57 protein-coding genes and 1 tRNA gene (1 of these 58 running past the window's edge) are annotated in these 56,161 nt (G+C 54.0%); 36 read left to right on the top strand and 22 right to left on the bottom strand.

Annotation, left to right across the window (positions count from 1 at the left end):
- The 3 genes from ppk1 to hflX form a co-directional block, all read right to left on the bottom strand.
- Positions 1-1,213, bottom strand: partial view of a polyphosphate kinase 1 gene (gene ppk1 / locus C8N40_RS02590; protein WP_108210210.1) — the 5' portion only. It extends 902 nt beyond the left edge of the window; the window shows 1,213 of its 2,115 coding nt (coding positions 1-1,213); it begins with the start codon at positions 1,211-1,213; its stop codon lies off the left edge, out of view.
- Between the two features lie 48 nt (positions 1,214-1,261).
- Positions 1,262-1,756: a SixA phosphatase family protein gene (locus C8N40_RS02585; RefSeq protein ID WP_108210433.1), complete on the bottom strand. Its 495-nt coding sequence runs from the start codon at positions 1,754-1,756 to the stop codon at positions 1,262-1,264.
- A gap of 198 nt (positions 1,757-1,954) precedes the next feature.
- Positions 1,955-3,163 (bottom strand): GTPase HflX, encoded by a 1,209-nt coding sequence (hflX, locus tag C8N40_RS02580; protein WP_108210209.1) that lies wholly within the window; start codon positions 3,161-3,163, stop codon positions 1,955-1,957.
- Positions 3,164-3,413: 250 nt separating this feature from the next.
- On the opposite strand from hflX, the gene rfbC reads away from it, so the two are divergent.
- The gene (gene rfbC / locus C8N40_RS02575) at positions 3,414-3,956 is read left to right on the top strand and encodes a dTDP-4-dehydrorhamnose 3,5-epimerase (protein WP_108210208.1); all 543 of its coding nucleotides are present in this window, start codon (positions 3,414-3,416) and stop codon (positions 3,954-3,956) included.
- Positions 3,957-4,184: 228 nt separating this feature from the next.
- Here rfbC and C8N40_RS02570 read toward each other — a convergent pair whose 3' ends face one another.
- Positions 4,185-5,483 carry a UDP-N-acetylmuramoyl-tripeptide--D-alanyl-D-alanine ligase gene (locus C8N40_RS02570; RefSeq protein WP_108210207.1) on the bottom strand — a complete coding sequence of 433 codons (1,299 nt, stop codon included), beginning with the start codon at positions 5,481-5,483 and terminating at the stop codon, positions 4,185-4,187.
- Between the two features lie 158 nt (positions 5,484-5,641).
- Between C8N40_RS02570 and C8N40_RS02565 the strand changes: the two genes are divergently transcribed.
- The 7 genes from C8N40_RS02565 (at position 5,642) to C8N40_RS02535 (ending at position 12,319) form a co-directional block, all read left to right on the top strand.
- Positions 5,642-7,876, top strand: a complete 2,235-nt coding sequence (locus C8N40_RS02565) for a T9SS type A sorting domain-containing protein (protein ID WP_108210206.1) — start codon at positions 5,642-5,644, stop codon at positions 7,874-7,876.
- Positions 7,876-8,262 carry a hypothetical protein gene (locus C8N40_RS02560; RefSeq protein ID WP_108210205.1) on the top strand — a complete coding sequence of 129 codons (387 nt, stop codon included), beginning with the start codon at positions 7,876-7,878 and terminating at the stop codon, positions 8,260-8,262. The genes C8N40_RS02565 and C8N40_RS02560 overlap by 1 nt, the downstream gene beginning before the upstream one ends.
- A 642-nt stretch (positions 8,263-8,904) precedes the next feature.
- Positions 8,905-9,402 carry a TlpA disulfide reductase family protein gene (locus tag C8N40_RS02555; protein WP_108210204.1) on the top strand — a complete coding sequence of 166 codons (498 nt, stop codon included), beginning with the start codon at positions 8,905-8,907 and terminating at the stop codon, positions 9,400-9,402.
- 12 nt (positions 9,403-9,414) lie between these two features.
- Positions 9,415-10,044, top strand: coding sequence for a thioredoxin family protein (locus C8N40_RS02550; RefSeq protein ID WP_108210203.1), 630 nt, complete (start codon positions 9,415-9,417; stop codon positions 10,042-10,044).
- Positions 10,045-10,406: 362 nt separating this feature from the next.
- Complete coding sequence (locus C8N40_RS02545; RefSeq protein WP_108210202.1) at positions 10,407-11,048, top strand: hypothetical protein; 642 nt, start codon at positions 10,407-10,409, stop codon at positions 11,046-11,048.
- An 86-nt stretch (positions 11,049-11,134) separates the two neighbouring features.
- A complete protein-coding gene (locus tag C8N40_RS02540) occupies positions 11,135-11,413 on the top strand; it encodes a YciI-like protein (RefSeq protein ID WP_108210201.1) in 279 nt (92 codons plus the stop codon).
- Positions 11,414-11,476: 63 nt separating this feature from the next.
- Entirely contained in the window at positions 11,477-12,319 is an 843-nt protein-coding gene (locus C8N40_RS02535; protein WP_108210200.1) for a sulfurtransferase, read from the top strand.
- A gap of 363 nt (positions 12,320-12,682) precedes the next feature.
- Here the strand turns inward: C8N40_RS02535 and C8N40_RS02530 are convergent, their stop codons facing one another.
- A complete protein-coding gene (locus tag C8N40_RS02530) occupies positions 12,683-13,060 on the bottom strand; it encodes a hypothetical protein (protein WP_108210199.1) in 378 nt (125 codons plus the stop codon).
- Positions 13,061-13,315: 255 nt separating this feature from the next.
- Between C8N40_RS02530 and C8N40_RS02525 the strand changes: the two genes are divergently transcribed.
- The 16 genes from C8N40_RS02525 to C8N40_RS02450 all read left to right on the top strand — a co-directional run bounded on the left by C8N40_RS02525 (position 13,316) and on the right by C8N40_RS02450 (position 30,556).
- A complete protein-coding gene (locus tag C8N40_RS02525; RefSeq protein ID WP_108210432.1) occupies positions 13,316-13,933 on the top strand; it encodes a C40 family peptidase in 618 nt (205 codons plus the stop codon).
- A gap of 249 nt (positions 13,934-14,182) precedes the next feature.
- Entirely contained in the window at positions 14,183-14,740 is a 558-nt protein-coding gene (locus tag C8N40_RS02520; protein WP_108210198.1) for a YkvA family protein, read from the top strand.
- 215 nt (positions 14,741-14,955) lie between these two features.
- A complete protein-coding gene (locus tag C8N40_RS02515; RefSeq protein ID WP_108210197.1) occupies positions 14,956-15,162 on the top strand; it encodes a hypothetical protein in 207 nt (68 codons plus the stop codon).
- 259 nt (positions 15,163-15,421) lie between these two features.
- Positions 15,422-16,162: a M48 family metallopeptidase gene (locus C8N40_RS02510; RefSeq protein WP_108210196.1), complete on the top strand. Its 741-nt coding sequence runs from the start codon at positions 15,422-15,424 to the stop codon at positions 16,160-16,162.
- Between the two features lie 1,269 nt (positions 16,163-17,431).
- Positions 17,432-18,286 (top strand): LiaF transmembrane domain-containing protein, encoded by an 855-nt coding sequence (locus tag C8N40_RS02505; RefSeq protein WP_108210195.1) that lies wholly within the window; start codon positions 17,432-17,434, stop codon positions 18,284-18,286.
- A 144-nt stretch (positions 18,287-18,430) separates the two neighbouring features.
- Complete coding sequence (locus C8N40_RS02500) at positions 18,431-19,459, top strand: sensor histidine kinase (protein WP_108210194.1); 1,029 nt, start codon at positions 18,431-18,433, stop codon at positions 19,457-19,459.
- A complete protein-coding gene (locus C8N40_RS02495; RefSeq protein WP_108210193.1) occupies positions 19,452-20,195 on the top strand; it encodes a LytR/AlgR family response regulator transcription factor in 744 nt (247 codons plus the stop codon). Before C8N40_RS02500 ends, C8N40_RS02495 begins: the two co-directional genes overlap by 8 nt.
- A gap of 273 nt (positions 20,196-20,468) precedes the next feature.
- Positions 20,469-21,101, top strand: coding sequence for a TetR/AcrR family transcriptional regulator (locus C8N40_RS02490; RefSeq protein ID WP_108210192.1), 633 nt, complete (start codon positions 20,469-20,471; stop codon positions 21,099-21,101).
- A 32-nt stretch (positions 21,102-21,133) separates the two neighbouring features.
- Positions 21,134-22,504, top strand: coding sequence for a TolC family protein (locus C8N40_RS02485; RefSeq protein ID WP_108210191.1), 1,371 nt, complete (start codon positions 21,134-21,136; stop codon positions 22,502-22,504).
- Positions 22,505-22,537: 33 nt separating this feature from the next.
- Positions 22,538-23,689, top strand: coding sequence for an efflux RND transporter periplasmic adaptor subunit (locus C8N40_RS02480; protein ID WP_108210190.1), 1,152 nt, complete (start codon positions 22,538-22,540; stop codon positions 23,687-23,689).
- 19 nt (positions 23,690-23,708) lie between these two features.
- Positions 23,709-27,122 carry an efflux RND transporter permease subunit gene (locus C8N40_RS02475; protein WP_108210189.1) on the top strand — a complete coding sequence of 1,138 codons (3,414 nt, stop codon included), beginning with the start codon at positions 23,709-23,711 and terminating at the stop codon, positions 27,120-27,122.
- A 4-nt stretch (positions 27,123-27,126) separates the two neighbouring features.
- Positions 27,127-27,378 carry an acyl carrier protein gene (locus tag C8N40_RS02470; protein WP_108210188.1) on the top strand — a complete coding sequence of 84 codons (252 nt, stop codon included), beginning with the start codon at positions 27,127-27,129 and terminating at the stop codon, positions 27,376-27,378.
- A 481-nt stretch (positions 27,379-27,859) separates the two neighbouring features.
- The gene (gene pheS, locus C8N40_RS02465) at positions 27,860-28,885 is read left to right on the top strand and encodes a phenylalanine--tRNA ligase subunit alpha (protein WP_108210187.1); all 1,026 of its coding nucleotides are present in this window, start codon (positions 27,860-27,862) and stop codon (positions 28,883-28,885) included.
- 195 nt (positions 28,886-29,080) lie between these two features.
- Positions 29,081-29,941 carry a 3-hydroxyacyl-CoA dehydrogenase NAD-binding domain-containing protein gene (locus tag C8N40_RS02460; RefSeq protein ID WP_108210186.1) on the top strand — a complete coding sequence of 287 codons (861 nt, stop codon included), beginning with the start codon at positions 29,081-29,083 and terminating at the stop codon, positions 29,939-29,941.
- Positions 29,931-30,350 carry a QcrA and Rieske domain-containing protein gene (locus tag C8N40_RS02455; RefSeq protein ID WP_108210185.1) on the top strand — a complete coding sequence of 140 codons (420 nt, stop codon included), beginning with the start codon at positions 29,931-29,933 and terminating at the stop codon, positions 30,348-30,350. The genes C8N40_RS02460 and C8N40_RS02455 overlap by 11 nt, the downstream gene beginning before the upstream one ends.
- A gap of 132 nt (positions 30,351-30,482) precedes the next feature.
- A tRNA-Asn gene (locus tag C8N40_RS02450) sits at positions 30,483-30,556 on the top strand.
- 98 nt (positions 30,557-30,654) lie between these two features.
- Here C8N40_RS02450 and C8N40_RS02445 read toward each other — a convergent pair.
- From C8N40_RS02445 to C8N40_RS02435, 3 genes are all read right to left on the bottom strand, one after another.
- Entirely contained in the window at positions 30,655-32,346 is a 1,692-nt protein-coding gene (locus C8N40_RS02445) for a GNAT family N-acetyltransferase (protein WP_108210184.1), read from the bottom strand.
- 265 nt (positions 32,347-32,611) lie between these two features.
- Positions 32,612-33,130 (bottom strand): hypothetical protein, encoded by a 519-nt coding sequence (locus C8N40_RS02440; protein WP_108210183.1) that lies wholly within the window; start codon positions 33,128-33,130, stop codon positions 32,612-32,614.
- A 117-nt stretch (positions 33,131-33,247) separates the two neighbouring features.
- The gene (locus tag C8N40_RS02435; protein WP_108210182.1) at positions 33,248-33,622 is read right to left on the bottom strand and encodes a hypothetical protein; all 375 of its coding nucleotides are present in this window, start codon (positions 33,620-33,622) and stop codon (positions 33,248-33,250) included.
- 236 nt (positions 33,623-33,858) lie between these two features.
- Between C8N40_RS02435 and C8N40_RS22565 the strand changes: the two genes are divergently transcribed.
- Positions 33,859-34,029 (top strand): hypothetical protein, encoded by a 171-nt coding sequence (locus tag C8N40_RS22565; protein ID WP_170114003.1) that lies wholly within the window; start codon positions 33,859-33,861, stop codon positions 34,027-34,029.
- Positions 34,030-34,099: 70 nt separating this feature from the next.
- On the opposite strand, the gene C8N40_RS02430 is transcribed toward C8N40_RS22565, so the two are convergent.
- From C8N40_RS02430 to C8N40_RS02415, 4 genes are all read right to left on the bottom strand, one after another.
- Entirely contained in the window at positions 34,100-34,711 is a 612-nt protein-coding gene (locus C8N40_RS02430; RefSeq protein WP_092101273.1) for a sterol desaturase family protein, read from the bottom strand.
- 100 nt (positions 34,712-34,811) lie between these two features.
- Positions 34,812-35,318 carry a shikimate kinase gene (locus C8N40_RS02425; protein ID WP_245756194.1) on the bottom strand — a complete coding sequence of 169 codons (507 nt, stop codon included), beginning with the start codon at positions 35,316-35,318 and terminating at the stop codon, positions 34,812-34,814.
- 72 nt (positions 35,319-35,390) lie between these two features.
- A complete protein-coding gene (locus C8N40_RS02420) occupies positions 35,391-36,497 on the bottom strand; it encodes a BT_3928 family protein (protein WP_108210181.1) in 1,107 nt (368 codons plus the stop codon).
- A gap of 102 nt (positions 36,498-36,599) precedes the next feature.
- The gene (locus C8N40_RS02415) at positions 36,600-37,154 is read right to left on the bottom strand and encodes a DUF1599 domain-containing protein (protein ID WP_108210431.1); all 555 of its coding nucleotides are present in this window, start codon (positions 37,152-37,154) and stop codon (positions 36,600-36,602) included.
- Positions 37,155-37,189: 35 nt separating this feature from the next.
- On the opposite strand from C8N40_RS02415, the gene folP reads away from it, so the two are divergent.
- Entirely contained in the window at positions 37,190-38,056 is an 867-nt protein-coding gene (folP, locus tag C8N40_RS02410) for a dihydropteroate synthase (RefSeq protein ID WP_211318026.1), read from the top strand.
- The gene (gene cdaA / locus C8N40_RS02405; protein ID WP_108210179.1) at positions 38,053-38,898 is read left to right on the top strand and encodes a diadenylate cyclase CdaA; all 846 of its coding nucleotides are present in this window, start codon (positions 38,053-38,055) and stop codon (positions 38,896-38,898) included. The genes folP and cdaA overlap by 4 nt, the downstream gene beginning before the upstream one ends.
- Before the next feature lie 269 nt (positions 38,899-39,167).
- Here cdaA and C8N40_RS02400 read toward each other — a convergent pair whose 3' ends face one another.
- The 4 genes from C8N40_RS02400 to C8N40_RS02385 form a co-directional block, all read right to left on the bottom strand.
- Positions 39,168-39,374 carry a PLDc N-terminal domain-containing protein gene (locus C8N40_RS02400; protein ID WP_092101263.1) on the bottom strand — a complete coding sequence of 69 codons (207 nt, stop codon included), beginning with the start codon at positions 39,372-39,374 and terminating at the stop codon, positions 39,168-39,170.
- A 3-nt stretch (positions 39,375-39,377) separates the two neighbouring features.
- On the bottom strand, positions 39,378-39,665 hold the full coding sequence (locus C8N40_RS02395) for a hypothetical protein (RefSeq protein ID WP_108210178.1): 288 nt from the start codon (positions 39,663-39,665) through the stop codon (positions 39,378-39,380).
- 95 nt (positions 39,666-39,760) lie between these two features.
- Positions 39,761-40,957, bottom strand: a complete 1,197-nt coding sequence (gene kbl / locus C8N40_RS02390; protein ID WP_108210177.1) for a glycine C-acetyltransferase — start codon at positions 40,955-40,957, stop codon at positions 39,761-39,763.
- Positions 40,958-41,006: 49 nt separating this feature from the next.
- Positions 41,007-42,194, bottom strand: a complete 1,188-nt coding sequence (locus C8N40_RS02385; RefSeq protein WP_108210176.1) for a hypothetical protein — start codon at positions 42,192-42,194, stop codon at positions 41,007-41,009.
- A gap of 368 nt (positions 42,195-42,562) precedes the next feature.
- Between C8N40_RS02385 and C8N40_RS02380 the strand changes: the two genes are divergently transcribed.
- From C8N40_RS02380 to C8N40_RS02370, 3 genes are all read left to right on the top strand, one after another.
- Positions 42,563-43,537 carry an NAD-dependent epimerase/dehydratase family protein gene (locus C8N40_RS02380; RefSeq protein ID WP_108210175.1) on the top strand — a complete coding sequence of 325 codons (975 nt, stop codon included), beginning with the start codon at positions 42,563-42,565 and terminating at the stop codon, positions 43,535-43,537.
- A 223-nt stretch (positions 43,538-43,760) separates the two neighbouring features.
- Complete coding sequence (locus C8N40_RS02375) at positions 43,761-44,084, top strand: thioredoxin family protein (protein ID WP_108210174.1); 324 nt, start codon at positions 43,761-43,763, stop codon at positions 44,082-44,084.
- 89 nt (positions 44,085-44,173) lie between these two features.
- Positions 44,174-45,628: a DUF4403 family protein gene (locus C8N40_RS02370; RefSeq protein WP_245904962.1), complete on the top strand. Its 1,455-nt coding sequence runs from the start codon at positions 44,174-44,176 to the stop codon at positions 45,626-45,628.
- 187 nt (positions 45,629-45,815) lie between these two features.
- Here the strand turns inward: C8N40_RS02370 and C8N40_RS02365 are convergent, their stop codons facing one another.
- A complete protein-coding gene (locus C8N40_RS02365) occupies positions 45,816-46,550 on the bottom strand; it encodes a DUF6503 family protein (protein ID WP_146173496.1) in 735 nt (244 codons plus the stop codon).
- A gap of 142 nt (positions 46,551-46,692) precedes the next feature.
- On the opposite strand from C8N40_RS02365, the gene C8N40_RS02360 reads away from it, so the two are divergent.
- A complete protein-coding gene (locus C8N40_RS02360; protein WP_108210172.1) occupies positions 46,693-47,655 on the top strand; it encodes a YihY/virulence factor BrkB family protein in 963 nt (320 codons plus the stop codon).
- 50 nt (positions 47,656-47,705) lie between these two features.
- The gene (locus C8N40_RS22560; protein WP_170114002.1) at positions 47,706-47,873 is read left to right on the top strand and encodes a hypothetical protein; all 168 of its coding nucleotides are present in this window, start codon (positions 47,706-47,708) and stop codon (positions 47,871-47,873) included.
- A 677-nt stretch (positions 47,874-48,550) separates the two neighbouring features.
- Here C8N40_RS22560 and rlmN read toward each other — a convergent pair.
- Positions 48,551-49,624: a dual-specificity RNA methyltransferase RlmN gene (gene rlmN, locus C8N40_RS02355; protein WP_108210171.1), complete on the bottom strand. Its 1,074-nt coding sequence runs from the start codon at positions 49,622-49,624 to the stop codon at positions 48,551-48,553.
- An 18-nt stretch (positions 49,625-49,642) separates the two neighbouring features.
- Positions 49,643-50,074 carry an acyl-CoA thioesterase gene (locus C8N40_RS02350; RefSeq protein ID WP_108210170.1) on the bottom strand — a complete coding sequence of 144 codons (432 nt, stop codon included), beginning with the start codon at positions 50,072-50,074 and terminating at the stop codon, positions 49,643-49,645.
- 115 nt (positions 50,075-50,189) lie between these two features.
- Between C8N40_RS02350 and mnmC2 the strand changes: the two genes are divergently transcribed.
- Positions 50,190-50,873 carry a tRNA (5-methylaminomethyl-2-thiouridine)(34)-methyltransferase MnmC2 gene (gene mnmC2, locus C8N40_RS02345; RefSeq protein WP_108210429.1) on the top strand — a complete coding sequence of 228 codons (684 nt, stop codon included), beginning with the start codon at positions 50,190-50,192 and terminating at the stop codon, positions 50,871-50,873.
- A gap of 259 nt (positions 50,874-51,132) precedes the next feature.
- A complete protein-coding gene (locus C8N40_RS02340) occupies positions 51,133-51,441 on the top strand; it encodes a hypothetical protein (RefSeq protein WP_108210169.1) in 309 nt (102 codons plus the stop codon).
- Between the two features lie 85 nt (positions 51,442-51,526).
- Here C8N40_RS02340 and C8N40_RS02335 read toward each other — a convergent pair whose 3' ends face one another.
- Positions 51,527-52,063: a TetR/AcrR family transcriptional regulator gene (locus tag C8N40_RS02335; RefSeq protein WP_092101239.1), complete on the bottom strand. Its 537-nt coding sequence runs from the start codon at positions 52,061-52,063 to the stop codon at positions 51,527-51,529.
- 266 nt (positions 52,064-52,329) lie between these two features.
- Between C8N40_RS02335 and C8N40_RS02330 the strand changes: the two genes are divergently transcribed.
- Positions 52,330-53,175, top strand: coding sequence for a hypothetical protein (locus tag C8N40_RS02330; RefSeq protein WP_108210168.1), 846 nt, complete (start codon positions 52,330-52,332; stop codon positions 53,173-53,175).
- Here the strand turns inward: C8N40_RS02330 and C8N40_RS02325 are convergent.
- Positions 53,172-53,753 (bottom strand): 5-formyltetrahydrofolate cyclo-ligase, encoded by a 582-nt coding sequence (locus C8N40_RS02325; protein ID WP_108210167.1) that lies wholly within the window; start codon positions 53,751-53,753, stop codon positions 53,172-53,174. The genes C8N40_RS02330 and C8N40_RS02325 overlap by 4 nt on opposite strands.
- The gene (bshC, locus tag C8N40_RS02320) at positions 53,753-55,330 is read right to left on the bottom strand and encodes a bacillithiol biosynthesis cysteine-adding enzyme BshC (RefSeq protein ID WP_108210166.1); all 1,578 of its coding nucleotides are present in this window, start codon (positions 55,328-55,330) and stop codon (positions 53,753-53,755) included. Before bshC ends, C8N40_RS02325 begins: the two co-directional genes overlap by 1 nt.
- Positions 55,331-55,536: 206 nt before the next feature.
- Between bshC and C8N40_RS02315 the strand changes: the two genes are divergently transcribed.
- Positions 55,537-55,917 (top strand): PH domain-containing protein, encoded by a 381-nt coding sequence (locus C8N40_RS02315; RefSeq protein WP_175491048.1) that lies wholly within the window; start codon positions 55,537-55,539, stop codon positions 55,915-55,917.
- Positions 55,918-56,161: the final 244 nt, after the last annotated feature.

Genomic DNA, 56,161 nt, shown 5'->3' with positions numbered 1-56,161 from the left:
GCTTGCCGTTATTGGCCGCCTTCACTAATGCCTTAGCCACCTTCGATTTGTCGGCTACCCGGTAGAGCGTGGCGCTGACGGCCGTTACCTTGGGGTCCTGGGCAGCCTCCTCAAACAGGCGCAGCACGTAGTCGAACGACTGGTACGGATAGTGCACCAGGTAATCGCGCTCTTTCATGGCGGCAAGTATACTTGGCTCCTGCTCCAGCTGCGGATGGATGAGCGTGGGCTGCGGATTATACTTCAGGTCGGGCAGGTTGATATCCGGGAAGCCGAAGAAGTCGCGGAAGTTGTGGTACTTGCTGCCCTCCACCAGCTCTTCCTCCGTGATGCCGGTGTGCGCCATCATCCTGTCGAGCAGGTCCTGCGGGGTTTGGGGGTCGTAGAGCAGGCGGGCCGGGTAACCGGTCTCGCGCTTTTTCAGGCTCTTCTGTATCTTGGCCATCAGGCTGCCCGATACCTCTTCCTCAATGTCCAGCTCGGCGTCGCGGGATACCTTCACGGCGTGGGCGGCAAAGGATGTATACTTTGGAAACAACCTGGGCAGGCAGAAGCGGATCACGTCGTCGATGAACATTACGTAACGCTGGTCGCCTACCGTGGGCAGTTTTACAAAACGGCCTCCATGTTTCTTTGTCGGTATCTCCAGCATCGCAAAGCGCTCTGGTTTGCAGTCGGCCTCGGCCGGGTCCCACATTTTCACCCCCAGGTACACGGTCTGGTCGCGCAGGAACAGGTGCGTCTCCGTTTCATCCAGTATGATGGGCAGCAGCAGTGGCTCCAGCGTCTCCTCGAAGTAATCCTGCACCCAGGCCTCCTGCTCCTTGCTCAGGTCATGCTCTGTCAGCAGGTGGATGTGGTGGCGGCGCAGGTCGGGCAGAATCTCCTCACGGAACACCCGCCCAAACTCCTCCTGCTGCCGGTGCACTTCTAGCAGTACCTGGTCCAGGGTTTCCTGCGGCTCCTCCTCCAGCTTGCTGCGTGTCTTGGGCTTCAGCTTTATCAGGCGCTTGAGGGTGGCCACGCGCACCTTAAAGTACTCATCCAGGTTAGACGAGAAAATGGCCATGAACTTGATGCGCTCCAGCAGGGGAACTTTTTTATCCATCGCCTCCTGCAATACTCTATAGTTGAAGGCCAGCCAGCTCAGCTCACGGTTAATGTACGGAAGGTCTGCGCCAGTCTTTGGCTTCTGTTCTTTCTGATCTTTCATCTTATGCAATTATACTTTGGACCTGGGGCAGGCCCTAAAAGGGTGATGTTACTTGTGGTTCTTCGGGAAGTCGTAGAACAGCAGAGTCGCGTTCTCCCTCGAAATCTCAAACCAGCTCTCGCAGTTAAACTGCAGCGCCACCACGCCTGCGGTAGGCAGGCTGTCTACTGGCCCTGGCGATACCATATTGGCAAACTCAGAGAGCGCCTCGTTGTGGCCTACCAGCAGCAGGGCATCCACCTCGGCCGGGGTTTGCTGCACTACCTCCAGCAGGTCTTTCCTGTCTGCTCCGTACACGCGGGTATCCACCACGATGTCGTCCGGGTCGTAGTCCAGTTCCCGGCTTACGAGCGTGGCGGTGCTAAGGGCCCGCACGGCAGGGCTCGAGATGATGAGTTGCGGCACCGCACCGCGGGCGGCCAGCTCCTGCCCCATCAGGGGAGCGTCGTGGCGGCCGCGCTTGTTCAGGGGGCGGTCGTGATCGCTTAGGTCATCAAACTCCCAGCTGGATTTGGCGTGCCTGAGAATGTATAGCGTCTTCATATAGTTTCCATTTTCCAGGCCCTTGCGATGCATCCAAGTGCACGCAAAGGTGGCTTTGCTACTTACTGAAAGTATGGGTAAATGGTTGTGTGGGGATGGCCAGGCGCAGCGCCTTATGGGGCAGCGGTATAAATAGCAAAAGCCCACCTTTGCTTAAAACACAGGGTGGGCTTGAATGTTCGTGCGGCAGGTTGCCGGCTATACGTTGTTGGGGTAGCGCTGGAAGTGGATTTCGGCTACCCGCCGCTGCAGCTCGTCCCGTAGCGCATCGATGTTGAGCTTGTCGGTGGCGGAGATAAACATGGCCGGTGCGTGCTCTTTGGCCATATAGGTGGCCTTCAGGTCTTCGATGGACGGGCGCACCTGATGGCCTGCCTCCAGCATCTCCTGGCTTTCTTCCTGCAGCTCCTGCTCCCGCCTGCTCAGGTAGATATCAATCTTGTTGAACACCAGCAGCACGGGCTTCTCAGCCGAGTTGATGTCCTTCAGCGTCTCGTTCACCACAGCAATGTGGTCCTCAAACGAGGGGTGCGACACATCCACCACATGCACCAGCAGGTCGGCCTCCCGGATCTCATCCAGCGTGGATTTGAACGACTCGATGAGCTTGGTGGGCAGCTTGCGGATAAACCCTACCGTGTCGGAGAGCAGGAAAGGCACGTTGTCGAGCACCACCTTGCGCACGGTGGCGTCCACGGTGGCAAACAGCTTGTTTTCGGCAAACACCTCCGACTTGGAGAGCAGGTTCATGAGCGTGGACTTGCCCACGTTGGTATACCCCACCAGCGCCACGCGCACAATGCCGGCGCGGGCCTTGCGCTGCTCATAGTTCTGCTTCTCAAACTTCTTCAGGCGCTCGCGCAGGAGCGATATTTTGTCGCGCACAATACGGCGGTCGGTCTCAATCTCGGTTTCACCGGGGCCCTTCATGCCGATACCACCTTTTTGCTTGGAAAGGTGCGTCCAGAGGTTGGTGAGGCGCGGCAGCAGGTACTGGTACTGGGCCATCTCCACCTGGGCGTGTGCCTGGGCGGTTTTAGCCCGCAGCGCGAAAATGTCAAGTATAAGCAGGCTTCGGTCCACTATCTTCACCTGCAGCTCGCGCTCGATGTTGCGCACCTGCGAGGGACTCAGGTCATCGTCGAAGATCACCATGTCCACCCCATGTTCCTTTACATAAGCCTGTATTTCCTCCAGTTTGCCACTGCCCACAAAGGTGCGTATGTCGGGCTTGTCGAGCTTCTGCACGAAGCGTTTTAGGGTGTTAGCTCCCGCCGTTTCGGCCAGGAAGGCCAGCTCGTCTAGGTACTCCTCCGTCTGCTCGTCGCTTTGGCGGTAGCCTGGCACAGCCACCAGCACGGCAGTCTCCTGCGGTTTAGAGGTTTCGTAGTATTTCTTTTTAGCCATTCATTAATTCTTAAGCGTCATGGTATAGGCGGCCAGCAGCTCTGTTGCTCTCGCCTGGCTGACTACCGAAGGCCGGTACCGGGCACCTGCCATTCTTGGTTACGTTTACAGGATTGCGCTGGCTCAGGTTGAAAAGAGGGTGCAAATTACATTAAAATTTCCGATGCTGCGGGCAAAATAGCTAACTTGCAGCCTCAACAAATTCCGTCCACGCCAGGTATATTGCGCCGGCGTAACACGTAACTACTCAATGGATCACAAACTTTTCCACATCGAGGGACTGATCGAGTTCCAGCCACGCATTTTCCGCGACGACCGCGGCTACTTTATGGAGACCTTCAGCATGAAGTGGTTTGAGCCCTTTGGCCTGAAGCCCAATTTTGTGCAGGATAACCAGTCAGTTTCGACGAAAGGAGTGCTGCGCGGACTGCATTTCCAGAAACCGCCGCACGCACAGGGCAAGCTAGTGCGCGTCACTACGGGTAAGGCACTGGATGTAGCCGTAGACCTGCGCAAAGAGTCACCTACTTACGGACAACACGTGGCCTGCGTGCTTGATTCCGAGAAGCACAATGTGTTTTACATTCCGGAGGGCTTTGCGCACGGCTTTGTGGCGCTGGAGGATAATACCACCTTCCTCTACAAATGCACCGATTTTTATGCCCCTCAGACAGAGGGCGGTATACTTTGGAACGACCCTGCCCTGGGCATTGACTGGGGTATCGCCGAGCCGCTGGTATCGCCGAAGGATGAGGTGCTGCCGCTGCTGGAGAACTTTAGTTCGCCGTTCTAGGACCAGTGATTTATAAGATTAAAGTGATTTTTACTCAAAGTTTTAAGGTCAGCAGTTTTATACTTTCTGACCTTAATTTTTTAGGTCCGGTTCATACTTTCGTTCTGCAAACCCTGAAAAAAATAGAGACGCAACGTAGTGCGTCTCTACAAAACCTGCTCATACATGAACTCCCCTAAATCGGGTTCAGATAAACCGGTTAAATCTCCTTAAATCAGTTAAATCCCCTTAATCACTGGTCTTCAGCTCCTCCACCAGTGTTTCCAGCCCCATGCCTCGTGAGCCTTTAATGAGCACATAACTCTCGGCTACCGGGTTCTTACGCAGCCAGGTTTGCAGCTCCGGCTTTGTCTCGAAGTATAAAAAGCTGTCTTTTACCTCGGCGGCATACTGCATGTCCTTGCCGCAAAGTATAACTGTGTCGAAGGGCTGCTGGGCTACTACCTCTCCCAGGGCGCGGTGCTCGGCCTCGCTCTCAGGGCCCATCTCAAACATATCCCCAAGGATAACTACCTTCTTGGGCGCTTTCATGCTTCCGAAGTTGCGCACAGCGGCGGCCATGGAAGTAGGATTGGCATTGTAAGCGTCCAGGATGATGGTGTTGCTGCCCTGCTGCAGCACCTGCGAGCGGTTGTTTACCGGACTGTAGGCGGCAATGGCCTGGTTGGCTTGTGGCAGCGGCACACCAAAGTACTTGCCAATGCAGGCGGCGGCGGCCATGTTTTCGTAGTTGTAGCTGCCCACCAGCTGCGTGTGCACCACGTTGCCCTCTTCATCCTTGTACACCACGTAAGGCGAGGCTTCCAGCAGTTCACTGTGGTAAAAATCGCCGGGCGCAGGGTAGGTTACTTTACTTTCAATGCGGCGGCTCATGCGCATCAGGTGCTCGTTGCCGGTGTTGATGAACACAGTACCGCCATGCTCGAGCAGGTGCACGTACAGTTCACTCTTGCCACGCGCTACGCCCTCCAGGCTGCCAAACCCTTCCAGGTGCGCCTTGCCGATATTCGTAATCATGCCGTGCGTGGGCAGGGCAATGCTGGAGAGCAGGGCAATCTCGCCGATATGATTGGCGCCCATCTCGATAATGGCCATCTCATGCTCCCGGGTGATGCGCAGCAGCGTGAGTGGCACACCGATGTGGTTGTTGAGGTTGCCCAGCGTGTAAAGCGTGTTGAACTTCTGGCTCAGCACCGCATAAATCAGCTCTTTGGTCGTGGTTTTGCCGTTGGAGCCCGTGATGCCAATAACAGGTATACTTAGCTGCCGACGGTGATGGCGGGCCAGGTCCTGCAGCGCCTGCAGGGTATCCTCCACCACAAACACATTCTCCGAGGCCAAACCAGGGTCATCCACCACGGCATACTTGGCCCCTTTCTCCAGGGCCATCAGCGCGAACTTGGCGCCCTTGAAATTGGGCCCGTTCAGGGCGAAGAACATACTTTGGTTCTGCTCGGCGCGGGAGTCGGTGCTGACGTGGCGGCACTCGAGGTATTTTTGGTATAGAAACTCGATGTTGTTCTGCATGAAATGCTTAATTTTAGCTTGCGTCTGATGCTTCTGGTTACGTGCTTTTACACGGTAAGTATAGCGGCACAATATACACCCAAATAGCCAGAAACGACAGCAGGCCGGCTTACGTTCACCTACATACCCCGCCACCCTCCGGCGGCCAACCCAAAACTATGAAAGTATACCTACCGCTTCTGCTTATACTTTTATCCTTATCCGGAGCCGTGGCGCAGCAGCAGGAGCCACTCCGTTTCCGGATGAGCCAAAACATACCTGTTACTACTTTTACCGGCCCACTCGCTGAGCCCTGGAGCGGCGGTCTCAACGCGCCGCAGTTCTCAACCATCGACCTGAACCGCGACGGGCAGGACGACCTGTTTGCCTACGACAGGCAGACGGCCAAAGTATACACCTGGCTGGCGGTGCAGGAGGCGGGGCAGTGGACGTATAGGTACGCGCCGGAGTATGAAAGTGCCTTTCCAAGCGACCTGGCTTACTGGGTGCTGCTGCGCGACTACAACTGCGATGGGCTGAAGGATATTTTCACAAACTCGCCGCTGGGCATACGCGTGTTCCGGCAGGAGCCCGGCGAGCCACTACGCTTTACGCAGGTAACGGACGGGCTGCGCTACCGAGATGGCCGCGTGAACATGCAAATGAACGCCACCGACATCCCCGCCATTACTGACATCGACGGTGACGGCGACCTGGACATCCTGCTCACCAATTTCTCGCAGGGCTATCATATGGAGCTTTACCTGAACATGCAAACTGAGCAAGGCTTGCCCTGCGAGTCGCTGGTGTATGAGCAGCAGAGCAACTGGTGGGGCGGCATCACGGAGTGCGAGCACTGCAATGATTTTAAGTTCGGGGAGAAGTGCGGGAGCAGCCACGGGCAAAGTATAATGGCCCCCCTGCACTCGGGCCACGAAGGCTCCACGCACCTGCTGCTGGACATGGACGGCGATGGCGACATGGAGCTGGTGATGGGAGGCGTGGCATGCGAGAACCTGGTGCTGATGGAGAACAAAGGTGACCGCCAGAATGCCCTGATGGATAGCTTCCTGCCTAACTTTCCCGCTGCAAAACCAGCCAGCTTCAACCTCTTCCCGGCCGCTTTTTACGAGGATGTTACCTTCGACGGCGTGCCCGATTTGCTCGTTTCCACCCAGGCTTTTGAGGAAATCCATGACATGGACTTTCAGCGCTCGGCCTGGCTCTACCGCAATATTGGAGCTGCCGACAGACCAGAATTTGCGTTTGAGCAGGATGATTTTCTGCAGGGCCAGATGCTTGACCTGAGCGAAGGCGCTTACCCGGCCTTTGCCGACCTGGACGGCGACGGCGACCTGGACATGTTGGTGGGCAACGACGCCAGCTACCGGAGCGGCACCTACAGCGGCTCCCTTAGCTTTTACCGCAACACCGGCACCTCCTCCGAGCCTGCCTTCGAGCTGGTAACCCACGATTTCCTGGGCCTTCATAGCAAGCAGCTGTATAGTATAAAACCGACCTTTACTGATATAAACGGCGACGGAAAAACGGACCTTATACTTGCCCTGAAAGGTGCTGGCATCGGCAGCAGCCGTATCGTATGGCTCCGCAACCTGGCAGCCACCGGTCAACCGCCCGCCTATGACTTAGCCCAGCAGCAGGAACTCCTGAAGATGGCAGATGGCGACGCCCCGGGCTTTGCCGACCTGGACGGTGACGGTGACCTGGACCTCCTGCTGGGCAAGGCGGCCAGCAACCTGGAGTTCTACCGCAACACCGGCACTGCCAACGCGCCAGTTTATACGTTGGAAAGCAGCAGCTTCGGTGGCATCAGCTTCGATTTTGACCGCCGCCACCTGCACCCCCTGGTTTTCGATATAGATGGTGATGGAAAGCTGGACCTGCTCACGGCAGATGATAGCGGCGAGCTGCGCATCTACCGCCACATCACCCAAGACCTGAATGCCACCCTCACAGCCGAGACCGAGCTGCTGGAAAACAAGCTGACGCAGCAAACGCAGGCCACCCGTCTGGGCCGCGGGCTAAGTATAGCGGCAGCGCCTTTAGGCGGCGACGGCAAGCTGTACCTGGTATTGGGTTCCAAAGGTGGCGGTTTATACTTGCTGGAGCAGGTTTCCGGCTTCAAGGGTTCTCCAAATGCGAGCGAAAAACTCACCCTGCAGGTATACCCCAACCCGCACGACAAGGCTGTGGCCGAGCCGGTAAAGGTGCATGCCTCGGAGCCGGTGCAGTTGGAGGTGTTTGATGTGGTTGGCAAGCACGTGTATCGTAAGGATAATGCAATTGGCCGTTCCCATACTTTGCCGGCACAGGAGTGGCAGGCGGGCATCTATATTGTTCGGGCTACAGCCGAAGACGGTAAACAGGCCAGCGTAAAACTGATGGTGCGCTGATGCAGGCGTTTTTATACTTCGATTTGACCTCAGACAGCGCTTTCCACAAGCCAGTTGTGGAGCAGGTGCGCCAAAGCCTGTCCACTGTTTCTATACTTGACCTGGATGCACACTCTGACGAGTTGTTGCAGCACTATGCCCTTCGCCTACTCAGGGAATCTGAAAAAGCCGTAGTGTGCATTAAGGCTGATGAAAGCCCCACAGAATTAGGTAGCCTGATGCCGCTGCTGGAGGAGCTGTTTGAGGAAGGGAAGCAGCGGTTGGTACTGCTGCAGGGGCAACCCCCACGCCTCCAACACATCTTCGCCGCCCGGCCGCATGTGGTGTTTAAGGTGGTGGAGGAAGCGCAGGTAGTGGAGGAGGTAAGGCGGTTTTTGGAAGTATGATAGGTGTCCCAGTTATGGCGCAAGCGTCCGCTTGTGCCTTGCCACTGCTTCCCGCAACTGGAACCAGGCTATCCTTACTAGCTCCCGTTCATCCTCTAGTTCCCACAAGCGTATTGTTTCATCTCCAACTTGGTGCCCTCCTAGGCCGGGAGGCCTCGCCTTCGGGCATCGCGCGGTGTACATTTCCTGCCCTCGTGCCTCGGGCTGCCTCACTTCGCTCGTCACCAGAAATCTACAAGGCGCTCAACCCAAAGGCTGGGAACAAGCTCGATAGCCACAGCCACTACTACTGTCCCCTTGAGGGGACCATAGGGGTGTTAATCGCCTGCAGAAATTCCCCTTCTTGGAGGAGCTGGGGTGGGTTTATACTCTGTAGGGCCAGCAACTACGAAACATATACTTCAGCCTCAGCAACTACAGGCTCCCCTCCTTAGCCAAGGAGGGGTCAGGGGTGGTTGGACCCGGTCTTACTGAAACTCCCTCCCCTGTTCTTAGGGGAGGGCCGGGGTGGGGTTTAGCAGAGGTAGCTGGACCCGGCACGCCCAAAGCAACTCCCTCAAAACCATACTTCCTAAACCCAACAGTAAATACTAATTTTAGACAATATCACACGTATACTTTCCTCTGAAACGTTACCCAATTATGACGAAGCTAAAACTAAACTTTCTGCTGCCCACGCTGGCCTTTGTACTTGCCGCCTCCCCCGCTTTTGCCCAGGAGGTGAAGGTGATAAAGTATAAGGAGCTGGAGCAGATCCGCAACGCCCCGCACGACACGCTGTATGTGGTAAACTTCTGGGCCACCTGGTGCAGGCCCTGCATCAAGGAGATGCCCTACTTTGAGGCGCTGACCGAGCAGTATAAAGACCAGCCGGTGCGCGTGATGCTGGTAAGTATGGACGCCGTCGAAGATCTGGACAGCCGCGTTAAACCTTTCGTGCAGAAACGCAATCTAAAGTCTGACGTGCTGTTGCTCGACGAGGTGGACGCCAACTCCTGGATAGACAAGCTGGAGCCGAAGTGGAGCGGGGCCATCCCGGCCACCATGGTGTTCAACAACAAGCGGAAACAATACGAGTTTGTGGAGGGCGAACTGTCGCAGGAGGCGTTGCAAGGCATGATTTCAAAGTATAAACCATAACCAAACCGCACTATGAAAAAAGCAAACCTTCCTTTCGTGTTCTTTATGTGCCTGCTTTTTGTGGGCGCCCTGCTGGCGGCATCGCCTGCCAATCCCGGCTACCAGGTGGGCGACACTGCCCGCGACTTTAAACTGAAGAACGTGGACGGCAAAATGGTATCCATGGCCGACCACAAGGATGCTAAAGGCTTTATCGTAACCTTTACCTGCAACACCTGCCCCTACTCCGTGGCCTACGAAGACCGCATCATTGCCCTGCACAACAAGTATGCGCCCAAAGGTTACCCGGTTATCGCCATCAACCCCAACGATGCAACTGCCTCACCGAAGGATTCCTATGCCGACATGCAGCAGCGCGCCAGGGACAAGAACTTCCCCTTCCCCTACCTGCACGACGAAACGCAGGAAATCACCCGGGCCTACGGCGCCACTCGCACACCGCACCTGTACATTGTGCAGAAGCAGTCGGACGGAAAGTATAAAGTTGCCTACATCGGCACGATAGACGACAACTCCCGCGACGCTTCCAAGGTGGAGAAGAAGTATGCCGAAGCCGCCCTCGACGAACTGGTAGCCGGCAAGTCAATTAGCCAGCCCAACACCAAGGCCATCGGCTGCACTATCAAGTGGAAGGAAGCGTAATTTGTATTTTAGCTTTGCATTTACAGCCCCTGCCATACCTCATGACAGGGGCTTTTTATTACCCGCAGCCTACATGGGTATAATTGTTTTATAATCGTAAAAAACAGACCCAATCTATTTTATCCCCTCCCGGAAGTGCCAAGCAATATAGGACGGCACAGAGCAAAGCACCTTTACCTGCTGTCTATTACCTGTTTAGAGCATATACTTTGTTTTTATTGCAGCACTTTCTGGTTTGTAGTATATTGAATTTCCTATGTCCAGCTTAGAAAGCCCGGTCACGGAAGTATAAACTCCGCATATAGTGCAGATAAACCTAATAGGCTTCCGTTTAGCTATAAGTTAGCGGTAATTAATATCATATGACAAATATTGAAAGATTTTCATCTTCTCCTCAAAAGCTAGGAACCGCTCTAACTAAGTTATTCTTCGAAAAGTCAAATCTCGATAATAATGCTGTTGAATTAGAAATCTCTATTGACTCTGGAAACTTAAGTGTAAGGGAGTTTAGCAGTTACTTGGACATTATCTACAGAATAGATGGAATGACAAGCGAACTTGGCTACAATCGCTATGTACAAATTCCAGAAGCTCAAATTCAAATATCTGAGATTAGGTTTGGTTCTGTTCTCATCGTTATTGAAAGGCTTTTACAGAATTTAGATGCTACTAACATTGTTATTATTTGGATTTCTCTTAAACTATTACCAAAAGTTATCAATGCCACAACCCAATCTGGTATTCAAATATTTGAAATGCTAAATAAGCGTGAAGAATACCTTGAGAAAAGAGACAGAAGGAAATTTAGAAAAAAGATTCGCGATTCGATAAACGAGGACAACGAATTACAAGAAATTGATAAGAATCTAAAAGAAAAACTAGTTGACTTGCTTGATGAAATTTATTTTAAAAATTCACAGAGGATTGGGCCGGCATCTAGGTTTGCGGATAAGTCTGTAAAATCCGTTCAAATTAAAACCAAAAGAAAAAATAACAATCGCTAACATTGTGTAAACATCCTACTTCGGCCGACAGCCTCGCACACTGTTTACACGAGTACCGTTAAAATTCACTAACCCATACATAAAACATGTACTACATCCTTTTTTACAAAACCACCGAAGATTACCTCGAAAAGCGCGGCGCTTACCGCCCGGAGCACCTGGAGCTGATTAACTCCTACCATGCCAAAGGAGACCTGGTAATGGCCGGCGCCCTGGCCGAGCCTGCCGACAGTGCCGTATTTATCTTTAAGGGCGATAACACGCAGGCTGCCGAGGCTTTCGCCAACAACGACCCTTACGTAAAGAACGGGCTGATTGTGGAGTGGGAGGTGCGCCCCTGGAACGTGGTGGCTGGCGGCGAGTAAGCCCGCAGCGACAAACATTTTATACTTTAATTCAGCCCTTCAACGCTACAGCAACAAAAAACTATGAAGCCGATCATCAAGCCACAGGAATTGCTCACACTGCTACACCAGGAGGCGCCTATCCTCATAGACGCCCGCTCCGGCCCGGATGCCCGCGACAAGTATAAATCAGAACACCTGCAGGGCGCACTGTTTGCCGATCTGGAAACCGATCTGGCCCGTCCGACTGATAACCCGGCCGTAGGCGGCAGGCACCCGCTGCCGAGCGCTGCGGAGTTTGCGGATTTTGTGGGCCAGCTCGGAATACAGCCTGACAGCCACGTAGTGGTGTATGATGATGCAAGCGGGGCCAACGCCGCTGCGCGTTTCTGGTGGATGCTCCGCGCCCTGGGCCATGAGAAGGTGCAGGTGCTGGACGGAGGCTATAGTGCCGCTGTGGCAGCCGGTGTTCCGGTAAGTGGCAAGGCGGAGCAGCCTACGCTGCAGCCTCCTTACCCGCAGCAGGGCTGGCAGTTACCTATGGCTACCGTGAAGGAGGTAGAGCAGGCCGTGCAGCACCCCGAGAACCTGGTGATAGACGTACGGGCCGCAGCCCGCTTCCGTGGCGAGGTAGAGCCCATCGACCTGGTGGCCGGCCACATTCCGGGCGCCACAAACATCCCCTATACTTCCAACCTCGACAGCAACGGCTTTTATTTGCCGCAGGAAGAGCTCCGGGCAAAGTATAAAGAGGCCCTGGGCAGCCGAAAGCCGGAAGAGGTGATGGTGCACTGCGGCTCCGGTGTTACAGCCTGCCATACCCTGCTGGCTATGGACTACGCCGGACTGGAGATGCCGAAGCTATACGTGGGTTCCTGGAGCGAGTGGTCCAGAAGCGGGCGCAAGGTTGCTACCGGCGAGAAATAAAGAATAAGAAGCGTTTGTGCAATACACACAAATAGCAGCCTGGAACTAAGGCTTTACCTGTTCCCGGCCGCTATTTATAATCTTAAGTTGAGACTAGCTATTCACTTGCTTCTGCAAACCTACCCCGCCCCTGCCAGGAAGGAAATATCTGTTAACGATTACACCCCTATAGTCCCCTCAAGGGGACAGTCCCGGTAGAACTTAAGGCCCCTGCTCCAATGAGGGGAGTAACTTACATTTATGCGAAATTCCCCTCTTGGGAGGGGCTAAGGGGTGGGTTAACCGCAGTCTAAGCTTTAGCAGTCTTTTGTCCTTTGTCTAAAATTCCTTTGCCCAAACTCTCCAGACTCTTACAAACTTGCCCTACTCCGTTCTCTTCGTGTCGATGGGCAGCGGGGCTTCTGTGGGCGTAATGGCGCTGGCTGCTTTTTGCGAGGGGTTCAAGTGGCGGCGGTGCTTCATGCCCTCCAGCCTGGCCTCCACCTCAAACTTGTTGTTGTAATAGCCCACCCGCCACGACTCTTTCAGGTACAGCCACAGAAACCGGAAAAAACCGTGCTCCCGGAACTGCCGGATATGGCACAGCTCGTGCGCCAGCCAGCCCTCGTCCTTCAGGAACGTGTCCCGGCTCACGCCGCTCAGGTGTATGGTTTTGCCCAGCACCATGGCCACATTGCTGCTTTTTAGCACCATGCGCGCAATACGAGCAAAAGGCGAGCGTTCTACAACTTTAAAATCCATAGGCTTAAAACAGCACTTTATTCTAGGGAAAGTATACGCAAATATACTGCCTTGCAGCCCCCTGAGGTTGCCTGATACCTGTTAAAGGCGCAACAGTTGCTCTACCAAAGCGGTATGGTATAGTTTGGCACTTAGGCTGCTATGGTTTACTTTTGCCTTGTATTGGCTTATCCGGCACCCTACGTAACGCCTGCCGATAGTTCTGAAAGTTACATTTACAGGCGCCTCCAGGAAGCCTGGCATATGGTTAATTCTATGAAAAAGGCAGTTATACTTAGTGTTTTGGCGATGCTGTCGCTGGCGCTGTCTTACCTGTACGAGGTGGCTCCTGTAAACGCACCGGCCACTGAACCAGCGAACGAGACATATGCTATTGTGGCGCCTTTTGCCGCACCTGCCTACGTGCCACACATGTGGGCCGACGCCCTTACGCCAGAAGAGGAAGCCCAGCCGGAGTACGAGGAGTATTACGTCAGGAAGCTGGGCCTCAGGTTCCGAAACCCGGACTACCGCACACTCGTGGAGGAAGCCTCTAAATGGATTGGCACCCCCTACCGTTTCGGCAGCAGCAGCAAGCGCGGCACCGACTGCTCGGGCTTTGTTACCAGCCTTTATAAGGAAGTGTACGGCATCACCCTCAGCCGCAGCTCCCATACGATGTTCGAGGATGTGGCCCACATACAGAAAGACAGCCTCCGCACCGGCGATTTGGTCTTCTTCCGCCGCAGCTCCAAAGAGCCCATCTTCCATGTGGGTGTTTACCTCAAGAACAACAAGTTTATCCACTCGGCCACTAATGGCGGCGTGATGGTCAGCTCGTTGTCGGAGCCCTACTACCGCAACTATTTTTACGCCGCCGGCCGCGTAAATTAGCCGCATCCCTGCCAGTTTATACTTTACCAGTGCGTCCGGGGCGGCACCTGCAAAACATTGGGAAGCAGCTGCCTGTTAACCGCTTGGCCGGTTTCTGCCCCGGCAGGGCTGCGCTAAAAACATCCCTCCCGGCAAAACAATTTTATAGGGAGAAAGTATAGGAAGGTTACCGTTTGTTTACGCAACTTGCGCCCCCGTTGGCGGCTACAGCCCAACCACACCACTTTTAAAGTATAGCACACGACAAGCATGACAGAGAACAACACAGGCCCTGAAGGAAAAAAGATAGCCGACACCCCCCTTTTTAAGAGGTTGCTGGAGAAAGCAGAAGCTTACCTGAAACACCCGACCCAGGTAGCCAAACTAATCAGCGACACCCTAAAAAAAGCCACTGCCAAGAAAGGCGTAGGCGCCATCGCCGGCGAAGTATGGGAAAACCTGCAGCTGCTGACGCGCATGATAAAAGCGGCCAGCTCCGGTGAGTACAAAGGCATCCCTACTGCCACGCTAGTAGGCGGTGTGGCCGTGCTGATTTATTTCCTGATGCCAATAGACATAATCCCGGACGTGATTCCGGTGATTGGCTTGCTGGACGACGCCAGCCTGCTGGCCTGGTTTATGGCGGGTATAAAAACCGAACTGGATAAGTTCAGGGAGTGGGAGGCCACCCGCCCTATCAGGGTAACACCGAGAGAGCAGGAGCCTCATGCGCCTGAAAAGCACGACGCTGACATCTCCTTCGGCACCCCCAAGTATAGCGACCGCTCTGCCGGCGACATCCAGACCGAAACAAGACCCAATTACTAAAGTACCAGGACAAAAGAAGGCTAGATAAAGGACCGAAGACGTTTAAAGTATAGATGTGGATAGCATTTCTATAATGCTGTCATCCTGAAAGGATCTTGTGGGCAAGCCGCATTTGCCTAACCGCCCTTCTACCAGGTTTCTTTCAGAATGAAAGTTCTCTTTTATACTTCAACCTGATACTGTTCCTATACTTAATCTAATTAAAACGCCATACTATGGAAACGAACAAGAAAAAAGACGAGGAAAAGAAAAATAAAAAGCAGCAGGAGCACACCACGCCTGATGCCCACCATGCTTCCGAAGGCCACCACGGCGGAGGCAAGGGCACGCACGAGTCGTCGGAGCGCTCCTCCACCACCGACAGCAGCCGTGCGCCCAAGAACCCGCATGACGACATGCCCTCCGGCGGAAACGTACGTTAAAACAGATTGCTTTACCCTATTCGATGCAGCGGCAGGTTATAGTATAGCCTGCCGCTGTTTTCTTGTACTTTATATAGCTAACAAAGGCATTTAAAAGCGCTCTTTCTCAGGATAACTTCTGCCTTTATTTTGTTTAATATAGCACAATATCAATACACTAATTTAAAATAAAAGCCATAAAAGCTCGCAGCTTAGGCTTTTTTAAATTAAATTAATAACTATCTTTGGCCGAAAGAATTTGTACTTTAACTTTTAGCCAGTGTCTTCATCATTCTTACGTCTTACATCCGTCAACCTGCATATCGACGGGATTGGAAAGGTGCTGTTTGAGCGGAGCGATAAAGCCAAGCGCCTGAGCATCAGCGTTCGTCCGTTAAAGGGGGTGCGCGTAGCCGTGCCACCGCACATCAGCTTTGAGAAAGCCGAACAGCTCATCTACACCAAAACCGACTGGATTAAGGAACACCAGGCGCGCATGCAGCAACAGGAGGAACGGGTAACGGTTTACGACCACAACTCCGAGTTCAGAACCAAGTTCCACAAGCTGCGCCTGCTCACCCACGCCCGCTACGACATGCGCTGCGTTATCCAGGAGGGCTACATCAACGTGTTCTACCCCGCTTTTAAGGAGGTGCAGGATGCGGATGTACAGAAGTTTATCCGCAGCTCGATAGAAGAAGCCTACCGCAAGGAAGCCAAGCAGCATTTGCCGCAGCGGGTGGCCTACTTTGCCGAGAAGTTTGGGTTTGCGTACCAGAACGTGTTCATCAAGAACGCCAAGAGCCGTTGGGGCAGCTGCTCGCATACCAACAACATCAACCTGAACCTGCACCTGATGCGCCTGCCCGACGCTCTCTGCGACTACGTGATTCTGCACGAGCTGGCGCACACGGTGGAGAAGAACCACGGCCCCCGCTTCTGGGCACTGCTCGACAGTGTATGCGGCAACGCAAGGGAGCTCGACAAGAAACTGAAAGCTTATAGAATCTCTATTTTCTAATTTGCCTATTGCTATACTTTACTACACTGATTTATACTTATTGTTAGAAAACAAACTGGCAACGGCCCAAGAAGCTGCTGCTACCCGGTATCCTTGCGCCATTTATACTTTTGAAGAGGCGTGAAAAAGCGCTGCAGGCCAACCTGCAGCGCTTTTTGTTTTTTTTAAGGTATAACCAGTTCCTTCTCTCACGCCGGCCTTCCCCTAAGAACGGTGGAGGGAGTTTAGTTGCACCGAGTCCAACCACCCCTACCCCTCCTTAGCCAAGGAGGGGAGTCTGTGATTACTCTGGGCTGAAGTATAAATTTCATGGCCCCATTTCTCGTGCGGACAGGTCGGAACCTGTCTCTACAACGTATAAACCCACCCCCATCCCAAGAGGGGATTTCTGGTAACGATTACACCCCTATTGAGCTTTGCTCGCAAGTTTCGAACTCTCGTTCTCACTTGTCCTTAAGGGGACAGTTTCTATTCTACTATTTTATGCTTTCCTTTCCAGTAGCAAAAGCCGTAGCTATCGACCTTATCCCAGCCTTTGGGTTGAGCGCCTCGAGAGGTTCCGGTGCCCGAAGGGCATTGCGACCGAAGGGTAGCAAAGGAAGCGAAAGCAGCGCGATGCCCGAAGGCGAGCCCTCCCGGCCTTGAGGTAGCCAAGTTGGAGGTGAAACGAGCCGCTTGTGGGAACTGGAGGATGAACGGCAGCTAATAAGGATAGCTTGCTTCAAATGGAAGGAAGCGGTGGCTATAGGAAGTATAAACTGGCAAGTATAACTATGGCTTACGCGGACTTGGAGGTCCGCAGCAGAGAGGTTCTGGACAAAGATGTCCGGAACAGCTATCTTAAAGAATAGCCAAAGTATAAAGTATGGCTTTTTAAGCCAGTCGAGTCAGAGACTCAACATCATAGTTTAGGCACGGGTTACAAACCCGCGCCAGCGGGGAGCTGCACGAAGCAGCGGTTCATGCAAGGCACAAACGGACGCCTGCTCCACCAAGAGAAAGTATGAAGTATAGCCGAAAGTATAAAATCCTGCCACTCCTTTCATCCTGAAAATCCTGATTCAGAAAAGTACAGCCCGCCTCTAGCTGTAAAAGCAACAACCATAACCCACAGCCCCCCATCGGTGAATTGCAGAAACACCCCGGCTTTCGTAGCTTACCGACGCAAACCCACCGCTTACCGACTTCTCCCCCGGGCCTGCCTATTCGTCCTAGACGGGCGGGCACATTTACAGTACCTTTACAACAGAAATTAAAACAAAAGGAACTATGGAAAACAGAAACCAATCTCCGAACCAAAACTATGGCGACCACTGGCCCGAGCCCCGCGGAGGCACCAGCGGCAAAGTGATAGCAGGCATGCTTCTGATTGTGGTGGGCCTGGCTATACTTGCCTCAAAGCTGCACATCTTCTTCCTGCCTGGCTGGGTGTTCTCGTGGCAGATGTTTTTAATCGTGCTGGGCCTTTTCATTGGCTTCAGGCATAACTTCCGCAAGCCGGGATGGCTGATTCTGGTGCTCCTCGGCACAATTTTCCTGATTAACGATCTGGTGACGGGCTTTAACCTGCGCATCTACTTCTGGCCAATCCTGCTGATAGGCATTGGCCTGTGGGTGATGCTGAAACCGCGCGGCCGGCGGGACCACTTCCATACTTTCCCGCCTGCTCCGGGCAGCCACACCACGCAACATCGGCAGCCGGAGTACAGCCACGAAAGTACGGGCGGGGCCACAGAGCCGGAGAGCGGCACATACGCAACCTCAGAGAACAGTGCATACGGCACAGAAGATATTGTGGACGCGGTGGCCATACTTGGGGGCATCAAGAAAAACATCATCTCGAAGAACTTCCTGGGCGGAGAGGTGGTGAGCGTGTTCGGGGGCACAGAACTGAACCTGAGCCAGGCCGACATCCAGCACCCGGTTGTGCTGGAGGCGACGCAGATCTTTGGGGGCACCACACTCATCATACCGCCGCACTGGGAGGTAAAGTCAGAGATGGTGGCTATCCTGGGCGGAATCGACGACAAGCGCCCGATTATGCCCGGCGGCTACGACCCCAGCAAGGTGCTGATCCTGAAAGGAACCTCGCTCTTCGGCGGCCTCCAGCTCAAGAGCTACTAAGTATAGGCTTTCCTAGTTGTTAGTTGTTAGTTGTTAGTTGTTGGTTGTTAGAATTGAGTTGATAACTGGTAAATTCACTCTACGCCAAACTTTCTAACTTTTTAACCTTCTAACTCTCTAACTCCAAAACTCTTAAACTCTCACATGTCTCCGAGCCGGATTATACTTGCTTACCTGGGATGGGCGCTGCTCTGGGCGGTGGTGCAGGCCGTGCTGATCTGGACGGCGGGCTTTAGCCTGACAGTGGCGGTATCGGATGCCCTGCTGACCAACCTGCTGCTCACCATTGGGGGCTATGCCATGGGGGCTGGGTTGCGCTACTACCAGCCAAGTATAAAAGAGGCGGCTTACCTGCTGGCCTGGAGCATGGGCCTGGCCGTGCTCAGCACCATGGTCTTTTACTGGCTTACCACCAGAGTCCACAAAGGAGATGTGGTGTACCTCGATTTTGTGGATGCCACCCTGCCGGCGCGCTTCGTGTTTACCTGGCTGCTGGTGCTGCTGCTTTTGCTGCTGAGCTGGTTCTGGTTTTATACGTTGGAAAGGCAGCAGGACGAGCAGCGCCGTGCCACCGCCGAAAAACTGGCCCGCGAGGCGGAGCTCCATACTTTGCGCCAGCAACTGCAGCCGCACTTCCTGTTCAACAGCCTCAACTCCATCAGCGCCCTGGTGGTGGCGCGGCCGGAGCAGGCCCGAAAAATGATACAACAACTTTCTGATTTCCTGCGCGGCACCCTGCGCAAGGACGATCAGCAGCAGGTGCCTCTCTCCGATGAGCTCAAGCAGCTGGAGTTATACTTAGAAATAGAGAAAGTGCGCTTTGGGCACCGCCTGCAAACTGCCATTGAAGTACAAAATGAAACGATGAACATGCGCCTGCCAGTCCTGTTGCTGCAACCCGTGGTGGAGAACGCCATCAAGTTCGGCCTTTACGACACCGTGGGCGATACGGTGATAAGTATAAAAGCCACCGCCCAGGACCACCACTTGCTGCTGCAGGTGCAAAACCCCTACGATCCCGCCACCACGCGCCCGCAGCGGGGCACCGGCTTCGGCCTTAGCTCCGTGCAGCGGCGCCTCTACCTGCTCTATGCCCGGCAGGACCTGCTGCAGACGCAGCAGCAGGACGACCAGTTTATCACCAGCATTAAAATCCCGCAGAAAAATGATTAAATGTTTAGTTATAGACGATGAGCCGCTGGCCCGCAGCATTGTGGTAGAATACCTGCAAAAGCACCCGGAGATGGAGGTAGTGCAGGAGTGCGGCGATGGTTTTGAGGGGATAAAGGCCATCCAGCAGCACCGCCCCGACCTGGTTTTCCTCGACATCCAGATGCCCAAAATAAACGGCTTTGAGATGCTGGAGCTGGTGGAGCAGGCGCCTGGGGTGATTTTTACCACCGCTTTTGATGAGTATGCCCTGAAGGCGTTCGAGGCCAACGCCGTGGACTACCTGCTCAAGCCCTTCAGCCAGGAGCGTTTCGATGCCGCCGTAGAAAAGTGGCAGGAGAAGCAGCGTGTAAAGGCAGCGGAAAACAAGGTAGAGGAGCTGGCCGAAGTGCCCGCCAAGCAGCCCGAGGAGCACCTGCGCATCGTGGTCAAGGCCGCCAACGACATCCGCATCATCCCGGTAAAAGACGTGCTATACCTGGAAGCCTACGACGATTACGTGAAAGTATATACTGCCGAAGGCCTCTTTCTGAAGAAGAAAACCATGGGCTACTACGAGCGCGTGCTGGACCCCAAGCAGTTTGTGCGCGTCCACCGCTCCTACATTATCCCACTTTCCCAGCTCACCCGCATCGAACCGCTGGAGAAAGACAGCCATGTGGCCCTGCTCAAGAGCGGGGTGCGCGTGCCCCTGAGCCGGACCGGTTACTCCAGGCTGCGGGCAGTATTGGGCATTTAAGCAAGAATTTTTTTTTATAGGATACTCCCGTGTCACCTGCCCGGATAAGGGGTGACTATGCCTGCCGGTTCGTCTGCAGAAAGTATAATTTGGTGTACAGAACCCCGCGGTTCGTCCCGGAATCTGGCATTTGGCAGCGACAATGCGCGAGCCATTTGCTTTGCAAAAAAGCTATAAATGAGGCTCATAGGCTTTGTGAACGTCCCAAAATTTAAAGCAGGAAACTTTTGAAACAAAAAATGTTTCCATAGTTTTGCCGCACAAACTACCACTATGGAGATAGCAGAGAAGTCGGAAATAGAGTTAAGAATCCTGAAGGCCGCTTTTGAGATGTTCCGCCAGCGGGGCTTTAAGAGCGTGTCGATGGACGACATTGCCCAGCACCTGGGCATGTCGAAGAAGACGCTTTACAAGTGGTTCCGCAACAAGGACCAGGTGGTGTACGATGCTACGGCCTGTTACCTGCGCAGCATTCAGGAGTCGTGCGAGGGGTACATCTGCGAGGCCCCCAACGCCCTGGAAGAGCTCTTCCGCATCATGACGCTGACCAAGCAGGTGTTTTCGGATATACACCCCTCTATTTTCCATGACTTGCAAAGGCACCACCCCGACAGCTGGGAACTGTGGGTGAAACACAAAAGCGGCTTTATGCTGGAGAAGGTGAAGGACAACATCCGGCGGGGCATAAAAGAAGGGCTCTACCGCAAAGATCTGGACGTGGAGGTGCTGGCCCGCATGCGCCTGGCCCTGATTGAGTTGCCTTTTAACCGGGAAGTGTTCCCGTCACATGAGTTCAACATCAGCCAGGTGCAGCTGGCGGTGCTGGAGCATTACATGCTGGGGATGGCCACTCTGAAGGGGCACAAGCTCATCAATGAATACAAGCAAATAACCGAAGAAGAATAACGACTACCAATCACTACCAAGCTACTAAAATTATGAAAAAACAAATCAGCCTGCTGCTTGCCATACTTTCGCTGTGCAGCGGCAGCTTTGCGCAGGGGCAGCAGGAAACGATGCGCCTGAGCCTGCAGGAAAGTATAACCTATGCCCTGAAGAACAGGGCCAGCCTGCAGGCCACCCGCAACGAGGAGAAAAGCGCCAAAGGCAGGGTGGGAGAGATTCGCGCCATGGGCCTGCCACAGATAGACGCGATGCTGGAGGTGGGCGATAACTTTGTGCAGCAGCAAACCTTCCTGCCGGCCGAGTTCTTCAACGACCCGAACGACCCCAACTCGCCGCCGCCCGGCACGTTTGTTCCCATCACCTTCACGCCGACCTATACCAGCAATGCCGTGCTTTCGGCCAGCCAGCTGGTGTTCGACGGCTCCTACCTGATTGGGCTGAAGGCGGCCAAAACCTACACCGAGCTCTCGCGCAGAACAACCACCCAAAGCGAGATAGAAGTGGCCGAGCAGGTGAGCAAAGCCTACTATAGCGTGCTGGTAAGTGGCGAGCGTATGCAGCTGCTTAACCAGAACATCACCCGCCTCGACACGCTGCTGTTCCAGACCAACGTGATGTTTGAGAACGGCGTGGCCGAGAAACTGGACGTGGACCGCCTGCGCGTGCAGCTCAACAACCTGAAGGTGGAGCAACAGAAAACACAGCGCCTGCTGCAGCTGAGCGAGAACCTGCTCAAGTACCAGATGGGCCTGCCGCAGCACCAGCCCGTGCTGCTCACCGATAAGCTTGAGGAGGTGGACATCGACATGAGCCAGCTGTACCCGCAGAATTTCGACTACGGCAACCGTATCGAGTACTCGCTGCTGGAGACCCAGCAAAGCCTGGCCGAGCTGGACGTGCGCAACATCCGCTCCGGGTATCTGCCCAAGCTATACTTAAATGCCCGCTACGGTTACAATGCCGCCAGCAACGAGTTCAGAAATATCACGACAACGAGCAATTACCTGGAGTATGGCTACGTGGGCGCGCAATTGCGGGTGCCTATCTTCGATGGCTTGCGCAGGCATTACCAGATACAGCAGAGCCGGGTGACCCTGGAGAACACCAAGTTAGGCTTCGAGACGCTGCGCCAAAGTATAGACCTGGAACTGAAGCAGGCCTCCACCGAGCTGACCAATGCCCTGGATGTGCTGAAGGCGCAGGAGGAGAACCTGGCCCTGGCCGAGGATATTGCCCGTGTGTCCAAGATTAAGTTTCAGGAGGGCGTGGGTACCAACCTGGAGGTGGTAACGGCCGAAACCGACCTGCGCGAGGCCCAAACCAACTATTACGCCGCCATCTACGATGCCCTTATCGCCAAGGTGAACCTGGAGAAGGCCACCGGCACATTACTCACAAAATAAAACTATCGAAAAACACCTATCTACTATCAGACCATGAACCGAAACTTAGCAACAGTATTTTTTGCAGGTATACTTAGTCTTGCCTCCTGTGGCGGCGAAAACGATAAACAGGCCCAACTGGATGCCCTGAAAGAGCAGCAGGCCAGCATTCAGAAGCAGATAGAGGAGCTGGAGGCGGAACTGAAGGCCGAGGGCAAAACCGTGGCCGTGCAGCAGAAAACCGTGCCCGTGTCGGTAACCACGCTGGCGCAGGACACTTTCCGCCACTACCTGGAGGTGCAGGGCCGCGTGGACTTTACGCAGAACGTGCTGGTGAGCGCCAAAGTACCGGGCGTACTGACAAGCGTGCGCGTGGAGCGCGGCGACCGCGTGACGAAGGGGCAAACTATGGCCACGATTGATGCGCAGGTGCTGGAGCAGAACATGGCCGAGGTAAAAACCCGCCTCGACCTGGCTAACGTGACCTTCGAGAAGCAGAAAAACCTCTGGGACCAGAAAATAGGCACCGAGATGCAGTACCTCACGGCCAAAAACAACAAGGAGGCGCTGGAGCGCAGCCTGGCAGCCCTGCAGCAGCAGCGCGATCAGTTTAACATCAAGGCGCCCATCAGCGGGGTGGTGGATGAGGTAATCCCGAATACGGGCGAGGCCGTGTCGCCGGGCGTGGGCATTATCCGGGTGGTGAACCTGGAGGGAGGCAAAATCGTGGCCGAGATCTCTGAGGCTTACCTGGACAGGATTTCGAAAGGAGACCAGGCCGTGGTATACTTCCCCGACCTGAAAAAAGAAGTGCCCATGACCGTGGACGTGGTGAGCAGCTTCATCAACCCGACCAGCCGCACTTTCACCGCAGAATTGCGCTTCCGCAACGGGGCTGACGTAACCCTGCGCCCTAACATGGTGGCCGTGGTGCGCATCGAGGATTACAAGAACGAGGATGTGGTGACGCTGCCGGTAAACCTGGTGCAGAAAGACGAGAAGACCAGCTATGTGTACGTGGCCCGGAAGCAGGACAATGGCTACATCGCAACGCGAAAAGAAGTGAAGACCGGCCTGAGCTATGGCGGTAACGTGGAGGTGCTCAACGGCCTTGCCGCGGGCGATATGGTGATTACAGCAGGCTACAAAAGCGTGAACGAGGGGCAACCCGTGGTGTTTGCGCAGAACAGCCTCACCCAGAAGTAAGGTCTAAAAGTATAAAACTATGAAAGAGTTTAAGCCAACCAGCTGGTCTATCGACAACAAGACCAGTATCTATATCATGACCCTCATCGTCACGCTGGCGGGTATCTTCTCCTATGTAAATCTGCAGAAGGAGAATTTCCCGGACATCGTGATACCGACCGTGATGGTGGCCACCGTACACCCGGGCACCTCGCCCTCGGATATGGAGAACCTCATCACCAGGCCCATCGAGAAGGAGCTGAAGGCCATTAACGGGGTGAAGAAGATTACCTCCAACTCCATGCAGGACTTCTCCATGATCGCCGTGGAGTTTAACACCGACGTGGAGGTGCCGGAGGCCAAGCAGCAGGTACGGGATGCTGTGGACAAGGCCCGCGCCGACCTGCCCACCGACCTGGATCAGGAGCCCAACATCCAGGAGATCAACTTCTCCGAGTTCCCGATTATGTATGTCAACGTGTCGGGCAACTACAGCCTGGACCAGCTGAAGGACTACGCCGAGGACCTGCAGGACCGCTTTGAGGCCTACCCCGAGATTACGCGCGTGGACATGGTAGGCGCCCTGGACAAGGAGGTGCAGGTAAACGTGGACCTGTATAAGATGCAGGCTGCCCAGGTTACCTTCACGGACATCTCCAACGCCATTGCCCGCGAGAACATCACCATCTCTGGTGGCAACATTACCGTAGGCGAAGCAAGGCGCTCGGTGCGTGTGACGGGCCAGTACGTAGACCCCGAGAAGATCGGGGACATTGTGCTGCAGTCGGCGGCGGGGGCCAACATCAAGCTCCGCGACATTGCCGAGGTGAAGCAGGGCTTCAAAGAGCAGGAAAGCTTCGCACGCCTGGGTAACGAGCCTGTTATCACGCTCAACATCATCAAGCGCAGCGGCGAGAACCTGATCGAGGCTTCGGACAAGATACACGCCACCATTGAGGAGATGCAGCGCACCTCGCTGCCCCAAGATCTGCACATCACCGTAACAGGCGACCAGTCTACCCAAACCCGCCATACCCTGAACGACCTGATCAACACCATCATCATCGGCTTTGTGCTGGTAACCCTGATCCTGATGTTCTTTATGGGTACCACCAACGCCATTTTCGTGGGCTTGTCAGTGCCGATTTCCATGTTCCTGGCCTTTATCCTGATGCCGACCTTCGGTTTTACGCTGAACATGATCGTGCTCTTCTCGTTCCTGCTGGCGCTGGGCATTGTGGTGGACGACGCCATTGTGGTGATTGAAAACACGCACCGTATCTACCATACCACTAACCTGAACATCGTGAAGTCGGCGAAGGTGGCCGCCGGGGAGGTGTTCTTGCCGGTGCTGGCCGGTACGCTCACCACCGTGGCACCGTTCCTGCCGCTGGCCTTCTGGCCGGGCATTGTGGGGGAGTTTATGTTCTTCCTGCCCATCACGCTGATCGTTACGCTGTTGTCGTCGCTGCTGGTGGCCTTTATCATCAACCCGGTGTTTGCGGTGTCCTTCATGAAGCGGCACGGCGAGGAACAGTCTACCCCACGGTCGCGCAGGATATTCTGGGTCCTGATAAGTATAGCTGTGGTGGTGGCGGCCGTTGGCTACATAGCCGGCTGGTATGGCACGGCCAACCTGATCATGCTTTTTGTGGTGCTGATACTGCTGAACAAGTATGTGCTCACCGGGCTTATCAATAAATTCCAGGGCAGTGTGCTGCCGCGCTTCATGAGCGGCTACGAGCGGCTGCTGCGCTGGATGCTGGTGGGCAAGCGCCCAATCGGAATGTTTTTCGGTGTCATCGGCCTGTTATTTTTCTCGTTCATCCTGACAGCCCTGCGCCCGCCCAAGGTGGAGTTCTTCCCCAGCAGCGACCCGAACTTTGTCTATGCTTATATCAACATGCCCATCGGTACTGATCAGGCTGTAACAGACTCTGTTACCAAGATTGTGGAGCGTCGCGTGTACAACGTAATTGGCCAAAACAATCCGGACGTGGAATCGGTTATTTCGAACGTAGCGATTGGGGCAGGTGATGAAAACGACCGCACCACCACGGCACAATCTCATAAAGGAAAGGTTACCGTTGCCTTTGTGGAGTATAAAGACCGTCAGACGGACAAAACATCGGCCGAGTACCTGACCGGCATCCGGGAGGCAGTGCAGGGGATACCCGGTGCGGAGATTACCGTGAGCCAGGAGCAAAACGGCCCGCCCGTGGGTAAGCCTATCTCGATAGAGGTGGCCGGAGAGGACTTTGAGGAACTGATAGCCATGTCGAAGCAAATCAAGCAGTACATCGACCAGCAGCAGATTGGCGGGATTGAGGAACTGCGCTCCGACCTGGAAGACAGCAAGCCGGAGATTGTGGTAAACATAGACCGGGAGCGCGCCAACCGCGAGGGCATCAGCACGGGCCAGATAGGGCAGGAGGTGCGTACGGCCATCTTTGGCATGGAGGCCTCCAAGTTTAAGCTCGACGAGGAAGAGTACCCGATTCAGGTGCGCTACGCCGAGCCATACCGCGACAACATCGACGCGCTGCTGGACATGCGCATCACCTACCGCGATATGAACACGGGTATCGTTCGCCAGATTCCGCTCTCGTCGGTGGCGACAGTGGACTACACCAACTCCTATGGAGGCATCAAGCGCAAAAACCTGAAGCGGGTGGTAACGCTGGAGTCTAACGTGCTGGATGGCTACAACGCCAACGAGGTGGTGCAGCAGATACAGGGGGCGCTGCAGAACTTCGAGACGCCGGAGGGCTATGAGATAAGTATGGGTGGCGAGCAGCAGGAGCAGGAGGAGTCGGCAAACTTCCTGATGATTGCCCTGGTGGCGGCCTTCTGCATCATCTTCCTGATTCTGGTGACGCAGTTCAACTCCATCTCCAAGCCGTTCATCATCCTGTCGGAGGTGCTGTTCTCCATTATCGGGGTGCTGCTGGGCTTCTCCATCTTTGGCATGGATGTCTCGGTCGTAATGACAGGCGTGGGAATTGTGGCACTTGCGGGCATTGTGGTGAAAAACGGTATACTTATTGTGGAATTTACGGACATCCTGCTGAGCGAGGGCAAGGAACTGAGGGAGGCGATTGTAGAGGCCGGAAAAACACGTTTGAACCCGGTGTTGCTTACGGCCACCGCCACCATACTTGGCCTGATTCCGCTGGCATTGGGCCTGAACCTGAACTTCTATACGTTGTTCACGGAGTTTGAGGCAGGCCTGTTTATGGGTGGCGACAGTGCCGCTTTCTGGGGCCCGCTCGCCTGGACGATTATTTTTGGCCTGGGTTTTGCCACGGCAGTTACGTTACTAATCGTGCCGGTGATGTACCTGCTTAACGAGAAGCTGAAGGACAGGCTGATTGGCAAGGAGAAGCGGGGCTTCCTGAAGCTGCAGCAGCAGGAGGCGCATGTAAACGGAAAAGTTAGAGAATACACATTATAGATTTATGCTTATAACAGATACCGCTATTGAGAAGGAGGTTATCCGTATCATTAGCAAAACCAAAGAGATAAAAGCTGACCGCCTGTGGGCAGACAGAATGCTGAAGGACTTCGGTTTTGATATCGTGGACGTGGTGGATATCATCCTGGAGTTGGAGAAAAACTTCAAGATCACGATTCCCGATGAGGTGAAGATAGACAAGGTGGGAGACTTTGTGAAGTACGTAGCCTCTCATACCGTAAAGGAAGTCGGTTGATCTGAAGGACACACAATGGCCTTTAAACACGGACGCCCCGGGAATTAGATCCCGGGGCGTCTGCTTTTTTGCGCCGGCTCCAAGTCCTGCCGGCTCATGATTAAGCTTTTCCCTGCCATATTTTATACTTGTGCTATACTTTCCCCTGCTGGTGCGGATGTGCAACTCGTGCCTATGATGTTGCCAGGCCTGTGAGTCGGCTGACTTGAAAAGCTATACTTTATACGTTGGTTATACTTTTAAATAGCTGTTCCGGGCACCCCTTCCCCAAACCGACACTGCTGCGGACTTCCAAGTCCGCGTAAGCCATACTTTATACTTGCCTGGCGCAAGCGTCCGCTTGTGCCTTAGCCAACGCTTCCTTCTACGCGGGGTTTATACTTGGTAAGGGCGATTGGCCCTCATGATAAACACTCTCCGCTTATAACTCAGCATGACCTAAATAGAGGCGGAACGCGTCAATTTATTATCTTTGCATACTATGGTCGAGAACATACAACAAGTAGCACAAGAGATAGAGGCCGCGTCGCTTACCAACGCTGCCGAGTTGGAGCAATTCCGCATTGCCTACATGGGGCGCAAGGGCCGCATTGCTGACCTTTTTGACGGGCTGAAAACGGTAGCGCCGGAGCAGCGCCGTGAGGTGGGCCAGCAACTGAATGCCCTGAAGAACCGGGCCCAGGAGCGCTTTGACCAGGCGCAGGAGCAACTGGCCAGCGCCGCCGACAATGCCGGCGACACAGGCTTCGACTTTACCCTGCCCACCATACCTAATACGCTGGGCACACGCCACCCGCTTTCGCTGGTGCGCCAGGAGATTGTGCGCATTTTTGAGCGCATCGGCTTTAACGTAGCTGAGGGGCCGGAGATGGAGGATGATTGGCACAACTTCTCTGCCCTGAACTTCCCGGAAAACCACCCGGCCCGCGAGATGCAGGACACCTTCTTCCTAAGCGAAGACAAGGAGAAACTGCTCCGCACCCATACCTCCACCGTGCAGGTGCGCCTGATGGAGAACAACCAGCCGCCGCTGCGCAGCATTATGCCGGGCCGTGTGTACCGCAACGAGGCCATTTCGGCGCGTGCGCACATGGTCTTCCACCAGGTAGAGGGCCTGTACGTAAACAAGGGGGTGAGCTTTAAAGACCTGAAGGAGACGCTGTACTACTTTGCCAAGGAGATGTTCGGCCAGGACACCCAAATCCGCTTTCGTCCGTCGTTCTTCCCGTTCACCGAGCCTAGCGCCGAGATCGATATTACCTGCTTCATCTGCAAAGGCGAAGGCTGTAACATCTGCAAAGGCAGTGGCTGGGTAGAGATTGGCGGCTCAGGCATGGTAGACCCTGCCGTGCTCCAAAGCTCCGGCATCGACCCGAAAGTATACTCGGGCTTTGCTTTTGGCATGGGCATCGAACGGATTACGATGCTGAAGTACCAGATAAAGGACCTGCGCCTCTTCACCGAAAACGATGTGCGCTTCCTGCGCCAGTTTGAAGGGGTTATCTAGACCAGTGATTAAGGGGATTTGATTGATTAAAGTATGATTTCTTTAAAGCGTTATCTTAATAATTCCTCTTATGTCTTCAGTCTACGATTATAAAGTATAGAGTTCGAAAGTCGAATGTCTTTATTGGGATTATCAGACATAAAAATCCTTTTACCCACTGATAAGTCTCTTTAATCACCGGTCAACAATCCAAAGATGAAACTAGAGGATATCAAAACCATAGGCGTAGTCGGTGCCGGAACCATGGGCCAGGGCATTGCGCAGATCTGTGCGCAGGCAGGGTATAAAACCATCCTGTTCGATATCAACGCACAGGTACTGGAGAAGGCGCAGCAGACCACCATCCAAAACCTTGACAAGGGCATTGAGCGGGGAAAGCTGAGCGAGGCTCAGAAAGCGGCTGCCCTTGCCAACCTCACCTATACCGGCGACACGCTGCAGCTGCATTGCGATGTAGCAATTGAGGCGGTGGTAGAGCGGCTGGAGGTGAAGCAAAGCATCTTCAGAGACCTGGCCGGCATCAATTCCCCCGATACCATACTTGCCTCCAACACGTCCTCTATTCCGATAACGCAAATTGCTGCTGCCGTGCCCAACCCGGAGCGCGTGGTGGGCATGCACTTTTTCAACCCGGCTCATATCATGAAGCTGGTAGAGGTGATCTCCGGCGCAGCCACTTCCCCGGAGGTAGCCCAAACTATCAAACAGCTGGCGGAGAAGCTGGACAAGACGGCTGTGATGGCCAAAGACTCTCCCGGCTTTATTGTGAACCGCGTGGCACGGCACTATTACGTAGAGAGCCTGAAGCTGCTGGAAGAGGGCGTGGCCGATGTGGAAACAATAGACAAGCTGATGCAGGCCAGTGGCTTTAAGATGGGCCCTTTTGAACTGATGGATTTGATTGGCGTGGACACCAATTTTTCAGTCACCACCTCCATGTTCGAAGCATTCCACTACGACGCCAAGTTCAGGCCGAGCCGCATTCAGCAACAGAAAGTGGACGCGGGGCACCATGGCCGCAAGTCGGGCAAAGGATTTTATACGTATGAGAAGTAAGCTCCTGCTACTGCCCCTGCTGACCATACTTGCCGGTGCCTGCAGCAAAAACAGCAGCAACCACCCCGTTATTCCCAACGTGCCGGTAAATACGCAGCTCAACATTAACAGTCAGCTGTACCCCGAACTTCGCCAGGATGGTGGCTACGCGTACCTGCCGGAGGGCTATAAGGGCATTATCGTAGTGCGGCAGAACGCTGGCAGCTACCTGGCTTTTGAGCGCACCTGCACCTACGACCCCGGCAACGACTGCCTGCTGGAGGTAGACCAATCACGACTCTACATTACCGACCCTTGCTGCGGCTCCCAGTTCAACCTGCAGGGCCAGGTCATCGGCGGTCCGGCCATTTCGGCCCTGAGGCAGTACCGAACTTCGTTGGTTGCCTCCACGCTCTACATTACCAATTAAATTTTCAGATTGATTTACAGCAAATTAATCTAGCCAAGAAGTTTTTTTTAAGGCCATACTTGCGTATTAAGCTTAACTGCCGTAATATTGCATCATCAAACGGCGAGACAGTTGCCGGCGAGAACATAACATTCCTCCTTAGCTCAGTTGGTTAGAGCACCTGACTGTTAATCAGGGGGTCCCTGGTTCAAGCCCAGGAGGGGGAGCAGAAGCCACTCAGAAATGAGTGGCTTTTTTATTTTGTATACTATAGCTCAGCGTTAAAGCCAGTTACTCAGCCCCCTCCTGCACCTAACAGAATTCGCTAGTTGTCACGCAACACGCTTTCTACAGCAAAGCCTGCCTGCTCCAGTGCTGTGCGTATGGTTTTGTCGGTGTCGCCGACTCTTAGGTAGAGAGGCGAGCCATGGTTAGGTAATTGTGTGGCAACGGCAGCTATAAACACGGGTAAGGCTTTTTGTGAGTCCGCGTGGCAGTAAACCCCGTCAAGCATCACCGCCCCATTGGGTAAGCAGGTACGTTCCTTTCCGGAATGCTTCATCTCCGGGAGCCTCCACACACAAGCTACAAGGCATCCATCTTTTACCAAAGTATAAGCCTGCTCGCCGTTTTCAAATCGTTGCACACTCTCTTTCAGAAATTCCCAACGTGTGATGGCCCCTCCACCCGCATCAAAACCTAAGAGATCACACAGGCTGTTCACTTTTACAGGGGCACTATCTGCAGCATCGATCTTAGCCGGTTCAATCCTGAAAACTATACTGCTTTCATCCCCACTGCCCCGCTCGGCCAGGGCACCTATACTTCCATGCCTGGCTAGTTTCAGCTTTTCTTTCCCAAGTTTTAACTTTTTATCAATAGAATGCTTCACGTGCTTCAGATTGATGCCTGCACCAGAGAACATCGACTTGCTCCCCTCCTTCAGGTAGTCATAGTATAACCTGGTGGATAATGCATCCCACTGGCTTGTGATGCAGAGCTCGTAGAGCTGGTCGTGCGTATTGGCTAATCTTTCCTTATACTCGTGCCCTCCCGGGGTTAGGTCAAAGGCCTGGTACCCTTTTCCGTACAAATGCTGACCGAGCATCACCATGATTAAATAGCCAGGAGAGTACTTGCCGTATAGTGGTGAGTGCGTATTGATACCGGCACCGTGCAGCCACTTGTTTTTGCCTTCGGTGGCCACAAGTGAAGCAGCGATATGGCCGTTCACCCGCAGCACCGTTACATGAAGTATGTTCTGTTTAAAGAGGGCTAGAAGAAACTCCTTTTTCTGCAGGTTCTTTCTGAACGGCGTTTTATTCAATGTCACCGCCTTCCGGAAGTCATATTGGTCGGCAAGTTCATCCAATACAGAAACGAAGGCATCATACTCCGTAATCTGCTCATAGGTAAGGCTGCCGAGCCTGTTCAGGCGGTTGCGGCACTCCCTGAACTGTTTTTTGCTGAAGAGCTTCCCCACATCGGGGGCACTAAAGTCCATCACCGGGCGCAGGAACGGGCGGATAACGTGCCGCCTGCTCCAGTAGGTATCCCCGACTAACCAGCCAAGAGGGGTTTGAGGGGGGATGTACTTAAACGTGATTTTTTGCCCGGGAAACTTCTGCCTGACCAGGCTTAGGGCGTTCTTTATAAACCTGTTATCGCCATAATCCGCCACAAGCCAGGCATGATAGTAGGCGTTCCACCCTCCGGCTGCCGTAATCCCAAGCTCTTTTACATCTTTAGCCAATGTCAGGAGGCCTGTAAGTCTGCCTCCTGTTTCTTCCTTCACCATAATCGGCAAATGCTGCCGATGGTATACTTGATACCACACGCTTACATACTCATGGCTCTGGAAAACAGTGGCCCAGGGGCACGATTGGTAGAGGCCGGACCAGCTAAGCAGAAAGCTATCATCCGAAAGCAGTTGTAGAACGCTCTCCCCTGTCATCACCTTGGTTTCAACCACCTCCGCCTCGTTCAGGGTCGGTTTATTGGGTAGGTTTACTTGCATATATTATATATTACTTGTTTATGGCACCGCCAGTTGTGGTCCAGGCGACCACAAATATGACTTTTCCGACCATAAGCATTACGATGAGTGCAGGCTTTAGGTAAGAGCGGCGGCTGAATAAAAGTCAAAAAAATTATAAAAAAAGCAACAGGCAGAACAAGGGAGCCTCGCCTGATGAGCTTGGTATGTTTGTAAAAGAAAGAGGGCCGGATAGCTACACCCGGCCCTCTTTAAGTATGGGCTTATACTTTACTTTTATTATTGATTATGCTGTGGGCACAGAAGTATGAGATGAGACAGAGGCTGAAGCTGCCGCAATACCTTCATTGGCGATGGTGCTCCACTTGTTGGCAGTCTGCAATTCCTCGGCCAGCATCAGGTTAACTTCGCGGCTGTAAAACTCCAGGCATACATCCTGCGCCTTGGCGTCTCGGGGAGTGAAACGCAGTTCTATCTGGTCAATTACCTTCGTTCCGTTCGATTCGCGGCTCAGGTTCGATACGCTGCACTTCTTCATATCAGCCAGATTCACTACCTTCTGCTGCTCCCTGTCCTTGAACTTCCTCACATAAAACAGCTTGCGCTGCCCCTCATCAAGGCCGATGCCGTAGCAATCATCCCAGAACTCATGCTGTGTTAACTTTAGCTGCTGCGCCTCGCCCTGTGCAATAAACTCATGCAGGTGCTTCTCAGCTTTCTTTTTCTGTACCCTTTGGATGTACATAATTGGCACCACAAACAGCGCCAGCGCAATTATTCCTATAATTATGGTTGATAAATCCATCTTGCTATACTTCTTTTTATAAATTAACTACACGCCACGGCCTAGCATGCACCAGCATGCCAGTAGGGCTTTAAGGAGGCTGGGCCGCGCCCAGCCGTTACCGGAAGTATAGATGAATTACCAGAAGTAATGGAAGGGGAAGATGATTTCCCGGACAGTCAGGCTCAGGCAGATTAACCTTGAACGCAGCACCTGTTGCGAAACAAGGCTTTGCACCTTTAGCTCAAGCGCATAACTATGCGCCAGTAAGCTGCCTGCGTTGCCTTTGGATGGTGGCGCCGGTTGGCTTTGTGCAGTATTTACCCGCTCCTCTGCCCGCTGCAGGCCTGCCAATTTGTACAGCTCGTTTGCCGACAGCTTGTCCGGCTCTTTATTGGCCTCAGCCGCCCGGGGCAACGTATAAACTGCTTCTGCATAGCGCCCCTGTTCCGAGCCGGAGTAGCCCAGCACGGCAAAGGCAAAGAGCAGTATGTACTTTACAAAGTGGCGCACGTTACAAATCTACAAGGTTATACAGTAACCACATAACCCCACCTCCAGATTATTTTAATCACACATTTGATAAGCGCAGCCCACCGCAAGCTTTATACTTTTGTGCCGTAATACCTCGCCTGCCAACCTTTTAAAGGGCTTAGCAGTAAATATACATGGCAATATTGTCATACTTGCGCTGGCCGGCGAGTTGCCGTGTTTACTACAGGCCGGGGCACCATCTAAAGTATAAAACCATGAAAACTATAAAACCATTCCTGATGATGCTGCTCGTGCTGCTTGCCTTCACGATGAGCAGTTGCGAAGTGATAGGAGACATCTTTAAGGCAGGCATGTGGACAGCCCTCGTTATTATCGTGCTGATCGTGCTGCTGATTACCTGGCTATTCCGCAAGTTCAGGAGATAAACGAGACAAGCATAAAACAGAAAAAGGGACCTTAACCAGGTCCCTTTTTCTGTTTTATACTTTGTTGGAGTTACTTCTTGGTTCGTTTCGGCATGGTGCCCAGAATATAGTCCCACAGCGGTGAGGACACCCCAAAGGCAGCCTCCGGATCCTTGTAATGGTGAATGCTATGGTTAATCCAGAGTTCTTTCAGGAAGTTTTTGGGCGGCGGATAGGCATGCACCACATAGTGCACCAGCAGGTACATGGCGTAGCCAAACAGCAGGCCGGCCACTACCCCGAACACAAAAGTGCCGAAGACTATCTTGAAGATAAAGAAGAAGGCCGAAGCGTAAAGTATACTTACAATCGGAGGCATGGCCAGTCGCTCCTTGTCTTTCGGGAACTCGTGGTGGTTACCATGGAACAGGTACTGCAGGCGCGCCTTAAAGGGCGTATCCGTGTCCATGTGGAAAACGTAGCGGTGCGCCAGGTACTCAATCAGCGTAAAAATAAACCACCCCAGGAAAAAGAAGCCGATGGCCTCTAAAATACTGATAAATCCGTGGGTAATGCCGTAGTAGATTAGCCCGGTTGCAATGATTAGGAAGATGGAGATAGGCACGGCGATGTGCGTCCTGGTCATCTTCTCCAGAACCGGATTCTTGAAAAGCTGTGCGCTTCCTTTGTGATTAGGTTTCATAGTTGGGTTGCTGTATCAGTTAGTGCTGCAAAACTACTTATTTTTTAAAGTTTAGCCACCAATTACCTCCGGTATAAAGTTTATTAACGTGGTGTCGGTGCTATAGGTTAAGCAGGGTTAACAGGTTATCCGCAGAGGCTTGGGCGTCTGAGAGCGCAATGGTTGCGCGTTCGTAGAACTGCTTTCGGTGGGTTAATGTTTCGGCCAGGAAGGAATTTAATTCTGCAGGGCTTTTGCCAGCCAGGAGCGGCCGCTCTTCCAGGCCCTGTGCTAAAAGTCTCTCTACCAGCTGCTCTACCGGCACATTCAGGTAGATGCTGGTGCCATGCTGGTTGATGTAATTTATGTTATCAAAAAAGCAGGGAGCCCCGCCCCCGGTAGAGATCACGGCCTGTTCATGGGCTTGCACCACCTCCTCCAGCGCCTGCCGCTCCAGCCTCCGGAAGTGCTCCTGGCCCTGCCGCTCAAAAATCTGCGCTATACTTTGCCCCTCACGCTGCACCAGGTACTCGTCCAGGTCCACGAACGTATAGCCAAGCCGCCCGGCCAGTTGCCGCCCCAGCGTGGTTTTGCCGCTGCCCATCATGCCTATCAGGAAGATTCGCATTAGGAGTTAGAGAGTTAGAAAGTTAGAGAGTTTGGGAGTTAGAGAAGTCAGGAAGGGGGGGTGGTTCGCAACCTACTCCTCATTCTGCACCAGCGCCTCCTTTACCTCCTCTATACTTGGGGTGTCGTTGTGGTGCCACTTGCCTTTAACGGTGCCGTCCTGTAGTAGCACGAGGCCGGGGTTGGAGCGAATGATGGTTTTGAGCACGGTGCCGTCGCCGAAGTAGTAGGGCACCGCCAGGTTTACCTCGTGGCGGAACTTCTCGAAGTCGGCGGCGCTGCTGCTGGTGACCACCAGTGGTGTAATACCGGCTGCCTCCGCGGCCTTCACCAGTGCGTTGATGGCTTTGATGTTATCCGTTTCTGCCTTGGCCACGTTGTGCACGATAATCAGCAGCTTTTTGCCTGTCAGCACCTCCTGCGTGTGGTCGCCCTCGTCGTTCCACACGTTAAAGTCCGTAATCTTGGGGCCTGCCTCCGGGTTTATGGCCACCATCTGCTTAAAAGTATAGGTGGTGTCCATCGGGTACTCTTCAAACTCCTCGTCCTGCCCGTTTTTGGTCAGGATGTACTTGTAGCGCAGCGGCTCCGACGGTTTCATGAGCTCCGGGATGTTGTTGCCCACTTTATAAGCCCTGAAGTCGATGTAAGGCAGGTGCTCGTAGGCATACCACCCCACCGCCACCGACAGCGCTGTGACAATAATGGTGATAATGGCTCCTGAGGAGGCGCGCATGAAGGGCTGCAGGTACTGCTGCGTAAACAGGAGCACCACAATCATCACCAGCAGCACCACGTCCTTCGTAAACGACTCCCACGGCGTCAGCTTGATGGCATCGCCAAAGCAGCCGCAGTCGGTTACCTTGTCGAAATAGGCCGAGTAGAAGGTAAGGAAGGTGAAGAACACGATCATGATGAGCAGCAGCCACAGTACTGCCTTTAGCTGGTAGCGCACCAGCAGCGCCACGCCCAGCACAATCTCCGCCGCGCTCAGGAAGATGGACAAAAACAGCGAGTAGGGCTCAAAGCTTTTGAAAAACGGTGCGATGTCCTGCGAGAAGACATCAAAATACTCCTCCAACTTAATGGCCGTGCCCACCGGGTCGTTTATCTTGATCAGCCCCGAAAAAATGAACAGCACCCCTACAAAGAGCCAGAAGAATTTACTGATAAACTTCATCTTTTAAGTTTGAGAGTTAAAGAGTTTGGGAGTTAAAGAGTCGCAATTCCTGCGTCTTAACAGTTAGAAAGTTAGAAGGTTATACTTGAGGCTTTTACCTTTTTAACCCACCTTCTCCGTATAGCCGGACTTGATAAGCGCAAACACGGCGTAGTTTATCATGTCGCGGTAGTTGGCCTCCACGCCCTCCGAGATCAGCGTCTGCCCCTCGTTGTCCTCTATCTGCTTGGTGCGGTAAAGTTTCATCAGGATGATGTCGGTGATGGAGCTCACGCGCATGTCGCGCCAGGCCTCGCCGTAGTCGTGGTTCTTGGCGTTCAGCAGCTGGATGTTCTCCTCGATGTGGCGGGTGTACTCCCGCTCCACCTCCTCGGCCGAAAGGCTCAGCGGAGCATCGGCGGGCAGGTTGAGCTGCATCAGCGCAATCACGCAGTAGTTGATGATGCCCACAAACTCGCTGTTGATGTCGTCAGCCACCAGCTGTTTGCCTTTTTCCTGGATAGAGCGGATGCGCTGGGCCTTGATGAAGATCTGATCTGTGATAGACGGAAGCCGCAGCACGCGCCAGGCAGTGCCATAGTCCTTGGTTTTCTTCACAAAGGTGTCCTTGCAGCGCTGTACTACCTGATTATATTCCTGCAGTGTTTGACTAATCAACTTTTTAGCTTTAATTTTAAAAATAATTGACGCACATGCCAACATTGGAAGCGAAAGATACGCTTTTTAAGAAAAAATCCACACTAAACTGCCGCGGAAAGCTCCTCTCGCTGGAGGTGCCGCTCGTGATGGGTATCCTGAACCTGACCCCGGATTCCTTTTTCCCGGGTAGCCGCCTGAGCTCCGCCGAGGAGGCCGTGCGTAAGGCAGCGCAAATGCTGGCCGACGGCGCCGACATACTGGACATTGGCGGTTATAGCACCCGCCCCGGCGCTGCGGAGGTTACCTCACAGGAGGAGCAGGACCGCATTCTGCCCGCCATCGAGGCCATCCTTCAGAACTTCCCAGAAGCCATTATCTCCGTCGATACTTTTCGGGCCGATGTGGCCGAGGCAAGTATAGCCGCCGGCGCGCACATCATCAACGATGTGGGAGGCGGGCTGCTGGACGAGGCCATGTTCGAGACCATTGCCCGGCTGCAGGTGCCCTACATCCTGATGCACATGCGCGGCACCCCACAGACAATGGCCAGCCTGACGGAGTATAACAATTTAGTGATAGACGTGCTGGACGAGATGCGTGCCCAACTGGCCAAGCTACAGCAACTCGGCGTGAAGGATGTGATCCTGGACCCCGGCTTCGGTTTTGCCAAAACGGTGGATCAGAACTATGAGCTGCTGCGCCATATGGAGGAGCTCCGCATCTTTGGGCTGCCGGTGCTGGCGGGCATGTCGCGCAAATCCATGGTCTACAAATCGCTAGGCATTAACCAGGCCGATGCGCTGACGGGCACAATAGCCGTGAACTGTGTGGCGTTGATGAAGGGAGCCGACATTTTGCGGGTGCACGACGTAAAAGAAGCTAAGCAAACCATCGTACTACTAGAGAAAACCAAACTTTGATTTTTTTATTCACCATAGGGTTCTTAGAGATTGGGCTGCAGGATATCATTGACATCCTGCTTGTTACAGCACTGCTTTACCAGCTATACAAGCTGCTGTCGGGCAGTGTGGCTCTGAAGATCTTCCTGGGCCTGCTTTCCATCTACCTGCTCTACCTGGTAGTGCGCGCTGCCGGCATGGAGCTGCTCAGTATTATACTGGGGCAATTCATGGGCGTGGGTGTGCTGGCAGCCATTATCCTTTTTCAGCCCGAGATCCGGCGCTTCCTGCTGCTGATAGGCAAAACCACCTCCTTGAACCACGAGCGATTCTGGGGTGGCTTTCCGTGGCGCCGCGAGCAGAGCGAGAAACTAAGCCTCACGCCCTTTATCGAAGCGGCCAAGTCGTTGGCGGCCAAAAACACCGGTGCCCTGATTGTGTTTGCCAAGAGCTCGGAACTGAAGTACTACGCAGAGTCCGGTGACCTGATTGATGCCGTGATTTCGAAGCGCTTGCTGATGTCCATCTTCAACAAAAACAGCCCGCTGCACGACGGCGCTGTGATCATCTCGGGCAACCGTATCAAGGCGGCCCGCTGCATACTTCCCGTGTCGGAAAACCAGGAGATTCCGGCCTCTATGGGCCTGCGCCACCGCGCCGCCATCGGCCTGACCGAGATCACTGACAGCGTGGTACTGGTGGTGTCGGAAGAGACGGGGCAGATTGCCCTGGTACGCAACGGGGAAGCCTACCGTAACCTCACGTCCGCCGACCTGCGCCTGAAGCTCAACCAGTTCCTCTTCGATACTGATCAGAAACCGGCCACCGCCCCAGCCTCCGAGAAATCCGTCAGCGCGGCGTAGGCTTTATACTTTGCAGAATCTATACTTGGGGAATCGCCAAAACCTTCCTGTAGGACGGGCGTTTGGAGCCTGTGAGAGCGCTCCTGAGGAATAGGAGATTATTAGGAAAAAACACAAGCGAGTCTGGAGGCTCGCCACCCACGGTGCGTCACCGGTTGGATACCGGCCGCCAGGCGTTTATACTTTCTAACCTTCTAACTTTTTAACTTTCTAACTAAAAAGGCGCAAGTATTGCGCCTCTACAACTCTCAAACTCCGCAACTCATACCTCACAGCCTTCCTGCCCGGCGGTACCATACCAGCCAATAGGAGAGAATGCCCAGACCGGGCAGCAGCCACAGTGCCGCCATCCAGAGCAGGCGCTGCGTCAGAGTATAATCCGACCGGAAAACCAGGTGGTAAAGGGCCGCAGCCACCAGCAGGTAGTTGAGCGATACCAGCAGAAAGATGGCCGGGTTGCGTTCGAACAACTCCATGGGCTAAAACAGCTTTTCGCTCACGAACCACATCAGGTACAGCAGTGCCGGCGCGATGAGCAGCAGGATGGTACCCAGGTTTACGCGCGTCCACTGCGGGTTGAGCAGCATGCTCAGGTACGCCTCCACCGACAGCAGCAGCGAGAAGTAGAACGTTATCTGCAACAGGGTATACACAATGTTAGCCTCCCCGCGCATATCAGCGGTAGTATAAGCCAGAAACGAGATCACCATCCACGACATCACGGTACCCAGCAACACCTGCCCCGGCTTTATCTTTATGTTGTTCATACTTCTGATTTACCTTGAGTTTGATACAAGGTACAAAAAATAAAGCCACCCCCATAGCAGGAGTGGCTTTTCTATACCTTAGCCTGGGTTTATACTTACTTGATTACACCCAGCTCTTTGCCGACCGTCACGAAGGCGTCGATACACTTATCGATGTGCTCTTTGTCGTGCACGGCGGAGAGCTGCACCCGGATACGGGCCTGGCCTTTCGGTACCACCGGATAGTAGAAACCGATTACGTAGATGCCTCTGTCGAGCATGCGGGCGGCAAACTCCTGCGCCAGCGGGGCGTCGTAGAGCATTACCGGCACAATCGGGTGGTCGCCTGGCTTGATGTCGAAACCGGCCAGCGTGATCTGCTCGCGGAAGTACCTGGTGTTCCACTCCAGCTTGTCGCGCAGCTCGGTAGTAGAGCTTAGCATGTCCAGCACGGCGATGGAAGCACCCACAATAGACGGGGCCAGGGAGTTAGAGAACAGGTATGGGCGCGAGCGCTGGCGCAGCATATCGATAATCTCCTTGTGGCCTGACGTGAAGCCACCCATCGCACCGCCCAGGGCTTTGCCCAGCGTGCCTGTGATGATATCGATCTTGCCCATCACGTTGTGGTACTCGTGCACGCCGCGGCCTGTTTTGCCCATAAAACCAGTCGAGTGGGAGTCGTCCACCATGACCAGGGCTTTATACTTATCGGCCAGTGCGACGATCTTATCCAGCTGAGCCACCGTGCCGTCCATCGAGAAAGAACCGTCGGTTACGATGATGCGGTGCTTGGTGTTGGCGTTTACGGCCTCCTGCAGCTTTGCCTCCAGGTCCTCCATGTTGTTGTGCTCGTAGCGGAAACGCTGCGCCTTGCACAGACGCACACCGTCAATAATAGAGGCATGGTTCAGGGCATCGGAAATAATAGCCGACTCGGCATCGAACAGTGGTTCGAACACGCCCCCGTTGGCGTCGAAGGCAGCGGCGTACAGGATCGTATCTTCCGTGCCCAGGAACTCGGAGATCTTGCGCTCCAGCTCCTTGTGGATATCCTGCGTGCCGCAGATAAAGCGCACCGAGCTCATGCCGTAGCCGTGCGTGTCGATGGCCTCCTTGGCAGCGTTTATCACCTTGGGGTGCGCCGACAGGCCCAGGTAGTTGTTGGCGCAGAAATTCAGCACATGGGCCATCTGCGTGGTATCGATGTCAGCGCCCTGCGGGGTGGTGATGATACGCTCCTGCTTATACAAGCCCGCCTCTTTAATCTCGGCAAGCTGCTTTTCTAAGTCTGGTTTTAAGGTTTCGTACATAGTTTCGTTTATCGTTATATCGTTGTTCGTTGTTCGCTTTTAAGTATACTTACAGGCCGGTCGCATCGCCCGTCTCGTCAGGCGTGGGCGGCGGGCGGCGCATGATGGGCCTGGGCCTTGGCGGCTTTGGCTTCGGCTGCTCCTCTGCCTGCGGTGGTTGCTCTGCCTCCTTTTCAGGCGGATTTATACTTGCGTTCTCCGCTTCCGATGCTTCGGCAGCTGGTTTCTGCAAGGCTACCGGCCGCTTGATAACCGGCCTTGGGCGCGGAGGCGTTGGTTTCTCCGCTGCTGCAGGTGCGGGTGCGTCTGCAGATTCCTCCGCTATACCTTGCTCCTCCTTCGGCTCCGCTTCCGGCTTTTGCAGCGCCACCGGCCGTTTGATAACCGGTCTTGGCCGAGGTGGTTTTGGAGCTGCCTCTTCAGCCGGTGGTGCCGGCGCTGGCTGCTCCTCCTGTGGCGGTTGCAAAGCTGTTGGCCTTTTCATCACCGGGCGTGGCCTTGGCGGCTTTGGTGTGTCTGCCAAAACTTCTGCCGAAGCTGGTTCCTGTGCCTGTTCTTCCGTCTGAGGCGGCTGCAAGGCAGCCGGGCGTTTGATAACCGGCCTCGGGCGGGCTGGTTTGGCCTCCGGGGTTTCCGCTGCAGCCGGATTTATACTTTCCGCTGAAGATGTGGCAGGAGTACCTTCCGCTTCAGGTTGCTGCAAGGCCGCAGGTCGCTTGATAACCGGGCGCGGACGGGCCGCCGGCTTTGCTGCCTCTTCCGTAGCTTGCGTCTTTTCTATACTTTTAGCATCCGCAGGTGTAGGTATAACCGGCCGTTTAACCACTGGCCTTGGTCTCGCGGCGGGTTTTACTTCTTCGGCTCCCGTCTCGGCTGTTGCTGGCTTTTCTGTAGCTTCAGCGGCAGGCTTTTGCATGGCTGCAGGGCGGCGCACCACCGGCCTTGGTTTGGCTATACTTTCTTCGGAAGCTACGGCTTCTTCAGCAGCCGGTTTGGGTGCCACGGCCCTGCGCACAGCAGCCGGGCGTGCGGCGGCTGGTTCAGCCTTGGGCAGATCTTGCTCGGCCAGGTGGTAGCGCAGGCGCACATCGTTTAGCACCATCTTTACCTGCACCAGAAAACTGTTGGGGTGCATCTGGGCGTACATCTCCCGCCACGCCGCAAAGCGCGCAGGGTCAGCCGCTTCAAAAGCCGTTTTGTTTATCCGCTTTTTTACCAGAAACTCCTCAAATGTCATAGGCTACAGGCCGTTAGTGCCGCAAGTTACGGTTTAGGGCTCAATTTGGCTATTCGCATGCCATTTTGCCGCCGCATCCCTACAAAGATAAGAAAATCCGGATGCCGCGCCGGACAGGTTACCCCTACTTTACGGGCGGTTACCTTATCGTTAAATCTGCCTGAGGCGCTTTTTTGCCCCCTCCGGCAGGCCTACCTTTGTTACCAAGGTGAAAATAAAAGGTTAGTTTTGATTAGGTTGTTGAGAGGCCGCAGACCCAGAGTGTGCGGCTTCTCCCATTTTACCCCTCCTGCCCCAGCTTTCTTGGCAAGTATGCTTTCAGGATTGCACCGAATTCGGTTACTTTGTGCAAAGATTTTTTATTCGCTATGGCAAACACAAGTGACACGGTATTGGTGATAGGCGCCTGCGGACAGCTGGGCTCCGAACTGACAATGGAGCTGCGCAAGATGTACGGGGATGCGAACGTGGTGGCGGCAGACGTTACAGCGCCCAAGCAAGCCGACCTGCGCGACTCAGGACCCTTTGAGAAAGTGGATGTGCTGGACACAAACGTGTTGGCCGGGCTCGCTTCCAAGTATAAATTCAAGCAGATTTACCACCTGGCGGCCGTGTTGTCGGCAACCGGCGAGAAGAACCCCAAGTTTGCCTGGAAGCTGAACATGGACGGCCTGTTTAACGTGCTGGACCTGGCCCTGGAGCAGAAGGTGGAGCGCGTGTACTGGCCGAGCTCTATCGCTGTTTTTGGACCGAGCACACCGCGCCAAAACACGCCGCAGCAAACTGTTATGGACCCCAACACCGTGTACGGCATCAGCAAGCAGGCTGGTGAGCGCTGGTGCGAGTACTACTTTCAGAAGTATGGCCTGGACGTGCGCAGCCTCCGCTACCCCGGCCTGATTGGCTACAAGGCCCTGCCCGGCGGCGGCACCACCGACTACGCCGTGGACATCTACCACAAGGCCCTGGAGGGTGAGACCTTTGAGTGCTTCCTGAGCGAGAACACCTATCTGCCGATGATGTACATGCCGGATGCCCTGAAGGCCACGCTGGACCTGATGCACGCCCCGGCAGCAAGTATAAAAGTGCGCGACTCTTATAACCTGAGCGCCATGAGCTTCTCGCCGAAAGAGATTGCCGCCTCCATCAAAAAGCACATCCCGGAGTTTGAGATAACCTACAAGCCGGACTCCCGCCAGAAGATTGCCGACTCGTGGCCGCAGAGTATAGACGACAGCGCCGCCCAGCAGGACTGGGGCTGGAAGCCGGCCTTCGACCTGGACGCCATGACCGAGGACATGCTGGTGAACCTGAAGAAGATGAAACAGGAGCAGGCCGTATAACTGCAGCTCTTGCAAGTATAAAGTATAGGGAAGGCGGTGCGGTGGCATCGCTTTTTTCTTTTTAGCAGTACCTCCCTGAAAATCAAGCCGCAGCTTGCTTTTTATCCCCAAAGCGACTCTCACATGCCCCGGCAGAAAGTATAAATATCTACCTTAACCCATATTCTCACCCAAACGTCTATACTCCTATAGCTGGCAGCAGTGCTATGATGATATAAAAGTGATGGTAAAAGAATCAAACGACGAAGAGCTAAGGCGGGTAATATTTGAGCGGGAGAAGGTAATTGTGAAGTTTACGGATGTAGAGTGTCCGGTGTGCAAGGTCATGAGGCCGAAGTATAACATGATGTCCGATGAGCCGGCTTTCAAGGATGTATACTTCATGCGCATGAGCGCCCACGAGAACCCTGTTTCCAGCCAGGAGGTAAAACTGACAGGCACGCCGTTCTTTGCCATCTACCACAAGGGCATGCTTATCGACTGCGGCATCTTATCCACCGAGGGGGAAGTGCGCGAGATGCTGCAAAAGCTGCTGAACCTTTCCTGAGCCCGCCTTTTTTTCGGAACGACCTTTGCCCTATAGCTGTTATCAAAATCCTGTGCTACCTTGCGCCGCTTTTTTAAACAGCTGAAAACGTGACCCTAAAAACTTTCCGTAAACTGCCCGTGCTGCTCCTGCTCGTAACCTCAGGCCTTGCCCTGCCCGGTTGCTCCAGCACCGATAAGTTAAACACCGCCGCGCCGGAGACAGTCGCCTCGGCAATGCCTGCGTACAAGCCGCAACTCTCCTCGATCAGCATCCCGATTTCTATACCTGTGGCCGCCATCGAGGGCAGGCTGAACCAGGAGATCGCCAACACGCTGTACAAAGACACCAACCTGAACGACGACAACCTGGCTGTGACGGTAACACGCAACGGCAGCCTGAGCATGCGCGCCGACCGGGACAAAATATACTTCTCGGTGCCGCTGCGCATCTACGCCAAGGGCCGCTGGAAGTGGGACCCGTGCAAGTTCTGCCCCTCCATCGATAAAACCGAGGACACCACCTTCGACATGATCATCAAAACCGAAAGCAAAATCGGTTTAACAGAGGATTACAAGGTCAAGACCATCACCAGCGGAGACTTTGAGTGGGGCAATACCAAGCCTGTGCTGGAACTGGGCCCGCTCCGGATTGGCCTGGCCCGCTTTGTGGAGCCGGCGCTGCGGCAGCAGATGGCCACCCTCTCCCAGCAACTGGATAAGGAGCTGCAAAACCGGCTGGATGTGAAAAAGTATGTGGCCGACGCCTGGCAGCAGCTGCAGCAGCCCGTAAAGCTCGACGATAACCTGAACGCCTGGCTGACGGTGATGCCACAGGAAGTACGCATGGCGCCGCTGCTGGCACAGAACGGCAACCTGAACACCCGCCTCGGGGTTACCTCCTACATCTCCGTTACTACCGATGGCAAGCCGCAGGTACAGGTAAACAAGAACCTGCCACGCCTGATTGTAGACAACCGCATGAGCGATGATATACAGATCGGCTTGACAGCCAGTGTCCCTTACGCCCATGCCAGCAAACTGCTGCAGGAACAGGTGGCCAAGCAAACTTATACTTTTGATGGCGGCAAGAGCGAGATCACGGTGAACGAGGCGGCCATCAGCCCCGGAGGGGAGCAACTGGTGCTGATGCTGGACGTGAACGGCAAGACCAAGGCCGGGCTGTTCACCAAGAAGATACAAGGAAAAGTATACCTGCGCGGCACGCCCTATTACGATGCGGCCACCGCCTCGATACGGGTGCGCGATGTAGCCTACGACCTCGACACGAAAGACAAGATACTGAGTGCGGCCAGTTGGTTGGCGCAAAACAAGTTTGAAGCGATGATTCAGCAGCAGGTGAGCATTCCGGTGCAGCACGAGGTGAACAACGCCCGAAAGATGCTGCAGTCCGCCCTCGACAGCCAGGGCCGCATCCATGAGTCGGTGCTGCTGCGCGGAAGTATAAAAGAGATTACTCCCGACAACATTTACCTGACACAGGACGGCATAAAAGCCGTGATAAACGCCAAAGGCACGCTAACGGCAACAGTGGATAAGCTGTAGTTTTCTGGCGTATCTCGTAGCACGTATCAAGTAGCACGACAACTTGTTAGAAGTATGGCTCTACAGAAAATGTGAGCTAGATGTAATGCTACTTAACGTGGAAAACTCTCTACCTTTTAAGGATATTCACTTGTTCTTGATCGTGATACGTGCTACGAGATACGCCCCTTGTCCTTTGTCTAATAAACTAAAATTTCTCAATCGGCGTGGGGCTGTTGAACACCTCGTCCGGTACCTGGGCGGGGGCAGCAATGTGCGGCAGCTTGAAGTCGCTTTCGGGGTTGCTGCGGTCGTTGGCCAGTTTTATACTTCCGTAGTCGCGGTAGTCGCTCCAGCGGCGGGTAAAGGAGGGCTCGGCATCGTCGTAGTTCCGGAAAAAGGCCCACTGCGTCACCAGCCCCTGCTCCTTGTCTACCCAAACGTGGTACTTGTTCTGCGGCGTCAGGCCCACTTCGTTAAAGGTCATCTCCAGCACATCCGCCGGAGCGCCATCCATGGTTTTGCCTTCGCCCAGGTAGGTTAGGTTCACGCCGGGGTCCAGCAGTTTAAAGGGCATCACGAGCCAGTACGAATTGTTTATCCAAAGGGCATAGGCGCGCTCCAGCAGCTTCTGCTTTTCCTCTCCCTCCTGCAGCTCCTTTCCGGCCACGTATACGTTGCCGTCCTTGGTGTCGGTGCTGATAACGGCTACCAGGCTATCCATCTCCCAGCGGAAGCGGTGCTGCTGCTTGTCCCACACCTGGTACTGGTCCCTGAAAGTCCAGGCGAGGTAGCGGGTGTCGTTCCAGCCCTTCTCTCCGCCCATGTTGTCGATGACCTCGCGGGCGATGCGTTGGGCTTTCTCTTCGGGGGAATGGGTGCAGGCCAGCGGCAGGAGCAGCAGGCACAAAAACATCGGCTTGAGCAGGTGTCGGAGGGCCATCGGTTTATACTTTGGTAGCGCTCCCGTGTACGGATTTATACTTGCTCAGGATGCTGCATCGCTGCTACAGTTGCCCCTGTTTTAACCTGAGTAGAAGCCGCTGCGTAGTTTAAAATTCACATCAGAAGACAAAACACGCCCTATGGCCAAATATACACTTAAGGGAATTTTCCAGCTGCTTAAAACCTCTGTGGACGGTTTTCTGGAAGCGAACGCACTGCGGCTGGCGGCGGCACTTGCCTTTAACGCCATCTTCTCCATCCCTCCGCTGCTGCTCATCATCATTAAGGCGGCTGGCTTTTTCTTTGGCGAGAAGGCCGTGTCGGGAGAGTTGGAGAAGCAGGCGTCCGCGGCTATCAGTCCGGAGGCTGCCTCCTCTATCCAGACCATGGTGCAGAATGCCAGTACGACCGAGTCGACGGGTTGGGCCATGTGGGTGGGCATCGGTACGCTCATCTTTGCCGCCACCACCTTCTTTGTTACCCTGCAGCAGTCGCTCAACAGCGTCTGGAACCTGAAGATAAAGCCCACCAGCAGCATCCTGCGGATGGCCAAGGAGCGCATGTTCTCCTTCGGGCTTATCCTGAGCATCTCGTTCCTGATGCTTATTTCCTTCGTCATCAGTGCGGCCATCTCGGTGCTGAGCGATTACCTCGGGCAGTTATTGCCGAGCATCGGCGTGTGGCTCATCAAGCTGCTGGACTTTTCCCTGTCCCTTGGCCTGATTACCTTGCTCTTTGCCCTGATCATGAAGTATTTGCCCGACGCCCACATCCGCTGGAAAGACACGCTGATTGGTGCCCTGATCACGGCGCTGCTTTTCACGATCGGCAAGCTCCTCATCAGCTGGTACCTGGGCACCTCCGACCCTGGCTCGGCTTACGGGGCGGCGGGCTCCATCATCCTCATCCTTGTCTGGATCTACTACTCCTCTATGATTGTGTTTTTCGGGGCAGAGTTCACACAGCAGTACGCCCACAAGTATGGGCAGCACATCACCCCTAAGTCGCATGCCGTGTTTGTGGAAGAGCGTGAGCTAGCCGACAGGCCACAGGACCGTGAAGGCACCGGCCGCCCACGGGCAGAGGGCAGGTTTGAGGGGTAGCTGTTAGTTAATCGTTATTCGTTGATCGTTATTCGTTGATAGATGCTGCTTTGACAGATCTAACTGCACTGGCCCTCAGAACGAAACTAGCGTTCTTTAACCTGATGACCTCGCAGTTTCCAGGGTCCCGCGAGTGTCTGGCGTTGTTTATACTTTATACTTTGTCTGCATCAGGATTTGCGGATGAACAGGATTACCCCTCCCCGGCTCTCCCCTAAAAACAGGAGAGGGAGTTATTCTGCTGTTCCGGACTTCTTTGTCCGGAACTTCTTCTGCTGCGGACATCCTTGTCCGAATTTTTACAGTACCGGGTCCAACCACCCCTGGCCCCTCCTTATCCAAGGAGGGGAGCTTGTGATTACTGGTGATGAAGTATAAGTTTCATTGTTGCTGTTTATAACACCCCTGTAGTCCCCTCAAGGGGACAGTTTATACTTGTTACGTGGCAAAGACTAGGAGGCTATCGAATGATTCCCAGCCTTTGGGTTGAGCGCCTCGAGAGGTTCCGGTGCCCGGAGGGCATTGCGACGTAGGAGCAAAGGAAGCGAAAGCAGCGCGATGCCCTTATCGAGGGCCCCTACCCCCAAGGCGAGGCCTCCCGGCCTAGGAGGGCAGAAAGTATAAATGCAACGGTAGGTTTGTGGGGCTGGAGGATGAACAGAAGCTAGTAAGGATAGCTTGGTTCCAGTTGTGGGAAGCGGTGGCTCAGAGAAGTATAAACTGGAAAGTATAAAAGTAGGGCTTACGCGGATTTGGAAATCCGAAGCAGCATTGGTTTCGGACAGGGATGTCCGAATCGGCTGCCTTACAGTGCCCAAGTACAGCTCTAAAATATAAACCCGGCTTCTGCAAGTATGAGCAGAAGCCGGGTTTATACTTTGACTGATTTTAAACTTTACGCCGGTTGCTTTTCCTTCACAGCCAGCTGACCGCAGGCTGCATCAATGTCTTTGCCACGGCTGCGGCGCACGTTTACCTGCAGGCCACGGTCGGCCAGGTAGTAGATAAACGCCTGCAGACGGTCGTCGTCGGTGTTCACGAAATCAGCGTTCTCGATTGGGTTATACTCTATCAGGTTGATTTTGCACGGGATGATCTTGGAGAAACGCAGCAACTCCTCAGCATCCTGCAGGGTGTCGTTGAAGTTATCGAACACGATGTACTCGTACGTTACCTTGCGACCCGTTACCTGGTGGTAGTGCTTCAGAGCATCCTTCAGCGCCTCCAGCGAGTTGGTCTCGTTGATGGGCATGATCTGGTTGCGCTTCTCGTCGTTGGCTGCGTGCAGCGACAGGGCCAAGTTTGCCTTCACACCATCATCAGCCATTTTCTTGATCATCTTGGCAATACCGGCCGTGCTTACCGTGATGCGACGTGCCGCCATCCCCAAACCATCGTGGGCGGTGATGCGCTCGATGCTCTTCATTACGTTGGCATAATTGAGCATCGGCTCGCCCATGCCCATGTACACGATGTTGGAGAGCGGCTGGCCGTACTGCCGCATACTTTGCTCGTTGATGCGTACCACCTGATCGTAGATCTCGGCGGCATCGAGGTTGCGGACGCGGTCCATGTAGCCGGTGGCGCAGAACTTACAGGTAAGCGAGCAACCTACCTGGCTGCTGACGCAAGCCGTCTTGCGCTCCTCGTGCGGAATGAGCACGCCCTCCACAATGTTGCTGTCGTAGAGTTTGAAGGCAGATTTGATCGTGCCGTCGTTGCTCAGCTGCTCGGTGGCCACCTGCACGGCGTTAATGGCAAAGTGCTGGTCCAGCTTCTCGCGCAGGGCCAGGCTCACGTTGTTCATCTCCGCAAACGACTGGGCCGCGTGCTTCCAGAGCCATTCGTATACCTGCTTGGCCCGGAAAGCCTTTTCGCCGTTCTCCACGAGCCAGGCCTTCAGGTCGTCGAGCGACAGCTTACGAATATCTTTCTTGGTTAAAACCGGAATGTCTGCAATCAAATTCATACCACAAAATTACAAAAATCATCCGGCTTTAGTTTCAATCTTTGCCTTTACTTCGTCGGGCAGGGCCATCAGCTTACGCTCCTGGTAATTAAAGCAAAGCATGCCGGTTTTGGCGCGGGCCACTTCCTTGCCACTCTGGTTACGCACGTGGTAGGTGATATCGAAGCCATACTTGCTGATATCATCAAAAGCCATACTTATACTTAGCACGTCGCCGTAGAAGCCCTCGCCCTTGTACTCTATCACCACATCGGCCATGATCAGGCTGGCGCCGCCTATACTTAGCTCGCTCCAGCCGAAATGGCCTAACAGCTGCATGCGTGCCTCGTGCAGTATGGAAAGCAGCGCATCGTTGCCCAGGTGGTTGCCGTAGTTGAGGTCGGTGACGCGCACGGGGATGCTCGCCGTGAAATGGGTATGCGGAGGAATGCTTACTTTTACTCTTGCCATGGGGAGAAGATGTTCTTTGTTTTGAGCCTGCGTATATAAATTTGGTGAATTCTGATTATAATATATTGCGAGCTCTCTGCTGTAATGCGTACCTTTGCAAAGTAACACAAAAACCATGCACCTCGAAATCCGACAGACAAAAGACGGCTCCAACACCCTTTACGTGCCCGAACTGAACGAGCATTACCACTCGGTGCATGGCGCTCTGCAGGAATCGCAGCATGTGTTTGTGAAGTATGGGCTGGAGCACGCGCTGGAGCAGAAGAAAGACCTCAAGGTGCTTGAGGTTGGTTTCGGCACCGGCCTGAATGCTATCCTGACCTTTCCGTACGCGCTGGCCAAGAAGGCCTTTATCCAGTACGATACGCTGGAGAAGCACCCGCTGGCAGAGGAGGTGGTGCAGCAGCTGCACTACGAGAACATCATCCTGAACCCGGAGTTGTACGACTATTTCCTGAAGCTGCACAAAGCCCCCTGGAATGAGCCGGCAGAGGTAATCCCCTACTTCACGCTGCAGAAAATGCACGAGTCGCTGGAGGAGTTTGTGGCGCCGAACTCTTATTATGATGTAGTATACTTCGATGCCTTTGCCCCCGAAAAGCAGCCGGAGCTGTGGTCCGACGCCATGTTCGAAAAACTGTATAAGGCTACCCGCCCGGGTGGCATTCTGGTTACGTACTGTGCCAAGGGCTCGTTTAAGCGCAGCCTGAAAGCCGCTGGCTACGTAGTGGAGGCGCTGCCCGGCCCTCCCGGCAAACGCGAGATGACACGAGGCGTAAAACCACTGCTGCCTCGCTAACCAGCAGCATCTTCTGTAGCTGATATTCAAATAGTTATACTTTATACTTCTGGTTCTCTTCCTAGGAAAAGTAGTTCTTTTTGCGCCTTCCTGCCGCTGCACGAAAATTAATCAGGATTGTCTGCTTCGAAGATGAACCTAATCCAGAACGAAATGGTTAGGAGCTAAATTGCACTTTTTTGCAGCCGCCATACTTTGAAATATCAAATAAAGCGCTACATTGCGATATAGAAACGTATCCCCCTAATCGTTCACTTATATGAAAAGCTTACTTAGAAAAGTTTCTTTTAGCATCATCAAACCGTTTCTTCCTAAGTATGAGGTGGTTTGCACGACGTATCAGGTAATTCCGGGGCTTCCGGTAAACGGCAACCAGCAGCGCCATACTTTTGAGAAGGGTGCCTCTGACGAAGCCAGAAAGTTTTATGTGAAGGTGGTAAACTCCGACATGACCAAAACCATGGCCCCGGTAGAGGTGCACCTGAAGCGCCGCGGCAAGACCATCGAGAAGAAGCACTTTGGCCCGGTAGACGAGTTGAAGAAGTTTAACGTGGTTTACAAGGGCTAACAAGACTACACTATCGCCATGAAACAAAAAGCCTCCCGGTGCACCGGGAGGCTTTTTGTTTGTATTGATATGAGGTTCTTAAAATTTATTCGTTGATAAACTTGGCCTTAATCAGGTCCAGCATCTTGGTGAAGTGCTTCTTGTCTTCGTTGGTCAGGTAGGCCCTCCAGAGCCCCTCCACCAGCAGCATCAGGATCTCCGTCTCGAGCTCCGGCTCTTTGTGGCCCAGCTTGCGGAAGGCCTCGTTCAGCTTTTTCTTCACCGAGTTCAGGTAGCGCTGGTGGTGGCGCTGCGCCACTTCCTCGTCCACCATCCGGAACTGCATCCGCCAAAAATCACGCTCATCCTCCACCAGTTTCTGTGGCATGTCCAGTACGTTGCTGATCAGCTTGGCTGGGTCGTTCTCCTCCACCGATTTCTTGCTTCGTTCGGTAATACGCCTGTAACCGGCCTTCACTACCGCCTCCAGCAGGTTTTCCTTGCTGATGTAGTGCTTAAAAATCAGGCCCTCTGATACGCCAGCTACCTTCGCTATCTGGCTGGTGGGAGTGGCATCGTACCCCTTCTCTGCGAAAAGGGTTAATGCGGTGTCTAAGATGAGTTCTTTCTTGGTCTTGGCCATCTCTGTAAATATAGCAGATTCTGCAACGTGTGGGCAGGCGTCATAAGCGACCTGCCAGGGTTAACTACAAAAATACAATATAGCAATTAAAAATTAAGCCTTTGAGCGCGATAGGTTTGGCTATACAAATATACTGTTAAAAACCTGCCTGTTGTTATACTTGCGCCCGCACAACGCTTCTTTATATTTTTAACCCCTGTCCTCTGGGTATGTTTATCTATTTTCCGCTATATTCATACATTAGCAGCCCCTGAAACAAACTTACTATGAGACACCTGCTCCTCCTGCTCGCCATTCTATTTACGCCGGCTATTGCCGCAGCCCAGAAACAGGTAAACCAGAAAATACGGGCACAGGTTTTAGACGAGGGGTACCGGCTATACCGCTCCGAGATGGCCTCCTGGCGTGGCACCGACCTGTTCCTGGAAAATCACCCCGAGCTACGGGAGAAAGCAGGCGGCTACTTCTCCTACGCACACAACGACAGCACCCGGTGCATTTTCTTTAGCAAGGGCGAGCAGCCACAGGCACTCATCTCCTTCACCTTCGACAATAGCTTTTCGACCGACGGGGCAAAGGTGGCGCGGCAGCAACGGCCTTTCACAAACCTGGAGCGCGACCTATACCAGATGCGTAGAGCCGCACTCGCCGAGATAAACGCCGACACCCTCTTTCAGCAATACAACAACACCAACCTGAACCTGGTACCGCTTATCAACGGCAAAGAGAAAAAGGTATATGTGCTGACCGGCCCCCAGCTGCACGGCGTGGTGATACTGGGTAACGACTACCTGCTTACTTTTGATAGTAACAACAAAGTGAGGAGCAAGCAGAAGCTGCATCAGAACATTATCCCTATCGACTTTAAGGCAGACAGCGTGCAGGAGGCCTCCACTATGCACACACACCTTCCTTCCACCGGCGATTACATGACACCTACCGATATCTGCACGCTGCTCCTGTACGGGGAGATGAGCCAGTGGAAACAGCATTATACCTTATCGCAGGACTTTATCTCGATTTGGGATGTGGAGAAACGGGACCTGGTGATGCTAACCCGGAAGGCCTGGGAAAAAATCATGCAACACCAGGAGGCAAAGCGGCAGAACTAACCCTCCTCCCTTCGCCACACTCCCTGCGGCATCACCACCGCGTCCAACGGCACATCAAAGGGGTTAGGGTCGGCGATGCGTTCCACGGGCGGATCCAGGGAAAGGCCTACTTTCAGTACATCGGGGCGGCAGTCGTCCAGAAAGCGGTCGTAGAAGCCCTTGCCGTAGCCTACACGGTGGCCGGCCTTATCAAAGGCCAGCAGCGGCACCAGCACCACGTCCACCTCGTGGGCATGGATGATGTGGGCGTCCTGCGGCTCGGGGATACCCCAGTTGTTTTCTACCAGCACGGCCTCGTCGGTGAGGTGGTGGTGCGTGAGGATGTTCTGCTCCACATCGGTTACCGGCACCGCCACGCGCACCTCGGGGTGCTCCTGCCGCAGCCGCTCAATAATCAGCCAGGTATTGACTTCATTGTTCTTGATAATAGGCAGAAACACATGCACCGTTTGCCCAGGCTGCAGCGGGAAATGCGTAAAGAACTGCTCAGCGATGCGCATGCTGCGTTGCTGCACCTCCTCCTGGGGCAAGGCGCGCCGCTGCCGCAGCATCTGCTTACGAAGTTCGGCTTTGAGCATTATGCCTCCTCCAATATGGTAAACTTAAACTCCAGCGGGTCAAAAGCCTCTACCAAGGCCGGGATAAAGTCCGGGTTGTTTGTCTGGTAGGTAAGCAGGTTATCCTTGCGCTCCTGCAGCGTGCCTCCCGGGAATAGCTTCTCCTTCAGGTTCTCTAGTTGCTTAAAGGTTTGCTCGTGCTTGCTGTCGCGGGCTTTGGAGAGCTTCTTTTCCAGCATGTGCAGTGAGTTGGCCGCTTTCTGTGCCTCGGCTCCCACGGCTTTCACCAGGGTAGGGTCTATACTTTCGGCCAGTTTTTCCACCTCGGCAAAGGCGGCGGCCACCGCCTCGCGCTGCGCCTCCAGGCTCATCTCCTCCTCGTGCAATTGGCTGGAGAGCTGCTTTTTCAGCTCCTGGAAGTCCTGGAACAAATCCAGCGGCTGCAGGCCCAGCTTGTGCATGCGGCTGGCGTTGCTGCGGCTGATGTACAAGGCTGAGTTGCGCAGCATCAGCAGCGGGAAAGCTACGTTATAGGTTTCAAACAGCTTTTTGAGCTGGAACCAGTAGGCTACCTCGGCACCGCCGCCAATGTAGGCCAGGTTCGGCAGCACAAGCTCCTCGTAAAGCGGGCGAAGTATAACGTTGGGACTGAAGCGCTCCGGGTGTTCCTGCGCCTCCTGTAGTATCTCTTCTAAAGTATAACTCAGGTCGGTGTTGAGCACTTTATACTTATCGTCTTCCTGCACAATCCGCTCGCGCAGCGAGTCAGTCAGGTAAAAGAGGTTGATTTCGCGGGAGTATACCTGCGGCTTGTAACCCAGCTCCTCCAGTTGCTGGCTCGTCTCCGTCACCAGCTGATGCGACAGCTGCTCGGTCAGCTCCTGCTTTACCACCGGCGTCAGCGCTTTCTTGAGTTCTCTGTGGTCGCCGTCTATACTTACCAGGCCGTACTCCCCGAACAGTGCGTGCGTGATGGCGCGGGTAGCATCCGCCAGGTTTTTGCTGTTACGGTACGCCTCCTCAAACACGGGGTAAGCCTCCGGCAACTCCTCCAGCAGTTGGGCCATACTTTCGGTCGAGAACCTGCCCACGGCCCCGGTCTGGTCGCTCTCCCAGGTATACTTCTTCCCAAACAGGTTGAAGTAGTTAATTTCGGCAAAGTCGTGGTCTTCAGTGGCCATCCAGTATACCGGCACGAACCTGTACTCCGGGTACTGCTGCTGCAGCTGCCGGCAGGTGTTTATCGCCGTGATGATTTTGTAGATAAAGTATAACGGACCGGTGAAGATGTTGAGCTGGTGGCCCGTGGTAACGGTGTAGGTGTTGGGCTGGAGCAGCAGGTCGATGTTTTGCTGCACGTTGGGGTGAATCCCGGAGAGGGAAGTATACTGCTCCTGCAGCGCCTGATGCAGCGTCTGGCGTTGCTCCTGGCTAAAGCTTTTCTCCTTTAGCTGGGCTCCGAAGGCCTCTAAGGTTGGGAAGTGGTTGTAAAATGGCTGTAGCTGTGGGCTACAACAAAGGTAGTCGGTTATAGTCTTGGAGAATGCGCCAGTGGCGGCATAGTCTACTTTGGTGATCTTCATGGTCTGTACTTCCATCTGCTTTGTGACCGGGTTTAGCCCTTTTAACAGTTTAGGGCGAAATGTGTTGCGGCTAATTTATACTTTGCCACCCCACCACAAAGTAAAGGTTTTATTTTGTCTCCTTCAGGATTTTTGGATTTATAGCCAGGCAGGAGCCATACTTTATACTTACCGATACTGCCGCTTTACGTAATGAATGGAAAATCTATACTTTTATACTTATGGGACTATTAAGCGGTATGATGGGACACGCCTCCGAAGTGTCCATCGAGAAACTGGCCAAGGAATTTCAGCCTATCCTGATTGACGACGAGCGCATCGAGCGGGCGTACAAGCTAATCCGGGACATGCTCGTGTTCACCAACAAGCGGCTTATACTTGTGAACAAGCAAGGCCTCACCGGCACCAAAACCGATTACCAGAGCATCCCCTACAGCAGCATCAAGATGTTCTCCAAAGAGAGCGCCGGCATCGGCGATCTGGACGCCGAATTGAAGATCTGGCTCACCGGCGAGGAGCAGCCCACCATCAAGCAGGATTTCCGGAAAGGGGACAATATCAACGAGGCGTACCGGGTGCTGAGCCGGTATGTGCTGAAGTAGGACATACTTTACCGGGTCCAACCACCCCTAACCCCTCCTTGTCCAAGGAGGGGAGCCTGTAGTTACTTAGGCAGATTTATTTCTTCGTAGTATTGATTTACACTTTCGTACACCCCACGGTAAGTATAAGATGAGCCAATTCCAAGATGCCCAAAGGTAGAAGCGAAAACAATTAGCGTAAGACTGGAGGAGGAGTAGGTAAAAGTTCCCCTCCTTGGATAAGGAGGGGCCAGGGGTGGTTGGA

Source organism: Pontibacter mucosus (assembly GCF_003054055.1).
GTDB classification, from domain to species: domain Bacteria; phylum Bacteroidota; class Bacteroidia; order Cytophagales; family Hymenobacteraceae; genus Pontibacter; species Pontibacter mucosus.
This window is presented reverse-complemented; position numbering and strand designations above follow the sequence as displayed.

Bases quoted from the DNA above. Each gene is read 5' to 3' on its own strand.
- C8N40_RS02480 (WP_108210190.1), top strand. From the start codon at position 22,538: ATGAACCGAAACTTAGCAACAGTATTTTTTGCAGGTATACTTAGTCTT.
- C8N40_RS02340 (WP_108210169.1), top strand. From the start codon at position 51,133: ATGAAAAGCTTACTTAGAAAAGTTTCTTTTAGCATCATCAAACCGTTT.
- C8N40_RS02475 (WP_108210189.1), top strand. From the start codon at position 23,709: ATGAAAGAGTTTAAGCCAACCAGCTGGTCTATCGACAACAAGACCAGT.
- C8N40_RS02500 (WP_108210194.1), top strand. From the start codon at position 18,431: ATGTCTCCGAGCCGGATTATACTTGCTTACCTGGGATGGGCGCTGCTC.
- C8N40_RS02385 (WP_108210176.1), bottom strand. From the start codon at position 42,194: ATGACATTTGAGGAGTTTCTGGTAAAAAAGCGGATAAACAAAACGGCT.
- C8N40_RS02330 (WP_108210168.1), top strand. From the start codon at position 52,330: ATGAGACACCTGCTCCTCCTGCTCGCCATTCTATTTACGCCGGCTATT.
- C8N40_RS02470 (WP_108210188.1), top strand. From the start codon at position 27,127: ATGCTTATAACAGATACCGCTATTGAGAAGGAGGTTATCCGTATCATT.
- C8N40_RS02445 (WP_108210184.1), bottom strand. From the start codon at position 32,346: ATGCAAGTAAACCTACCCAATAAACCGACCCTGAACGAGGCGGAGGTG.
- C8N40_RS02490 (WP_108210192.1), top strand. From the start codon at position 20,469: ATGGAGATAGCAGAGAAGTCGGAAATAGAGTTAAGAATCCTGAAGGCC.
- C8N40_RS02550 (WP_108210203.1), top strand. From the start codon at position 9,415: ATGAAAAAAGCAAACCTTCCTTTCGTGTTCTTTATGTGCCTGCTTTTT.
- C8N40_RS02515 (WP_108210197.1), top strand. From the start codon at position 14,956: ATGGAAACGAACAAGAAAAAAGACGAGGAAAAGAAAAATAAAAAGCAG.
- C8N40_RS02375 (WP_108210174.1), top strand. From the start codon at position 43,761: ATGGTAAAAGAATCAAACGACGAAGAGCTAAGGCGGGTAATATTTGAG.
- C8N40_RS02560 (WP_108210205.1), top strand. From the start codon at position 7,876: ATGCAGGCGTTTTTATACTTCGATTTGACCTCAGACAGCGCTTTCCAC.
- C8N40_RS02325 (WP_108210167.1), bottom strand. From the start codon at position 53,753: ATGCTCAAAGCCGAACTTCGTAAGCAGATGCTGCGGCAGCGGCGCGCC.
- C8N40_RS02440 (WP_108210183.1), bottom strand. From the start codon at position 33,130: ATGGATTTATCAACCATAATTATAGGAATAATTGCGCTGGCGCTGTTT.
- C8N40_RS02315 (WP_175491048.1), top strand. From the start codon at position 55,537: ATGGGACTATTAAGCGGTATGATGGGACACGCCTCCGAAGTGTCCATC.
- C8N40_RS02350 (WP_108210170.1), bottom strand. From the start codon at position 50,074: ATGGCAAGAGTAAAAGTAAGCATTCCTCCGCATACCCATTTCACGGCG.
- mnmC2 (WP_108210429.1), top strand. From the start codon at position 50,190: ATGCACCTCGAAATCCGACAGACAAAAGACGGCTCCAACACCCTTTAC.
- C8N40_RS02535 (WP_108210200.1), top strand. From the start codon at position 11,477: ATGAAGCCGATCATCAAGCCACAGGAATTGCTCACACTGCTACACCAG.
- C8N40_RS02425 (WP_245756194.1), bottom strand. From the start codon at position 35,318: ATGCGAATCTTCCTGATAGGCATGATGGGCAGCGGCAAAACCACGCTG.
- hflX (WP_108210209.1), bottom strand. From the start codon at position 3,163: ATGGCTAAAAAGAAATACTACGAAACCTCTAAACCGCAGGAGACTGCC.
- C8N40_RS02585 (WP_108210433.1), bottom strand. From the start codon at position 1,756: ATGAAGACGCTATACATTCTCAGGCACGCCAAATCCAGCTGGGAGTTT.
- C8N40_RS02365 (WP_146173496.1), bottom strand. From the start codon at position 46,550: ATGGCCCTCCGACACCTGCTCAAGCCGATGTTTTTGTGCCTGCTGCTC.
- rfbC (WP_108210208.1), top strand. From the start codon at position 3,414: ATGGATCACAAACTTTTCCACATCGAGGGACTGATCGAGTTCCAGCCA.
- C8N40_RS02570 (WP_108210207.1), bottom strand. From the start codon at position 5,483: ATGCAGAACAACATCGAGTTTCTATACCAAAAATACCTCGAGTGCCGC.
- bshC (WP_108210166.1), bottom strand. From the start codon at position 55,330: ATGGAAGTACAGACCATGAAGATCACCAAAGTAGACTATGCCGCCACT.
- C8N40_RS02495 (WP_108210193.1), top strand. From the start codon at position 19,452: ATGATTAAATGTTTAGTTATAGACGATGAGCCGCTGGCCCGCAGCATT.
- C8N40_RS02530 (WP_108210199.1), bottom strand. From the start codon at position 13,060: ATGGATTTTAAAGTTGTAGAACGCTCGCCTTTTGCTCGTATTGCGCGC.
- C8N40_RS02420 (WP_108210181.1), bottom strand. From the start codon at position 36,497: ATGAAGTTTATCAGTAAATTCTTCTGGCTCTTTGTAGGGGTGCTGTTC.
- C8N40_RS02525 (WP_108210432.1), top strand. From the start codon at position 13,316: ATGAAAAAGGCAGTTATACTTAGTGTTTTGGCGATGCTGTCGCTGGCG.
- C8N40_RS02395 (WP_108210178.1), bottom strand. From the start codon at position 39,665: ATGAACAACATAAAGATAAAGCCGGGGCAGGTGTTGCTGGGTACCGTG.
- pheS (WP_108210187.1), top strand. From the start codon at position 27,860: ATGGTCGAGAACATACAACAAGTAGCACAAGAGATAGAGGCCGCGTCG.
- C8N40_RS02505 (WP_108210195.1), top strand. From the start codon at position 17,432: ATGGAAAACAGAAACCAATCTCCGAACCAAAACTATGGCGACCACTGG.
- folP (WP_211318026.1), top strand. From the start codon at position 37,190: ATGCCAACATTGGAAGCGAAAGATACGCTTTTTAAGAAAAAATCCACA.
- C8N40_RS02400 (WP_092101263.1), bottom strand. From the start codon at position 39,374: ATGGAGTTGTTCGAACGCAACCCGGCCATCTTTCTGCTGGTATCGCTC.
- C8N40_RS02565 (WP_108210206.1), top strand. From the start codon at position 5,642: ATGAAAGTATACCTACCGCTTCTGCTTATACTTTTATCCTTATCCGGA.
- C8N40_RS02545 (WP_108210202.1), top strand. From the start codon at position 10,407: ATGACAAATATTGAAAGATTTTCATCTTCTCCTCAAAAGCTAGGAACC.
- C8N40_RS02540 (WP_108210201.1), top strand. From the start codon at position 11,135: ATGTACTACATCCTTTTTTACAAAACCACCGAAGATTACCTCGAAAAG.
- C8N40_RS02485 (WP_108210191.1), top strand. From the start codon at position 21,134: ATGAAAAAACAAATCAGCCTGCTGCTTGCCATACTTTCGCTGTGCAGC.
- C8N40_RS02430 (WP_092101273.1), bottom strand. From the start codon at position 34,711: ATGAAACCTAATCACAAAGGAAGCGCACAGCTTTTCAAGAATCCGGTT.
- C8N40_RS02555 (WP_108210204.1), top strand. From the start codon at position 8,905: ATGACGAAGCTAAAACTAAACTTTCTGCTGCCCACGCTGGCCTTTGTA.
- C8N40_RS02520 (WP_108210198.1), top strand. From the start codon at position 14,183: ATGACAGAGAACAACACAGGCCCTGAAGGAAAAAAGATAGCCGACACC.
- C8N40_RS02335 (WP_092101239.1), bottom strand. From the start codon at position 52,063: ATGGCCAAGACCAAGAAAGAACTCATCTTAGACACCGCATTAACCCTT.
- C8N40_RS02360 (WP_108210172.1), top strand. From the start codon at position 46,693: ATGGCCAAATATACACTTAAGGGAATTTTCCAGCTGCTTAAAACCTCT.
- C8N40_RS02455 (WP_108210185.1), top strand. From the start codon at position 29,931: ATGAGAAGTAAGCTCCTGCTACTGCCCCTGCTGACCATACTTGCCGGT.
- C8N40_RS22565 (WP_170114003.1), top strand. From the start codon at position 33,859: ATGAAAACTATAAAACCATTCCTGATGATGCTGCTCGTGCTGCTTGCC.
- kbl (WP_108210177.1), bottom strand. From the start codon at position 40,957: ATGTACGAAACCTTAAAACCAGACTTAGAAAAGCAGCTTGCCGAGATT.
- C8N40_RS02460 (WP_108210186.1), top strand. From the start codon at position 29,081: ATGAAACTAGAGGATATCAAAACCATAGGCGTAGTCGGTGCCGGAACC.
- rlmN (WP_108210171.1), bottom strand. From the start codon at position 49,624: ATGAATTTGATTGCAGACATTCCGGTTTTAACCAAGAAAGATATTCGT.
- C8N40_RS02380 (WP_108210175.1), top strand. From the start codon at position 42,563: ATGGCAAACACAAGTGACACGGTATTGGTGATAGGCGCCTGCGGACAG.